This window comes from Pseudoxanthomonas sp. Root630, from assembly GCF_001427585.1.
In the GTDB taxonomy this organism is placed as follows: Bacteria; Pseudomonadota; Gammaproteobacteria; order Xanthomonadales; family Xanthomonadaceae; genus Pseudoxanthomonas_A.
The window spans coordinates 111,876-169,546 of the sequence record NZ_LMGY01000001.1 but is presented as its reverse complement, the minus strand read 5'-3'; the positions used below and the strand labels follow the sequence as shown (position 1 = coordinate 169,546).

The following is a 57,671-nucleotide window of genomic DNA, read 5'->3' as shown; positions in this document are numbered from 1 at the left end:
GCCCTGCACGTCGATGAGGACGGCACGCTCTGGGTGGGCGGTCGCGGACGGGTCCACGTATTCGATGGCGGCGGCGAACGCACGCTGCCCCTGCCCGCCGCCACGTCGCTGGCCACGATCACCTCGCTGGCACGCCACGATGGCCGCCTGTGGGCGGGCACCGATGCGGGACTGTTCGTGCTGATGGGGCGCCAGTGGCATCGCCATGCCGACGTGGCGGTTGCCAGCGGCGGCATCCAGGCGCTGTACGAGGACCGCGACGGCATCCTGTGGGCGAGCACGCGCGACATCGTCTATCGCCTGCGCCGGGGCCGGTTGCTGGAACGGATCCGTGGCGACGGTCCGCTGGCGGAGATCCGCGCGTTCTACGAGGACCGCGAATCCAACCTCTGGCTGGGCAGCAACAACGAGGGGATCAGCCGCGCGTGGAACGGATGGACGCGCCGCTACAGCCGCGCGGAGGGATTGTTGCAACCCTTGTTGTGGTCCACGGCGCAGGGGCCCGACGGCCGCATCTGGGTAGGTAGCGACGATGGCGTGAGCGTATTGGAGGGGGGCCGCTTCCGCCTGCTCGTTCCCGGACCCGCCCTGCCGCATCCCGCCGCCTACAGCCTGCTGCCGGAAAACGGCCAGACCTGGATCGGCACGCGCGATGGCGTCGCGCTCTATCGCGACGGTCGCGTGCAGCGCCCGCGGATGCTCGAGGCCATGGATGCCGCGCAGGTGAACGGCATCGTGCGCGACCGGCAGGGGCGCTTGTGGTTCGCCACCAGCACGGGGTTGTACCGCTGGGATGGCGGCGACCGCCTGCGTCGCTACGCCGCGGATGCCGGCCTGCGCGACGTGCGCGTCCGCGTGCTGCTGGAAACACGCGACGGCCGCCTGCTGGTGGGCACGCAGAGCGGGCTGTACGAATTCATCGACGAGCGCCTGGTACCGGTTCCGCTCACCGGCACCGGCCTCGACGCGCCGCACATCGTCGCGCTGCACGAACTGGCCGGCGGCCAATGGCTCGCCGGCGCGCTGTCGGAAGAAGTGATGCTGGTGTTCGACGGCCAGCGCTGGACGCGGCTCGACAAGACGCGTGGCATTCCCGCGAATGCGCCGTTCTTCTTCGGCGACGACGGCAACGGCCTGCTCTGGGTCGGCGGCCTGCGCGGTATCTACCGCGTACCGGTGGCGGACATTCTCACTGCCACGCAGGACCCCGCCTTCCGCATCACGGCGCGCACGCTGCTCAACGAACGTGGCGACCGTCATGGCGGCCAGAAGGGCGATTGCTGCAACGGCGCCGGTAACAGCCGCGGTTTCATGGTCGACAACGCGCTATGGCTGCCGACCCGCGACGGCGTCGTGGTGATGGCGACGGACCAACCGCTGGACAACGACTACGTGCCCGAATCGGTGATCGAACGCGTGCAGGTCCAGGGCCGGTGGCAGCCCGCCGACGCAACGGCGACATGGGCGCTAGGCAACGCCGCGCGCGACCTGCGCTTCGAATTCACCACGCTCAGCTTCCAGGCCTCCGACCACATCGATATCCGCTATCGGTTGAGGGGCTACGACGAAGACTGGAAGCTGCTCGACGATCCGCACCAGCGCAGCGCGACCTATACCAACCTGCCCGCCGGTCGCTATGTGTTCGAGGTGATCGGCACCAACAACAGCGGCGTCTCCGGGCGCGCGGCGGCCACCCAGACGTTCACCATCGCACCGTACTTCTACGAGAGCCCCTGGTTCTATGTGCTGCTGGCGATGGCGCTCGGCGTGCTGGTGTTGCTGTCCAACCGTTGGGTGCTGCGGCGGCACCACAACCGCAACATCGCGTTGGAGCGCCTGGTGCAGCGGCGCACGCTGGACCTGCAACAGGCCAACCGCCAGTTGGAGGCGATCAGCCTTACCGATCCGCTGACCGGCCTGCACAACCGCCGCTACCTGACCCGGCAACTGCCGGCCGACATCGCGTACTACCAGCGCATGCCCAAGTTCGCCACCGGCGCGGAGGTGCTGGCATTCGTGCTGCTCGACATCGACCATTTCAAGTCGATCAACGACGGCCACGGCCACCAGGCCGGCGACCACGTGCTGCAGACCGTCGCGCACCGCCTGCGCACGCTGTCGCGCGACGGCGACTACGTGATCCGCTGGGGTGGCGAGGAATTCCTGATGGTGTTCCGGCCGATGCCGCGGCACGACCTGCACGCGCTCGGCCGGCGCATCTGCACCGCCATCGCCAGCGAGCCCGTGGACGTGGCCGGTACGCGCCTGCAGGTGACGGCGTCGCTCGGCGTGATCGGCTACCCGCCCCTCCCGGATGCGCCCGACCTGCTGGGGTGGGAGCAACTCGTCTCGCTGGCGGATCGCGCGCTGTACGAGGTCAAGGCGCATGGCCGCAACGGGTGGGCGTTGTACGAAGCCACTCCGTCGCCCTCACCGTTGCCGGATACCGACCACGTACGTCGCGATCCCGGCGAACTCGTCCGCGCCGGCCACCTGGCGTTGCGCGGGCCGCATCATCCCACCGTGGCGCCATCGCGGCCCGATTGACGGCTCCGCAACACATCCGCGCTACGCTGGCCTGCCACGTTGCGGAAGTTTCCATGAAGATCGCATCCCCGATGCTCGCCCTCGTGGCGATGTCCATCGCCCTCCCCTCGCTTGCGGCGCCCGCCTCTCCCGCGCGCTACGGTGCCCGGCTCGAAGGCTTCGAGTACCCGTACCCGGTGAAGACATTCACCTTCACCTCGCAGGACCAACCGCTGGAGATGGCCTACCTCGACGTCGCGCCGCTTGCGCCGAACGGCCGCACCATCGTGCTGCTGCATGGCAAGAATTTCTGCGCGGCCATCTGGGACGCCACGATCGCCGCACTGACGCATGCGGGCTACCGGGTGATCGCGCCCGACCAGATCGGTTTCTGCAAGTCGAGCAAGCCCCCGCGCTACCAGTATTCGTTCGCCCAGCTCGCCGGCAACACGGCGGACCTGCTCAAGCAGCTCGACATCGAACGCGCGACGATCGTCGGTCATTCGATGGGTGGCATGCTGGCGGCGCGCTTCGCGCTGCAGTACCCGCAGGCGACGGAACGCCTGGTGCTCGTCAATCCGATCGGCCTGGAAGACTGGAAGGCCGAAGGCGTGCCATGGCGCAGCGTCGATGCCTGGTTCGCGCGCGAGCAGAAGACCTCGTCCGAGAGCATCCGCGATTACCAGCGCACCGTGTACTACGGCGGCGACTGGAAACCGGCCTACGAAACGTGGGTGCAGATGCTGGGCGGCATGTACGCCGGCGACGGTGGCAAGGCGGTGGCATGGAGCCAGGCGCTGACCTCGGACATGGTGTTCAACCAACCGGTGGTGTACGAACTGCCGCGCATCTCGGCGCGCACCACGCTGCTGATCGGCCAGAAGGACCGCACCGCGATCGGCAAGGACCTGGCGCCGCCGGACGTCGCGAAGCGGTTGGGCGACTATCCGGCGCTGGGCAAACGCGCCGCGGCGGCGATTCCCGGCGCGACGCTGGTGGAATTCGCCGACCTGGGCCACTCCCCGCAGGTCGAAGCGCCGGCGCGCTTCAACGCGGCGTTGCTGTCCGCGCTGGAGTGAGCCGTCTGGCGATCAGCGCGCTGTCGCGATCGCCAGCACATCGTCCAGCAACGCGGCGGCGGTGACGTCGGCGCCGGCGCCAGGGCCCTGCACGACCAGCGGCTGCTCGTCGTAGCGGTCGCTGTAGATCGCCACGCGGTTGTCGGTGCCGCTGCCGCCACACAACGCATGGTCGGCCGGCAGCACCTGCAGGCCGACGCTCGCGCGCTCCGTGTCGAAGCGGCCGACGAAGCGGAGGCGACCGCCATTGCGGTAGGCATCCTTGAAACGCACGGCCAACGGCGCATCCAGCTGGCCGAGCGCGCCATCGACGCTTTCGAGCGGCAGCGCCGCGAGTTCGGCCGGCACCAACGACTCCACCCGCACGTCGCCCTGCTCCAATGGCAGGCCGGCGGCGCGCGCGAGGATCAGCAGCTTGCGGCGCACGTCCTCGCCGGACAGGTCGATGCGCGGATCGGGCTCGGTATAACCGGCCTGCCGCGCCTGGCGCACGAAGCCCGAAAAGGGACGCATGCCGTCGTAGTGGTTGAACAACCAAGCCAGCGAACCGGACAGCACGCCCTCGACGCGGTGGATGCGATCGCCGCCGGCCACGAGCGCACGCAGGCTGCGCAGCAGCGGCAGGCCCGCGCCGACGGTGGCGGCTTCGCCATAGCGCGCGCCGGAGGCCACGCCCGCCTGCTCGATGGATTGCGCGCGCGACAGCGCACTGCCCGCACCCAGTTTGTTGGCCGTCACCACGTTCACGCCGCGCGACAGCCATTCGGCATGCCAACCCGCGACGGCGTCGCTGGCGGTCGCATCGATGACGATGTCGCCGGCATGCAGCGCCTCGGCCTCCGCCCACGGCGGAAGGTCGTCGGCGCGAACATCGGCGCGGTTGGCCGCTTCCAGCGCGCGCTGCGGCGCGCCCGCGCAATCGTGCAGGGCGCGCGAATTCGCCAGCCACGCCAGCGCCGGCAGCGCAAGCCCGCCGGTCTGCAGGCGCTGGTAGCGCGCGACCAGCGCACTGCCCACCACGCCGGTGCCGAGCAACGCGAGTCGCGGCGCGCGGCGCACAGGTGTGCGCAGCGGGACGACCGTGCTCATGCGTCGGCGAGCCTGCGTTTGGAATCGGCCACGACCGCCTCGGCACGCGCGAGCGCCTCGGCGATATCGGCCAGCAGGTCGTCGGTGGCCTCGATGCCGACCGACAGGCGCAGCAGGCCGTCGGAGATGCCGGCCTTGACGCGCGCTTCCGGCGTCATCGCCGCGTGCGTCATCGTGGCCGGATGCGCCACCAGGCTTTCCACGCCGCCCAGCGATTCGGCCAGGGTGAAATAGCGCAGGCCCTCGACGAACGCGCGCACGGCCTCTTCGCCACCCTCGAGTTCCAGACTCAGCATCGCGCCGAAGCCCTTCTGTTGGCGCGCAGCCACCGCATGGCCCGGATGCGTGGCCAAGCCGGGGAAGTAGACCTTCGACACCGCCGGATGCGTCTCCAGCAACGCGGCGATGGCGTCGGCGTTCTCCTGGTGCGCACGCAAGCGCGCGTCCAGCGTGCGCAGGCCGCGCAGCGTCAGGAAGCTGTCGAACGGGGACCCGGTCAGGCCCAGCGCATTCGCCCACCACACCAGTTGCTGGTGGGTCTCCGCATCGCGCGCGATCACCGCGCCGCCGACCACGTCGCTGTGGCCGTTGATGTACTTGGTGGTGGAATGCAGCACGAGGTCCGCGCCGAAGGCGATCGGCGTCTGCAGCGCCGGCGACAGGAAGGTGTTGTCCACCACCGTGCGGGCGCCGGCCTTGTGCGCGGCCTCGATGACGAAGCGCAGGTCGGTGATCCGCAGCAGCGGGTTGGACGGGGTTTCAATCAGCACCAGCTTGGGCGATTGCGCCAGCGCGTCCGCCAGCGAACGCGGATCGGTCAGGTCGGCGGTGATCAGCTCGAAGTGGCCCTTCTTCGCCAGCGCGTTGAACAGGCGCCAGCTGCCGCCGTACGCGTCGTGCGGCACCACCAGGCGGTCGCCCGGCTCCAGCAGCGCGTTCAACACCAGGGTGATCGCGCCCATGCCGGTCGCGGTGACGACGGCGCCGGCGCCGCCCTCGAGTTCGGCCAGCGCTTCGGCCAGCAGGTCGCGCGTGGGGTTGCCGCTGCGGGTGTAGTCGTACTCGCGCTTCTGCGCGAAGCCGGCGAAGCTGAAGTTCGACGACAACACGATCGGCGGCGTCACCGCGCCGTAGGCAGTGTCGCGGTCGATGCCGGCGCGCACGGCGGCGGTGGCGGGACGACAGGGCGCGTCGGTGTCGGTGGGGGTGTAGCTGCTCATGCGGAATCTCCGGCGGCGCGCAGGGCCGAGGTCAGGATGGAATCGATGCGGTCGGTTTCTTTCAGGAAGGCGTCGTGGCCGTAGGGCGAACGCAGCACGCGCAGCTGGCCCAGCGTGCCGAGGCCTTCCACCAGCGCCACGGAATCGGACAGCGGCACCAGGCGGTCGCCTTCGACGGCGACCACCAGCGTGGGCACGCGCACGTCGGCCGGGTCGACACGATGCAGGTCGATGGATTCGGACAGGCGCACGTAGGCGGTCACCGGCGTGCGCGCAACGTACTGCGCACCGGCGGCATCCAGGTAATCCTCGGCGGCCACGCGCACGCGACCGTGGATGATCTCCGGCGCGGCATCGAAGCGCTCGCCGAACTCCTCCGGCGTGCGGTAGCTCAGCATCGCGAACTGGCGCGCCAGCGACAGGCCCTGCGCATCGGCGCACTGCAGCTGGCCGAGCGTCACCGCGCGACGTTGCAGCGCGCGCCAGGCAGCGGCATACGGATGCGCGCGGTGCGCACCGCTGACGGCGATGAGTTTCTCCAGGCGCTCGGGATGGCGCGCCGCGAGCTGCAGGCCCACCAGCGCGCCGTAGGAATAGCCGACGAACGCCTGCAGGCGCGCGATGCCCAGCGCGGACAGCAGCTTGGCGATGGCGTCGGCCTGGTCGGCGGTATCGATCGGGGCATCCAGGCGGCCATCGGCGCCGATGAAGTCGAACGCGAGCAACTGCCTGTGCGCCGGATCCAGCGCGCGGTCCCCGCCGACCAGCGCGTTGAGCCAGCCGGCCTCGGCGAACACGTCGCTCGCGGCGAGGTGGCGATGCGCCGAGATGCCGCCCGCCACGAACACCACCGGCGCACCGACCACGCCCTGCAATTCGTAGCGCAGCGTGACCGCGCGGTTGCCGGCGTGGCGCGTCGACAGCTCGACCACGACCTCACCCCGCACCGCACGCGGCGCGTCGTCCTGGAACGAGGAAATCGCCGCGCCGTCGATGGAGGACGGTTCGGCAAGGCGGTTCAGCGCGGGACTGGCGTAGCTCATGGCGGCTTCCGGTGGGCATCCCTCGCGGGACGGGACTACACCACCGAGCTTCGCGGAGCTCGCGTTCGCCGTGCTGAGGACACGGTACGAACCATCTTCCGGCAGACGCTGAGGTCCCCGCAGGATTTGGCACCACCACGGCGCTTGCGCGTCGCTGGCTGCCCCGGCTTCTTCGGGCCTGTCCCTCTGCCGGTCTCGATGGTGAGCGTACTTTGCCGGGCGCCGGGACGGATGTCAATCGCTTTATTCGGATGAAGCGATGGAATTTGAACCCCGTCACGCTGCCCCACTCCCACGGGATCACGCATAATTCGCGCCATGATCCGGAAATGCCTTATCGGCGGTCTCTGCGCGGCGCTGCTGGCCGCCTGTTCCACCGCCCCCCTGCACACCTCCACGCCCCCCGCACCCGCACCCAAGACCGCGGCCGACGCCATCGTGGCCGAAGCCTGGGTCTCCGAGCCGGTCCCCGGGGACGAACTCGACTCCCTGGTCCCCTGGCCCACCGAAGACGGCAGCGTCTGGCTGATCGCCACCGCGAAGGCCACCCACCACCTGGCGCTCTATGACGCCGACACCGGGCAGCGCCTGCGCACGATCGGCGGACCGGGCACGGCGGTCGGCCAGTTCAACCGCCCCAACGGCATTGCCGTGTTCGGCGACCTGTTGTTCGTGGCCGAGCGGGACAACCATCGCATCCAGGCCTTCCGCCTGCCCGAGTTCGCGCCGCTGGGCGCGTTCGGCGCCGATGCCCTGCAGGCGCCGTACGGCCTGTGGGTGCACGAAACCGCGCCGGGCGAGCTGGAGCTGCTGGTCACGGACAGCTTCATGGCCGATTTCCGCACCATGACGCTGCCGCCGATGGAGGACCTGGACGGCCGCGTGAAGCGCTTCCGGGTCCGCGTGGAGGAAGGCGGCAAGCTGGAAGCTTCGCTGGTGGAGCAGTTCGGCGACACCGGCCCGGCCGGCGCGCTACGCATGGTGGAGTCCATCGCCGGCGACCCCGTGCATGATCGCCTGCTGATCGCCGAGGAAGACCGCCGCGTCGGCTCCACGCTGCGCGACTATTCGCTGGCGGGTCGGTACCGCGGCCACAGCCTGCCCATCTTCGATGCCGATGCCGAAGGCGTCGCGCTGTGGGCGTGCAGCGCCGAGGACGGCTACTGGGTGGCGGTGGACCAGCTGACGCCGACGCGCTTCCGCGTGTTCGACCGCGCCACGCTCGCCCCCACCGGCGTCTTCTCCGGCCGCGTGACCGCCAACACCGACGGCGAAACCGTCTACGCCATGCCGACCAAGCGCTTCCCCGCGGGCGCGCTGTTCGCGCTGCACAACGACGTGTCGCTGGCCGCATTCGACCTGCGTGACATCGGCCACGCGCTGAAACTGCGCGAAGACTGCCTGCGGTGAACGGCCGGCGGGCCCTGGCGGCGCTGTTCGGCGCGGTCTTGTTGCTCGCCAGTGTCGGCGACCTGTCCGCCGCCCGGCTCTACCGCTGGAAGGACAAGCAGGGCTACACCCAGTATGGCGACCAGCCGCCTCCCCCCGACCAGCTGGCCGGCAGCGCGCTGGACGTGGTGCGCTTCCGGAACCCGCCCAGCGCGCTGGTGCGGCTTCGGCTCGAGAAGCAAGGCCTTCGCTACGAAGCCTGGGCCGACAACCTGATGCACGGGCCGGTGGAAGTGCAGTTGGGCTTCCGTCGCCAGCGCGACGTGCGCAGCGCGCCGGCCCTGCCAGCCCGCGCGGTGGTGCCGGCCCGTAGCAGTGTGCTGGTCGCCACTGTCAGCGTGACCGACCCGCTGCGCGGTGGGGATTTCGAACTGACCCTCGACGGGATGCCGGGCGACCCCGGCAGCCGCCCCCAGGACTACGACTACCGCCTGCCGTTCGACTACGGCCGCGTGCGCGTCGACCAGGGCCCGGGCGGCCGCTTCAGCCACAGCGATGAGCAGAACCTGCATGCGGTGGATTTCGCCGTGCCGGAAGGCACGCGGATCGTCGCCGCGCGCGAGGGGCTGGTCATGCAGGTCGAGTCCGATTTCGACAAGGCCGGCCTGAACCGCGAGAAGTACGGCGGCCGCGCCAACTTCATCCGCATCCTGCACAGCGACGGCAGCATGGCGTTGTACGCGCATCTGAAAGCCGAAGGCGTGCAGGTGCGCGTCGGCCAGTACATCCGCAAGGGCCAGTACATCGGCCTGTCGGGCAACACCGGCTTCTCGACCGCGCCGCACCTGCATTTCGTGGTGCAGGCCAACCGCGGCATGCGGCTGGAGTCGGTGCCGTTCCGGATGTTCGGGCCGCTGGGCCAGTTGCAGTTCCCCTCGGCGCGCTGACCGGCGCCCCTGCCGGTACCCGGTATAATCGCGCCCTTCCCGCATCTTCCGCGCCCGCCCGGGCGCCCGCCCCATGTCCGATCCGAACAGCGTCGTGGCCAACGAAGCCACCCGTCGCCGCACCTTCGCCATCATTTCCCACCCTGACGCGGGCAAGACCACGCTGACGGAAAAGCTGCTGCTGTTCGGCGGTGCGATCCAGATGGCCGGTTCGGTGAAGGGCCGCAAGGCCGCGCGCCATGCGACCTCGGACTGGATGGCGCTGGAAAAGGAGCGCGGCATCTCGGTGACCTCGTCGGTGATGCAGTTCCCGTACGAGGGCAAGATCGTCAACCTGCTCGATACGCCGGGCCACGCCGACTTCGGCGAGGACACCTACCGCGTGCTGACCGCGGTCGACAGCGCGCTGATGGTCATCGACGTGGCCAAGGGCGTGGAAGAACGCACGATCAAGCTGATGGAAGTCTGTCGCCTGCGCGACACGCCCATCATGACCTTCATCAACAAGCTGGACCGCGAGGGCAAGGACCCGATCGACCTGCTGGATGAAGTGGAGAGCGTGCTGGGCATCCAGTGCGCGCCCGTCACCTGGCCGATCGGCATGGGCCAGCGGCTGAAGGGCGTGGTCCACCTGCTCACCGGTGAAGTGCACCTGTACGAGCCAGGCCGCAATTTCACCCGCCAGGATTCGACGATCTTCCCCTCGCTGGATGCCCCTGGCCTGGTCGAGAAGATCGGGGCGGACATGCTGGCGCAACTGCGCGACGAACTGGAACTGGTGCAGGGCGCCAGCCATTCCTTCGACAAGCAGGCCTATCTCGACGGCAAGCAGACGCCGGTGTTCTTCGGCTCGGGCGTCAACAACTTCGGCGTGCAGCCGCTGTTGGACTTCTTCGTCGAGCACGCGCCGCCGCCGCAGGCGCGCGAGACCACCGGCCGCGAGGTGGAGCCTGACGAAAACAAACTCACCGGCTTCGTCTTCAAGATCCAGGCCAACATGGACCCGCAGCACCGCGATCGCGTGGCGTTCATGCGCGTGTGCTCGGGCCGCTTCGAGGCCGGCATGAAGACCTTCCACGTGCGCACCGGCAAGGAGATGAAGCTGGCGAACGCGCTGACCTTCATGGCCAGCGATCGCGAAATCGCCGCTGAAGCCTATCCCGGCGACGTGATCGGCATCCACAACCACGGCACCATCTCCATCGGCGACACTTTCACCGAGGGCGAGGCGCTGTCGTTCACCGGCATCCCGAACTTCGCGCCGGAACTGTTCCGCCGCGCGCGCCTGCGCGATCCGCTCAAGCTCAAGCAGCTACAGAAGGGCCTGGCGCAGCTGAGCGAAGAAGGGGCCACCCAGTTCTTCCGCCCGCTGATGAGCAACGATCTGATCCTGGGCGCGGTGGGTGTGCTGCAGTTCGACGTGGTGGCCTACCGGCTGAAGGACGAATACGGCGTGGACGCCTCGTTCGAGAACGTCAGCGTGGCCACGGCCCGCTGGATCCGCTGCAACGATGCGAAGAAGCTGGAGGAGTTCCGCGACAAGAACGCCATGAACCTGTCGCTGGACGCGGCCGGCCAGCTGGTCTACCTGGCGCCGACGCGGGTCAACCTGCAGCTGGCCCAGGAACGCGCGCCGGACGTGCAGTTCCTGGCCACCCGCGAACACGCGCACAGCATCGATCTCGGCTGACAGGCCGGGGCGTGGCCGGCGTTTCGTCGGTTACGCCCGGAACGGCGCCGCGCCCCCGATTCCTCCCGTCACGCCGATCCGCTACGCTTCCCGGGCCGCCATCCGGCGGCCACATTCGGGGAGATCAGGGATGTATTTTCTAGGGGCATTGCTGCTGCTGGTGGGCGCCATCTGGATGACCGTCAACGCCGCCAAGAAGGACGGCGCGGTCGCGGCGATCCTGTGCTTCATCTGCGGCTTCTACACGATCTACTACGGCATCAAGAACTTCGCCGAGAACAAGGTGCCGCTGATCCTGTTCCTGGTCGGCCTGGCGGTCTGCATCGTTTTCCGCCCGGACATGGCGGCGATGAGCGGGGCCGCGGCGATCTGACCCGCCGTCCCGCGCGGCGGAGGGCGCCGGCCATGCCGGAAGCCCTCCCGCCGCTGACCAACGGCAGTCCGGGTCATGCACCCCGTGCTGCATTGCGGTAACGTGAGTGCATGAGCCGATCCTCCTCGTTCAATTCCCTGCGCGCGCGCAAGCGGGCCGACCATCTCGTCGACCTGCGCGACGAGATCGCCAGTGCCCTGACGCACGGACTGGGCGCAGTCGCCGCCCTCGCTGGCGGCGCGGTCCTGATTACCCTGGCGGCGATCTACGGCGACGGCTGGCAGCTGGGCGCCTCGATCGTCTTCGGCATCACCCTGCTGCTGCTCTACACGGCCTCCACGCTGTACCACGCCATCCAGCATCCGGTGGCCAAGGGGCGGCTGAAGGTCTTCGACCACTGCGCCATCTACCTGCTGATCGCCGGCACCTACACGCCCTTCACCCTGATCGGGCTGCGCGGACCGTGGGGATGGGGCCTGTTCGCGGCGATCTGGACGCTGGCCATCGCCGGCGTGATCTTCAAGCTGTTCTACACCGGCCGCTTCAAGTTGCTGTCCACGGCCATCTACATCGCGATGGGCTGGCTGGTGGTGGTGGCGATCAAACCGATGCTCCAGTCGATCGATGGATGGACGCTGGGCTGGCTGTTCGCCGGCGGTCTGTTCTACACGCTGGGCACGTTCTTCTATCACCGCGAATCGATCCGCTACTCGCACGCGATCTGGCACCTGTTCGTGATCGGCGGCAGCGTCTGCCACTTCGTCGCGGTGACCAAGCAGGTGCTCTGACGCGCATGTGAAACCGTCGCGAGGTTCATGTCCCGCACATGAACCGCGGCCGGCCGGTTTCGCGGCATGTAAACACGCGGGTCCCAACCATGGGGCCATGAACGACGCGCCCCGTCCCCGCCGCCGTTTCGCCCTGCGCCCGCTCTCGCGGTCGCGTGCCGTGGTGCTCGGCGTGCTCTCTGCCCTCATCGTCGTCGGTGCGCTGTTCTTCGAATGGAACTGGTTGCGCGGCCCGATCGAACGCGTCGTGACCTGGAAGACCGGGCGCGCATTCGACATCGGCGGCAATCTCGATGTCGACCTCGGCCGCGTGACCACGATCCGCGCCGACGCCCTGAGCTTCGGCAACGCTGCGTGGTCGAAGACGCCGGCGATGGCCGTGGCGGATCGCGCGGAATTGAGCGTGGAAGTGTGGCCGCTGATTTTCAGTCGGGAGACGCGCCTGACCGCCATCCGCCTGACGCGACCGCGGGTGCGCCTCGAATTCGGCCCCGACGGCACCGGCAACTGGGTCTTCGGCGACAACACGGGTGAGAGCCGCCTTCGTTATGACGGTTTGTGGATCGAGGAGGGGCGACTGGTGTTCGCCGATCCCAAGCGGCGTACCGATCTCGACATCCAGCTGGACAGCGTCACTGGCGACGGTGCCGCGTCACCGCCGGTGGACGTGAAGGGCAAGGGCCGCTGGGCCGGCAATGCCTTTACCGTGGCCGGCCGGGTCGAATCACCGCTCGCCCTGCGTCAGACGGACAAGCCCTATCGCATCGATCTTCGTGCGACCGCGGGAGCGACGCGGGCGCATGCGCGCGGCACGTTGCTCGATCCGTTCCGGCTGCGCGATTTCGACCTGGGGCTGATGCTGGCGGGCCAGAACCTGGAGGACCTGTTCCCGCTGATCGGCGTGGCGACGCCCTCTTCGCCACCGTACCGGCTGGACGGCCGCTTCACCCGCGACGGCAACACCTGGCACTACGACGACTTCAACGGCATCGTCGGCGATAGCGACCTGGGCGGTTCGGCCAGCGTTACCGTCGGTCGTGAGCGTCCGCTGCTGAAAGCCGACCTGGTGTCCAAGCGCCTGGACTTCGATGACCTGGCCGGCTTCGTCGGCGCCCCACCGCAAACCGGCGGCGCGGAAGCGAGCAATGCGGAACAACGCCAGGAAGCCGCCGAACTCGCCGTCGATGCGCGCGTGCTGCCCGACACGCCCTACGACCTGACCAAGCTGCGCGCGATGGACGCCGACGTGCGCTGGAAGGCGCACCGCATCAATGCGCCGAAGCTGCCCATCGACGACATGGACGCGCACCTGCTGCTCGACGCCGGCCTGCTGCGCCTGGAACCGCTGAACTTCGGCGTGGCGCAGGGCGACATCCGTTCGACGATCCGCATGGACGCACGCAGCGACGTGATCCGCACGCGCGCCGACATCGCTGTGCGAGGCCTCGACCTGGGCAAGCTGTTCCCCACCGCGCAGCTGACGCAGAGCGCCATCGGCCGCATCGGCGGCAACGTGTCGCTGACCGGCACGGGCAATTCGATCGCCGCCCTCCTGGGCAGCGCGAACGGCGACATCGCGCTCGGCATGGGACGTGGCCAGGTCAGCAATCTGCTGATGGAGCTCGCCGGCCTGGATATCGCGGAAGCGCTGAAGTTCCTGCTGACCAAGGACCGTACCGTCGCAGTGCGCTGCGCCTTCGGGGATTTCGGCGTGAAGGACGGCGTGATGCAGACGCGCACGCTGGCCTTCGATACCACCGACACGATCATCGTGGGCAAAGGCCGGATCAGCCTGAAGGAAGAAGCGCTCGACCTCGAACTGAAGCCGCGGCCGAAGGACCGCAGCATCCTCGCGCTGCGCTCGCCGCTGGTGATCGGCGGTACGTTCAAGGACCCGTCGTTCCGGCCGGACTTCAAGCGCCTGGGCCTGCGCGGCGCGACGGCGCTCGTGCTGGCCAGCATCACCCCGCCCGCGGCGCTGCTGGCGACGATCGAGGTGGGGCCGGGCGAAGACAGCGGCTGCGGCGGGCAGTACGCCAGGTAGCCTGGCGGCTCAGCCTGCGATGTAACGCTGCAACTGGTCGAGTTCCACCTGCTGGTCTTCGATCACCGCCTTGACCAGGTCGCCGATCGAGATCACGCCGACGATGGCATCGCCCTCGCTCACCGGCAGATGGCGGATGCGGTGCGTGGTGACGACCTGCATGCAGTGGTCGACCGTGTCGTCGGGACGGACGGTGACCACCTTCGCGGTCATGATGTCGCGCACCGGCGTGTTGGCCGACGAGCGCCCCTGCAGCACGACCTTCCGCGCGTAGTCGCGCTCGGACACGATGCCGCACAGCCGCGGCCCCTGCATGGCGAGGACGGCACCCACGCCTTTCTCGGCCATCAGCTTGATGGCCTCCAGGACGGAGGCGTCGGGCGATACCGCGAAGACTTCAGGGGTCTTGGACCCCAGCAAATGACGAACCGTGCGCATGGCGATCTCCGGGGTGGGGAGCGGGGCGATCCGATGCGGGCAAGGATACTCCTGCCGCCCCCGGTTGCCACGCATCCACCAGGTACAGCGGCCGTTGCTTGGACTCTTCGTACAAGCGTCCCAGATACTCGCCGATCAGTCCCAGCGCGACCAGCTGCATGCCGCCCAGGAACAGGATCACCGTCATCATCGTCGGCCAGCCCGCGACCGGGTCGCCCCAGAGCAACGCCTTGAGCACCACCCAGATCGCGAACGCGAACGCCAGCACCGCCGTCATCACGCCGACATAGGTCGCCATGCGGAGTGGAGCGGTGGAGAAGCTGGTGATGCCTTCGAGGGCGAAGTTCCACAGCTTCCAGAATCCGAAGCTGCTCCGCCCCGCCACCCGTGCTTCGCGGTGGTAGGGCACGGCGACCTGGTTGAAACCGACCCAGCCGAACAGCCCCTTCATGAAACGATGGCGTTCGCGCAGTTCGCGCAGCGCCGCCAATGCGCGCGGGGACAGCAGCCGGAAGTCGCCGGTGTCGGCGGGGATCGGCGTTTTGGAAAGGCGTCCGATCACGCGGTAGAACGCATGCGCGGTGCTCCGCTTGATCCAGCTTTCCCCGTCGCGCTCCACGCGCGTGCCATGTACGTTGTCGTAGCCGGCCTGCCACTGCCGCACGAACTCGCCGATCAGCTCGGGCGGATCCTGCCCGTCGGCATCCAGGATCAGCGCAGCCCCTTCCCGCACGCGATCCAGGCCTGCGGTCAGCGCCGCTTCCTTGCCGAAGTTGCGCGACAGCCGTAACGCGGATACGCGTGGATCGGCTGCCACCAGCGTCTGCAGCACCGTCCAGGTGCCATCGTGGCTGCCGTCATCGACGTACAGCACGCGGCCATCGATGCCGGGCAGACCGTCCAGCGCCGCCGCCAGACGCGGCTGCAGCAATGGGATCGCCTGGGCTTCGTTGTAGGCGGCGATCACCACCGTCAGCAGGGGCGCGGCCATCGTCTTACAGAGCCTCCAGATATGCCTTGCCGCCCAGTTGGCCCACCTGCCGCTGGATCCAGCGTGCGCGGCGTTGCACATAGGGGCCGGGGTTCGCAGCGTTGTAGCGCCGGGGCGCCGGCAACACCGCCGCCAGGCGGGCGCTTTCGGCGGGCGTCAGGCGCGCCGCATCCTTGTTGCAGAAGCGCACCGCGGCCGCCTGGCCGCCGTACACGCCATCGCCGAATTCGGCCACGTTGGCGTACACCTCAAGGATGCGCGATTTCGGCCACAGCGTCTCGATCAGCAGCGTGTACCAGACCTCCAGGCCCTTGCGTGCCCAGCGCGACACCCGGTTCTGGCCTTGCCACAGGAACAGGTTCTTCGCGACTTGCTGGCTGATGGTGCTGGCGCCGCGCAGTCGCGTGGCCGGCCGCCCCCGCTTCTCGGCGCGCGCGGTCATCCGCTTGTTGTGGGCCTGCGCCTTCTCGATGGCGGCCAGGTCGAAGCCATGGTGCACGGCGAAGTTCTGGTCTTCGGCCGCCACCAGCGAGACCGGCAGGCTCGCCGCCATCTGGTCCAGGTCGCGCCAGTCGTGCGCCAGCCGGAACCCCCATTCGCCCTCGCCCAATGCCTCGATCTGGCGGGCGGCCATGAACGCCGTGAACGGAGGATCGACGAAACGAAGCACCGCCACCTGCAGGATGCTGGCGGCGGCGAACAGGAACGGGAGCGCCAGCAACCAGCGGAACCAGCGGCGGCGGCGAGTAGGCGGGTGGACGTTGACCATGTTTAGTAATTAAGGTTACGCGAACGGCTCGTTCATTTATCGTTATTCTGGCTTTAGACCACCGCAAAGTCCCGCTGCCGATGAATACATCACCGCAGGCAACCCTGCCCCAGGCCGTCGCCCAGCTGCTGGAACAGGGCGCGCAATGGGTGCAACAAGGCCAGCAGGACCGCGCCGCCGACTGCTGGCGCCGGGCCATCGAGATCGCGCCCGACTGCGCGCCCGCACTGAACAGCCTGGGCGCCTACCGCCTTGCTCGAGGCAGCATAGACGAGGCGCAGGGTTTACTGGAGCGGGCGATTCTCCACGCCCCGGGAATGGCGATCGCCCACGCGAACCTTTCCCGCATCCACTCCCAGCGCGGCGACACGCTCGCGGCCCTGGGCGCGATCGACCACGCGATCCGTGCGGAGCCCACGTCCTGGGGCCCGCACATGGAAAAAGCCCGGCTGCTGGAGTCGGCCGGCCGCCACCGCGAGGCGTCGAAAGCCTGGGGCAGCGCGCTGGCCTACATGCCGGAAGCCGCACGCCAGTCGCCGCACCTGCAACCGCTCATCCAGCAGGCCAGCGCCTCGGTGCGGGAGAACGAGGGGCAGTTGAGGGCATTCCTGCAGGATCGCCTGAACGGTCTGACGGAGCGGCGGGGCCATCGCGAACTGGAACGCTTCAACCATTGCCTCGACATCATCACCGGGCGGCGCAGCTTCGTCACCGCACGCCCCCTGATGCTCCCGTTCCCCCGCCTGCCCGCCATTCCGTTCTTCCACCCGGAGGACTATGACTGGGTCCCGAAGGTGGAAGCCGCGTTTCCCGAGGTGTTGCGCGAACTCAACGCGTTGCTGGAGCAGCAGCGCGATTTCGTGCCCTACGTGCAGACCCAGGAAGGACAGCCCAAGGGACAGTTCGCCGCCCTTGATCGCACCCTGGACTGGGGCGCCTACTTCCTCTGGAAGAACGGCCAGCGCATCGATGCCCAGGCGGACCTGTGTCCGCGCACCGAAGCCGTCCTGCTCGAACATGCGCCCCTCAACTCGGTCGCAGGCCGTGCACCCGTCGCCTTCTTTTCGGCCCTGAAACCAGGCACCCACATCCCCCCGCACAACGGCGCGACCAACACGCGGCTGACGGTGCACCTTCCCTTGATCATTCCCCGCGACTGCGCCCTGCGGGTAGGCGAGGAAACGCACGTCTGGCAGCCCGGCAAGCTGGTGATGTTCGACGACACCATCGAACACGAGGCATGGAACTTCAGCGACCAACTGCGCGTCGTCCTCATCTTCGACGTCTGGCATCCGATGCTGACCGACTTGGAAAGGCGGCTGGTCGCCCATACCGTGGAAGGCATCATGGCCTACTACGGCGAAGGCGCCGACCTCGGAGAACTGTGAGCAGCGACCTCGATACCCTGACCCGCTTCCTGCTGCCTGCCGCCGGCGTCCGCGGCGTGGCGGTCCGCCTGGACGACACCTGGCAGGCAGTGGCCGGCCGCGTCCCCTACCCCACCGCCGCCCGCGAACTGCTCGGCGAAGCGACGGCCGCCTCGGCGTTGTTCACGGGGCACACCAAGGTCGATGGCCGGCTGTCGATCCAGCTCCGCAGCCAGGGCGCCCTGCGTACGCTTTTCGCCGAGTGCACCGCCGCCGGCACGGTCCGCGGCATCGCCCAACTCCAGGACGGACTCGATGCCCCCCGCGACCTGCGCGACCTCGGCGAGGACGCCCTGCTGGCCATCACCATCGAGAATCCCGGCCTGGACCCGCGCGAACCCCAGCGCTACCAGAGCCTGGTCGGCCTGCAATCCAGCCGGCTGGCCGAGGCATTCGAAGACTACTTCCGCCAATCCGAGCAACTCCCGACCCGCTTGCTGCTGGCGGTGGACGAAGGGCGCGCCAGCGGCCTGATGCTGCAGAAGCTGCCCGGCGACGAGGGCGATGCGGACGGTTGGAACCGGGCCGGCGCCCTGTTCGACACCCTCCGCGAGCCCGAGCTCCTGGCCGTCCCCACGCGGGAGCTGCTGCATCGCCTGTTCCACGAGGAGTCGCCGCAAATCCTGACCGAGCGCCCAGTTCGCTTCGGATGTTCTTGTTCCCGCGAACGCGTTGCGAGCATGCTGCAATCGTTGGGGGAGGAAGAGGCGACGGCCGCACTGGCCGATGGCATGGCGGAAGTCCGTTGCGAGTTTTGTGGGCAGGAGTACCGGTTCACGCCTGCGCAGATCTCGGAACTTTTCAGCCTGCCGCCGGTCGATGTGGAAGCGCCCGGCCGGTTGCAGTGAGCCGGCCGTCGGGCCACCGCCCCGGGGACTTGTTAAAGAAACATAAACGGCATAGCATCAGTTCCCCTTCGGGAGGGGAACTCCAGGTCGTCCTAGGAGTCTGAAGCGAGCCATGAACCTGCGTAGCCTGACACTGTCGCTTGCCCTGCTGCTCGCCTCCGGCGTGGCGGTGGATGCGTATGCGCAGAAGGCGCCGGCACGCAAGGCCGCCGATCCCCAGGCCACGGCCCTCCCCATCTGGAACAACGACGGCAAGGTCGAGGCGGTCCTGCTGCTTGAGCCCACCGGCCAGGCCGAGGCCGGCGCCCGCTGGCGCTTGGGCCGCAACACACTGACCACCGCCTTCGGCCTGGACAGCGGCGATGCCCTGGGCCTGGTCTGCAACCGCAAGGCCGGCGTGGTGGGCAATATCGGCAACCTCGCCAGCCATTGCATGCTCGCCACGCTCGGCGACGACGATGACGACACCGACAGCCAGCGTGTCGGCGCGTCGGCGGTCCTGAGCCGTCCCGGCGGCAAGCTGGGCCTGTCGGCGGGCACCGGTCGCGACACGCTGCCGGCCTGGCTGTCCTCCGGCCGTGCTGCAGGCCGCATCGAACAGAACGACCTGGCCGTATTCGGGCAGAAGAACATCGGTCGCGAAGGTTTCGTGTCGATCGGCGGCGCCGTGGCCAAGGCCACCCTGGTGCCGGTGTCGGATGTGCCGGCCTTCGCCGACCGGTGGAATACGCGCAGCCTGACGGTCGGTGGCGGCTACGGTCCCTTCAGCGCCAACATCATCGGCCGCGTCGTCGACGTCCCGGGCCAGCCCGGCAAGTGGGAAGGCCTGGGTCTCGGCGTGACCTGGCGCACGCCGTGGAGCGGCCAGCTCACCGTGGGCGCGGAAAACGTCATCACCCGCGGCAAGAATCCCTTCTCGCTCACCAACGAGAATGCGGACGAGGGCACCGTGCCCTACGTCCGGTACGAGCAGGATCTCTGACGCCGCGTTTTCCGGCGGTGTCCGTCGCGCATCGCGCCGACGTGTTCGCATCATCCCCGCACCGTTCCCTGCTGCCTGCGCTCCCCTGAAAACGGCGCGGCCTCTACACTAGCGTCCTCGACAAACGACAGACGCCTTGCAGATGAAAGTTGCGGACCGGCTCAATGCGGCCAAGAAACAGATCGAATCGGGCAATCTCGCGGAAGCCCGCAAGATCAACGCATCGATCCTCGCCGCACGACCGCAGAACACCGCAGCGCTCCTGCAGGCATCGCGCCTTGAAGGCCTCAGCGGCCGCTATCGCCTGGCACGGGAGTACGCCCTGAAAGCCCTGGCGAGTCGCTCGGGTGAGGAATCCGTTGGCGCTGCCTTCCTCCTGCGGCGCCTGCAGGCATTCAACCTGGGCGGCGAAGCCATGGCGTTGATCGATGCGCTCGAAGGCATGCCCGGCATCACGCCCCCTGTGTACGACGCCCTCGGCACGGTACTCAACCAGTTGAACCAACCCGAACGCGCGCTGCGGGCGCTCGACAAGGGCCTCGCACTGGCGCCCGAGGCGATCGAGCTCAAACTGACGCGCGCGCATACGCTGGTGTTCCTCGGCCGCTTCGACGAAGCGGAGCGCGAGATGGACGATTGCATGCGGCGCGTACCCGAGATCGGGTTCGGCTGGTGGACCTTGTCCCGACTGCGCAAGCAGCGTCCGGATGCGAATCACGTGGAGGCCCTGCGCAAGCAGATTTCGCTCTCCGGGCACAACCCGGCGAACACGGCTTTCCTGGCGTACGCGCTGCACAAGGAACTGGACGACCTGGGCGACTACGAAGGCGCGACCAAGGCCCTCGACATGGCTTGCCGCGCGAAGCGCAGCCAGGTCAACTACTCAGCGGAAGATACCGAACACCTGTTCGCCAAGCTCCGCGCCATGCCCGTCAGGCCATCCGCGCCCAGCGAGCCAGGCGCGCGCACCCCTATCTTCATCGTGGGGATGCACCGGTCCGGGACCACGTTGCTGGAACAGTTCCTGGACGGCCACTCCCGCGTCCGGGGCCTGGGCGAACTCTACGAGTTCACTGCGCAGATGCGCCTGGCGACGGATCACTGGTGCAAAGGCGTGGTGGACGAGACGGTCGTCGATCGTGCCCCCGACGTCGACTACGCGGCCGTGGGCAGGGGTTACCTGGAGTCGGTGGCCTGGCGTTGCGGCGAGGAGCCCTACTTCGTCGACAAGCTGCCTTCGAACTTCCTCAACATCGGCTTCATCTGCCAGGCCCTGCCGCAAGCGAAGATCCTGCACATGGTCCGCGACCCCATGGAGAGCTGCTTCTCCAACCTGCGCGAACTGTTCTCCGACAACACCAACCAGTACTCCTACAGCCAAGGCGAACTGGCGGCCTTCTTCGCAGCCTACGAAGGCCTGATGGCGCACTGGCACAAGGCGTTCCCGGGACGCATCCACGACGTGTCGTATACCGCGCTCACCCGCGACCCGGAAACCACGCTGCATGCCGCGTCGACATTCTGCGGATTGGATTTCGAGCCCGGCATGCTCGCCCTGGAAGCCAGCAACCGCGGCGTCACCACCGCGAGCGCCGTACAGGTCCGCCAGGGCGTCGTAGCGCTGGAGAAGCCACGCTGGGCGCCTTACGCCACTTATCTGGCGCCGCTTGGGGACGCGCTCAGGCATGCCCGCAGGCAGACCTGGGCCGGCCAACCTCCGTCAACCTGACGTCCCGCCATCAGGTTGCCTGCGAACCCAGTCCACGGATCAACGGCGCCAGGTATTCGCGGTACGGGTCCCACTTCGGGACCTCACGTACGATCACCGGACTGCGCACCTGCACGGCGCTGGCCGTGGCGACGCTCTGCACGCGGGAGCGCGGGTCGACCATGGTGGGCAGGAAATCCAGCCCACAATGCGAAGCGACACCGCGCATCACGCCTTCAGTGTCGCGAGTCAGTTCGGCGTAGTGGATATCGAGGATGCGCCCCGGGAACGTCGCATGCCAATGCGCCATGAGATCCTGGTACATCAGGTAGAACTCGGCGAGTTCGGCCTGATCGTAGGAATAAGGACTCGCTCCGGAGAACAGCTCACGCAGGTTCGAGAAACACGTCTCGACCGGGTCCCGCACCATGTGCAGGATGCGCGCATCCGGTAGCGCCCTCAGGATGTAGCCGATGTTGAAGAAGTTCGCGGGCAGCTTGTCGGTCAGATGGGTCTGGCCCGGTTCCAGCCGCCATTCCACGCCACGGACGTAGTGCTCCGCGACTTCATCGAAGTCCATCGTTTCAGCGCGACGCACCATGTCCTCGTCGAGGAATCCGGTGCTCTGGTAGTCCGCCACGTAGCGCATGCTGGTCACGAAGTCGTGCAGCTCGCCGGCATTGAGCATCGCCGGGTTACCGCCCAGCAACTGCTCCAGCAGCGTGGTTCCGGAGCGGAACATGCCCACGATGAAGACCGGCGTGAAACCACGGTCAACTCCCCCGGCCGCCACCTCCGGCATCGGCGCGGCCTTGAGGCGGGCCATCAAGGCCCTGCTCTGCGCCGTGCTGTACTTCAGTTCCGAGCGCTTCAACTTGCAACCCAGGGTCAGGGCTTCACCCGCGCCAGCGATATCGCCCAGGTCGTCCAGCTCCTTGTGGAGCGCGAATGCCAGGAAGGCCCGCTCCCCGGGCGGACGGGCGACTTTCAGTTCGCGGCGCAGCTCTTCCACGTGATTGGATGTGGGCGTCTGCTTGCGCAGGCGGGCCAGCGTCCACCAGATCGCCGCCATCCCCTTGTTGTACATCATGCAGTCGCGAAGGTCGTGCTCGGCCTCGTCGAAGCGGCCCAGGAACGTATTGATCTGCGCTCTCGCCAACAGCACGGGCGCGTTCGCGGGTTGCCGGCTCAGCGCGAGATCGAGCAGATCCAGGGCGCGCTGCTGGTCGCCGAGGTAGCTGGCCTGTGCCGCCACGGCGTGCAGTTGGCGTGCATCGAGTCTCTGCGGTTCGAAGCGCCCGATCAGCTCATGGAGCGCCGATGTCTGATTGAAGTTCCTAAGGCGATTCAGCACTTTCACCATCAGGGCGGGCGAAAGTCCGGGCAGTGCGTATGCCCTCAGCGCGTAGTCGCATGCGGCCCGGTAACTGCCGATCTTCGACTCGATGTAGGACAGGTGGACCAGCGCTTCCGCATGCTCGCCCGTTTCAAGCACCCGAAGGAAGCTCTTGCGGGCCTCGTTGAAATTGCCTGCTGCGGCCGCGCGTTCCGCCGCCTGCATCAGCCTCGCCACATCATTCATCGATCCGATCCCAGGTTCCCAAATGCGCGCACCAGGCACATGACACGTCCAATCTAGTGTCGGTCGCCCAAAAAACAAAGGGGCCGAAGCCCCTTTGTCTTTGACGCTGCAGCAGTGTTCCGATGGATCAGAACGTCTGCGTGTAGCGCAGGTACACCTGACGGCCGTACGCGTTGAACAGCAGGCTGTTGTAGCCCTGCGTGAAAGCCTGGTCCAGACGCGGCTTCTTGTTCGTCACGTTGATCGCACCCAGCGTGAACTTGCCGTTCCAGGGCGTCTTGTAGCTCGCCTGGAGGTCGTGGGTCACGTAGATGCCGCTGCACTTGTACGCGTAGCCCGCATCCACCGTGTCCTGGCAGCTGTAGCCGTAGTTCGTCTCGAACAGGTCGACGTAGTACTCCGGGGTGTAGTCGATCGCATTGACCGTCCACGACACCGAGAAGTCACCCTTGCTCCAGGTGTTGAACAGGCTGGCGCGCCACTCGGGGTAATCCGAGAGGTTGACGTACTCGGTCGAACCGGCGACCGGCGACGAGATCTCGTAGCTGTTGACGAAGCTGACCTGCAGCTGGCTCTTCAGCTCGCCCCAGGTACCGAAGTCAAAGTTGGTACCGGCGCGGAAATCCAGGCCATCGGTGGTGACCAGACCTTCGTTACCCCAACCCGCGCGGACCTGGATGATCGCCTGGGTGCCCGGATCGCGGGTGACGTACAGGTGCGACGGCAGGAACTGGCCGTTGCGCTGGCGGTTGATGACGGTCTGTGCCGAGTAGAAGCGCTGCTGGTTCTCGATCTCGATGTTGTAGTAATCGAGGCTCAGGTTCAGCCAGTCGGTGGGATCCCACACGACGCCGGCGCTCCACTGGCTGGACTCTTCCGGCTCCAGTTCCGGCGTAGCAACGCGCAGGCCATTGATCTGGATCGAAGCCGTCGGCGAGACGCCCAGCTGGGTGGCGGTCGGCGCGTCCACCACCGAGTCAGCCGAGAACGAATCCAGCTGGTTGATGATGTTGAGCGGCGGAGCGCGGAAGCCTTCGCCGTACGACGCGCGCAGGGTCAGGTTGTCCAGCGGCTGGTAGCGGAACGAGATCTTGGGCGAGGTGCTGTCGCCGAAGTCCGAGTAATCGTCGTAACGGGCAGCCAGGTCGATCTCGAAGTTGCTCAGGATCGGGAAGATCCATTCGCCGTAGAACGAGGTCAGGGTGCGGCTGCCGAAGGACGAGTTGCCCGACGAACCGCCGACGTTGCCGGCAGCGGACTGCGCGTCGTAGATATCGGCGTAGTCGTCTTCGCGGTACTCGGCGCCCAGGGCCAGCACCGAGGTGCCGCCGCCCATCTCGAACAGGTCGAACGTCGCCTGCGCGTAGAGCTCGTCCTGCTTGTAGAAGCCATTGCGCGAGGTCGTGGTGCGGATTTCGTTCAGAACCGCTTCGGAGTTGCCGTTCGGGTTGAAGATGTTATACGCGCCCGAGTTGAACAGCTCGGTGGCGACCGGGATGTTCACGTAGTTGCTGCCGAACGACTTGAAGCTCGATTCGTTGCGACGCAGGCCGAAGTCCAACGCAATCTTGTCGGTCGCCTGCCAGTTGAAGCCCAGGTTGAAGTCGTAGACGTTGGTGTCGTCGTAGTTGTCGCGCGGGCCCAGGGCCGCGAAACGGTGCTTGACCAGCTGGTCGGTGGCGCCCGGGTTGTTCGGGGTGCCGGCGGCGACGAAGATGTACTCCGGCGTCGGCGCGAAACGGCCGAAGCTCTCCACGCGGGTCACGCTGCTCGAGAAATAGACGTTCCAGTCGTCATTGATCTGGTAGTCACCACGGGCGAACGCACCCTTCTGGTCGATCGACGCGGTGTCGGCGGCAACCAGATTGAAGTCGTACAAGCAGCTCCACAGGTTGTTCCGAGCGCTGTAGCTCGTGTAGAAACCGGGATTGTTACAACCGTTGGCTGCCGTGGCGGCGGTCTGACCACCCACCGCGCCATTGTTGCGGGTCGGCGCACGATTGCCGTTCGCGTCCAGCGCGAAGTTGTAGTAGTTGTTCGAGTACGACGATGCACCCGCGCCAACCCAGTCCAGATCCGAGATGTAGTTGATGCCGCGGCTGTTGTACGACACGCCGGCCAGCAGGCGGCCGCGGTCGCCGGAAACGCCGAACAGGGCCGAAGCCTCTTCGGTGTCGCCGCCACGGTAGCTGTCACCCTTGCCGATGGTGAGCTCAGCGCCGTTGAAGTCCTTGCGCGTGATGATGTTGACCACGCCACCCAGCGCGTCGGCGCCGTAGATGGCCGAGGCACCGTCGGTCAGGATTTCGACGCGCTCGACAGCGGCGAGCGGGATCGAGTTCAGGTCCTGGCCAATGCCGCTCTGCGGCGAGGTCGGGGCGCGACGGCCGTCGATCAGGATCAGCGTACGACCGCCACCCAGGCCACGCAGGCTGAGTTCGGAGAACGACTGGGCCGAGCTGCCGGAAGCCGGCGTGAACGAACCGAACGAGTTGAACGTGGAGTTCTGCAGCAGTTCGGCCACGGAGACCTTGCCGCTGATTTCGATGTCCTGACGGCTGATCACGGTGACCGGCAGCGCGCCTTCGATGTCCGCACGCTTGATGCGCGAACCCGTCACTTCGATGCGATCGAGGGTCTTGGTGTCCGAGCTGGAACTCTCGGCTTCCTGTGCGAACGCGTTGCCGGTAGCCAGCGACGCCGCGCTGACGAACAACGCAAACTTGATCGCGCTGGGCAGCTTCTTGAGGTTGGTCATTTAGAGGCTCTCTCTCCAAAGTTCAATTAAACGACAGAGATCTCACGATCCCGGCCAATGGTTCAGACGCCAACGGCTGCGACTGGTGCCCGAAGGATAACGTAAATTTTACGGCGATGAAAAGAACCCGCTGATTTTCTGAGAAAAAATCGTTTTTCCCTGCAACGTCAGTTACTTGCGAAACAGTTTCTTCTGAAACGAAGGCCCGGTGTGTGTGCCGTATGTCGGGCGGCGTCGGCAAGGCACAAGGACCTCCCTATTCATAAAACAGAACGGGGCCGCGCTGGAAAGCGCGGCCCCGTGGTGTCGGCTGAGTGGGCTCGACTGTTATTCGACCCGTACTTCCGCGCTCCCGGAGAACGTCTCCACACTCACCCGTCCGGCACCATCACCGTAACGCGTAGTGAAACTGGAGCCGGGACCGCGGCGCTTCTCGATGGTGACGCCAGTGGCCTTGAGCGAACCGCTGAAGCTTTCGCCGCTGACCTGGGCCGACACGTTCTTCGGCAGGCGCAGCACGAGGTCGCCACTGACGGACTCCATGCTGATCTCCCCTGCCGGCGCGAGGCCCGTGGTGACATCCACGCGGCCGCTGACCGTACTGGCACTGAGATCACGGACCAGTTCGCCGTTGACGATCACTTCGATGCGCCCGGACACCGTCTCCGCATCGATCTCGCCGGCGAGGCGGCCGCGCAGCAGGATCGAACCGCTGACGGTGGCGACATCGACATCGTCGCTGTTGAGCGTCAACGTGGCGTTGCCGCTGACGGTCTCGACATCGGCCTTGCGCGGCGCCGCGGCCGCCACGACGCTGCCGCTCACGGTGCTGATCGACATTTCGCTGGATGCGATGCCACTCACATGCACGTCGGCGGCGACCGACTCGATGTCGAGATCGGCTCGCAGCGGCACCATGACCACCAGGTCGGTCGGCCCGGTCTTTTCACCGCCCCAGCCGTTGTTACGGGGATAACGCACCTCGATGCTGATCTGCGGGCCGGAACCGTCGATGTCCAGCTTCTCCACGCCCTTGCCGAGCGTGCCGGTGACCTGCACTTCGTTGCGCTCCCAGCCGCGCACTTCGATGCGGCCCTTGAGGTTGCTGATGTCCACCCGGCCACGCGCATCCAGCGGGCGGGTCTCGTTGATCGCAGTCTGAGCGAGCGCGGTCGGTGCGAGCAGCGCCATCGCCAGCAGCAGTGAGAAGGAAAGGGTCGTACGCATGGGGAACTCCTCAGGTCATGGCCGCGCGCTGGGTCAGCACCAGGCGGCGGGCGTAGGTACGGCGCAGTTGGTCGAGCAGGAAGCGCGCGTTGGGATCGGTGGCGATGGCATGGCGGATTTCGGCGGCGCTCTCATCCAGTGCGTGCAGTGCCGGACCGTATTCGGGCGAGCCCTTGGCCTGCACATCCAACTGCGCCAGCGCACCGGTGTAGTCGCGGGTCAGGGCCGCGGCCTCGCGCTGGATCACCGCATCACCGGTGGGTGCGCGCTGCAGCTGCCAGGTAACGGTGACCGCCAGCAACACCGAAGCGGCCAGCGCGAACGGCGCCAGTGCCCGTCGCTTTGGCGCGGCGGTCTCTTGGGGTGCGGTCGCCAGGCGAGCGGCGATGTCGGGCCACAGGTCGCGGGCCGGGGGGGCGTCCTGGCGCAGCGCGCGCAACTGCCAGCGCAGTGCGTCGTCGGACGGGGAAGCGGGCTCGTGGGGGGTCATGCGTGTACTCCTAGGCGCTCGCGCAGCAAGTGCCGCGCTCGGTGCAACTGGGCTTTTGAACTGCCTACCGCCATGCCCAGCTCGGCGGCGATCTCTTCGTGCTTCCAGCCCTCGACGTCGTAGAGGACGAGCACCGCGCGGGCACGCGGCGGCAGGGTGGCGACGGCCCGCTCCAAGTCCATCGACAACGCGGTGGTCTGGCCTGCGCTGTCGGCCAGGCCCAGTCCTTCGATGGCGTCCTCGTCTTCGTCGAAGCGCGGACCGTTGCGACGGCTGCGCAGCTCCATCAAGGCGGTGTTGACCGCCAACCGATGCAGCCAGGTACCGAAAGCGCTCTCGAACCGGAAGGCCGGCAAGGCCTGCCAGGCACGCACGAAGGCTTCCTGGGTGAGGTCTTCGGCACGGACGCCGTGGAAGCCCACCAGGCGCTGGATGACACCATGCACGCGTCCGGCGTGGCGGCGGTAGAGCGCCTCGAACGCCTGCATGTCGCCGCCCGCGGCGGACCGCGCCAGGGCGCTGTCCACGGCGGCGGCCGCGTCCGGTGAGGGGCTGTCGGCGATCGGTTCCATGATGGTTGCATTCAGCATACTGACTACGATGCGCCCCTGCGGAGAAAGGTTTAGACACCGCCGCCCCAAACGCAGAAAGCCGCCCGGGGGCGGCTTTCCACATGGCCGGTGGCGGCTGGCCTTACTTCTTCAGGCGGGCCGCGATGGCGGCACCCAGGTCGCCCGGCGAACGGACGGTGGTGACGCCTGCGGCTTCCATCGCCGCGAACTTGCCTTCCGCCGTGCCCTTGCCGCCGCTGGCGATCGCACCGGCGTGGCCCATGCGCTTGCCGGCCGGAGCCGACGCGCCGGCGATGAAGCCGACGACCGGCTTCTTGACGAACTGCTTGATGTACTCGGCGCCGGCTTCCTCGGCGTCGCCGCCGATCTCGCCGACCATGATGATGCCTTCGGTCTGCGGGTCTTCGTTGAACAGCTTCAGGCAGTCGACGAAGTTCAGGCCGTTGATCGGGTCGCCGCCGATGCCGATGCAGGTCGACTGGCCCAGGCCCACTTCGGTGGTCTGCTTGACCGCTTCATAGGTCAGCGTGCCGGAGCGCGACACGATGCCGATCTTGCCCGGCATGTGGATGTGGCCCGGCATGATGCCGATCTTGCACTCGCCCGGGGTGATGACGCCGGGGCAGTTCGGGCCGACCAGCACGGTGTCCGGATGGGCGCGGGTCAGCACGTTTTTGACGCGCAGCATGTCCAGCACCGGGATGCCCTCGGTGATGCAGACGATGACCTTGATGCCGGCCGCGGCCGCTTCAAGGATGGCGTCGGCCGCGAACGGCGGCGGCACGTAGATGACGGACGCATCGGCGCCGGTGCTCTTGACGGCATCGGCGACGGTATCGAACACCGGCAGGTCGATGTGGGTGGTGCCGCCCTTGCCCGGGGTGACGCCGCCGACGACCTGGGTGCCGTACTCGATCATCTGGGTGGCGTGGAAGGTGCCCTGCTGGCCGGTGAAGCCCTGCACGATCACCTTCGTATTCTTGTTGATCAAAACGCTCATGGAAGATTCCTGGTTCGGTGACGTGGATTAGGCGGCGGCCTTGACCGCTTCAACGACCTTCTTGGCGCCGTCGTTGATGTTGTCGGCCGGGATGATGGCCATGCCGCTGTCGCGCAGCAGTTGCTTGCCTTCTTCCACGTTCGTGCCTTCCAGGCGGACCACCACGGGCACCTTGACGCCCACTTCCTTCACCGCGGCGATGATGCCCTCGGCGATCATGTCGCAGCGGACGATGCCGCCGAAGATGTTCACGAAGATGCCTTCGACCTTGTCCGAGGACAGGATCAGCTTGAACGCCTCGATCACGCGCTGCTTGTTGGCGCCGCCGCCCACGTCGAGGAAGTTCGCCGGCTCGCCACCGTTGAGCTTGATGACGTCCATGGTGGCCATCGCCAGGCCCGCGCCGTTGACCATGCAGCCGATGTTGCCGTCCATGGTCACGTAGTTGATGTCCATCTCCGAGGCCAGCACTTCGGTCTCGTCTTCCTGGCTCTTGTCGCGCATGGCGACCAGGTCCTTGTGGCGGAAGGCGGCGTTGTCGTCGCTGTTGAACTTGCCGTCCAGCGCGTACAGGTTGCCGTCGTCCAGGATCGCCAGCGGGTTGATCTCGACCAGCGCCAGGTCCTTCTCGTTGAAGATGCGGTACAGGTTGACCATGATGTTGGCGAACTGGCCCGCCTGCTTGGCGGTCAGGCCCATCTTGAAGCCGAACTCGCGGCCCTGGTACGGCTGCACGCCTTCGACGAAGTCGACGTTGAGGCTGTGGATCTTGTCCGGCGTCTCGGCCGCGACCTGTTCGATCTCCACGCCGCCCTCGGACGAGGCGATGTAGGTGATGGTACGGGTGCCACGGTCGACCAGCACCGACAGGTACAGCTCCTTGACGATCTCGCCGGCGGTGGTCACCAGCACCAGGTTGACCGGCAGTTCGACGCCGGCGGTCTGGTAGGTGGCCATCTTGGTGCCGAGCATCTTGCCGGCGGCCGCCTTGACGTCATCGACGGTCTTGCAGAACTTGACGCCGCCGGCCTTGCCGCGGCCGCCTGCGTGGATCTGGGCCTTGACCATCCAGGGGCCGTTGCCGAGGGACGTGGCGGCTGCGACCGCTTCGTCCGCCGTGGAGGCGACTTTGCCGGCCGGAACCGGGATGCCGTACTCGGCCAGCAGTTGCTTGGCCTGATATTCGTGGAAATTCATGCGTCACCGTGGGTAGGGAACAGAAGACATCGCCCGCGTCCGGGGCCGGGGGCAGCGGCGTGGGCAAGCCCCCTATTGTCGCTGACCGGGGCGGGGGGCGCAAAACCTCGGGTCTAAGTCTTTGGTGGAAAAGGACTCGCTGGGCCACGCAGGGGCCGTCATGCCTATACTGTGGGCCTCGCTACAGGGGAAGTACGCGTTTGCGCCAGGCCCAGTCGCTCCTGTCCCGCATCGAATCGGTGCCGCGCCGCGAGCTGTATTTCTTCGCGCTGTACCGGCTGCTGGAGGCCGGGATCCTGGCGGCGCTGATGTTCAGCCCCCTGGGCGAAGTCCTGGGGCAACCCCGCCATCCCGTCATGGGTACCACCGTCACCATCGGCTATCTGGTGGTGGCGTTGATCCTGTTCTTCGTCGGCCGCAACGTCGGCTGGCTGACCTCGATCGTTTTCGCCAGCGTCTGCATCGACATCGCGGCGGCCACCCTGGCCACCCATGCCCTGCCCGGGGCCACCGCCGGCATCGCGATGATGCTGCTGTTCAATGTGTCGGCCGCGGCCCTCCTGCTGCCGTCCACCCGGCTGGCGCTGCTGGTGGCGATGATCGCGATCGCGGCCCTGTTCGGCGAGTACTTCTTCACCCTGTTCCACGACCGCACGACAAGCCGTTCGGTGGCCGAGGTCATCATGTTCGCGGTCAGCTATCTGGCGCTGGCCTACCTGGCGCACCAGGCCGGGCAGAAGGCACGGACCAGCCAGGCGCTCGCGGACAAGCGCGGGGAAGAAGTCGCCAACCTGTTCGAGGTCAACGAGCTGATCATCCGCCGGATGCGGACCGGCGTGCTGGTGATCGACGCCGACAACCACATCAAGCTGGCCAACGAAGCGGCCAGCCTGCTCCTGGGCGACGGGGGCGATGGCCAGGGGGCGGACGGCAAGGGCGTCTCGCTGTTGCATGCCGCACCCGAGCTAGCCCGCCGCCTGCAGCGCTGGCGCAATGGCTGGCAGACGGACGAGTCGCCGATGCAGCTTTCGCCGGAACAACCCGAGGTCCAACCCCGGTTCGCCCGCCTGCTCGCCGACAGCGAGACCTCGCTGATCTTCCTGGACGATGCCACGGTGGTATCCCGCCGGGCCGAGTCGCTGACCCTGGCCGCCCTGGGCCGTTTCTCGGCCAGCCTCGCCCACGAGATCCGCAACCCGCTCGCGGCCATCAACTACGCCGTGCAGTTGCTGGAGGAATCCCAGCAGATCACCGACGGCGACCGCCGCCTGCTGCAGATCATCCACCAGCAGTGCCAGCGCACCAACGGGATCGTCGAAAGCGTCCTGGGGCTGGCCCGCCGGGAACGCGCGACGCCGGAGCACGTGGACCTCAACAGCTTCGTCCGCCGCTTCGTCGACGAGTACCAGCAGACCTTGTCCATCGAGACCGACACGCTGGAGCCGATCATCGGCGCACGGCCGGTCCCGGCCCTGGTCGACCCGCGCCACCTGCAGCAAGTGGTCACCGTGCTCGTCCAGAACGCGCTCAACTACGGCCGCCTGCCAGGCGAATCCGCGCGGGTGCGGTTGCGGGTGTTCAATGCCGAAGGGCGCCCCACCATCGACGTGATGGACCGCGGGCCCGGCATCCCGGAAGCCGTCGCCGCACAGCTGTTCCGCCCGTTCTTCACCACCTCCGAGCACGGCACCGGCCTGGGTCTCTACATCGCACGCGAACTGTGCCGGGCCAACCAGGCCACGCTGGAGTACGTGCCCGTGCCCGGTGGCGGCAGTTGCTTCCGCATCACCCTGCCCGGGCCGCATGCCCTGCTGCCTGCCTGATGGCGCGCTCCGGGCACCGGGGCTCGCCTATCATGATTCACATTGTGCCGTTACACTGGCCGCACAGGGGCATGAGGGGGATGCATGAATCAAAGCCGTAGCGCCCTGATCGTCGACGATGAACGCGACATCCGTGAACTGCTGACACTGACGCTGGGCCGCATGGGCCTGCGCATCGATACCGCAGCCAACGTCGGCGAGGCCCGCGAGCTGCTGGCCCGCAACACCTACGATCTCTGCTTCACCGACATGCGCCTGCCCGACGGCAACGGCATCGACCTGGTCGGCGAGATCTCGCGCAGCTACCCCAACACGCCGGTGGCGATGATCACCGCGTTCGGCAACATCGAGCTGGCGGTGGAGGCCCTGAAGGCCGGCGCCTTCGACTTCGTCAGCAAGCCGGTGGACCTGGCCGTGCTGCGCGGCCTGGTGAAGCATGCGCTGGAGCTCAACAACGCCGAGCGCGCCCCGCCCCCGCCCCCGCCGCCGGAACAGGCCAGCCGCCTGCTGGGCAATTCCGCCGCGATGGCATCGTTGCGCGAGACGATCGGCAAGGTCGCGCGCAGCCAGGCGCCTGTCTACATCATGGGCGAATCCGGCACCGGCAAGGAGCTGGTCGCCCGCACCATCCACGAGCAGGGCGCGCGTGCATCGGGCCCGTTCGTCCCGGTGAACTGCGGCGCGATCCCCGCCGAGTTGATGGAAAGCGAATTCTTCGGCCACAAGAAGGGCAGCTTCACCGGCGCGCATGCCGACAAGCAGGGCCTGTTCCATGCCGCCAACGGGGGCACCCTCTTTCTCGACGAGGTCGCCGAGCTGCCGCTGCCGATGCAGGTCAAGCTGCTGCGCGCGATCCAGGAGAAGGCCGTGCGCCCGGTGGGCGCGTCCAGCGAAGTGCAGGTGGACGTGCGCATCCTGTCGGCCACCCACAAGGACCTGGGCGAGCTCGCGGCCGATGGCCGCTTTCGCCACGACCTGTACTACCGCATCAACGTGATCGAGCTGCGCGTGCCGCCGCTGCGCGAGCGCACCGGCGACCTGGCCCAGCTGACCAGTGCCATCCTCGAGCGCCTGGCCAACCAGCACGGCCGGATGTCGCCGTCGGTCTCGCCTGAGGCGATGGAAGCCCTGGGCCGCTACGCCTTCCCGGGCAACGTGCGGGAACTGGAGAACATCCTGGAGCGCGCCCTGGCGATGTCCGAGGGCCACAGCATCGAGATCGACGACCTCTACCTGCCCCAGGCCCCGGCCGGCAAGAAGTTCGGCGGCGATTTCAACCCCGGCGAAGTCATCCGCGATGCCCCCGGCGCCGTGGACGTGGACCCCGCCGCAGGCGCCTTGCCCGACTACATCGAACAACTCGAGCGCGCCGCCATCCAGAAGGCCCTGGAAGAAAACCGCTGGAACAAGACCAAGGCCGCCGCCCAACTGGGCATCACCTTCCGGGCGCTGCGCTACAAGTTGAAGAAGCTGGGGATGGAGTAGGCGGAGGGGCTGTAGGTGGAAACGCCTCGGCCGCCGGATAACCGTCGCGGCAGCGCTTCGCCAACCAAGAACTGCGGCTTCAGGCGGTCATGCGCACGGCAATGCGGGCCGCACGGACCCTCAGCGTCACAATGTGACGCTTCGCGTCAGGCGGCCCACTCCGCGTCAGGGCTTTGACGAAAACCGATATCGCCATGGCAATGTGTGAATCTGTGATCGCACCCCGGAATGGCCGGCTTTCCTGATACACATCGTCTTTAAATGATGCGATAGTCGCCCCCGACTTCGGCGTCTGGGTTCCATTCCGGGGAAGGTTTGGGGGAACCGCTGGGGGCACTGAAAGTTGGCACACATCCTGCTCCATCTTCCTAGCACGTGCAGCCGTACGCGCGGCGCCCACGGTCCAAAGCTAGGGACACGGGGCTTGTGTGTCCCTACCATCCAAGCCAAATCCTGAAAGGGGAATTGTTATGAAGAAGAACATGCAGGGCTTCACCCTGATCGAACTGATGATCGTCATCGCCATCCTGGGCATCCTGCTGGCTATCGCCATCCCGGCCTATCAGGATTACACCGTCCGCGCCAAGGTCTCGGAAGCCATGACCATGGCCGCCCCGCTGAAGCTGGCCGTGGCCGAAACGCTGTCCTCGACCAACGGCATGCCCGCCGACAACGCTGGCGCCGGCTACTCGTTCCCGGGTGCCACCAGCTTCGTCAGCGGCATCACCTCGGCCAACGGCGTGATCACCGTCGCCACTGCCAACACCGGCACCACCGGCAACCTCGTGCTGACCCCGGCCCGCGTTGGCGGCAACAGCTCGGCCCAGCTCACCTGGACCTGCACCGCTTCCACGATCCCGGAAAAGTTCCTGCCGGCGAAGTGCCGCTGATCGCCTGATCGGCTAAGCTTCAAGGAAGGCCCCGGCCATGCGCCGGGGCTTTTTTTTGGGGATCATTTCGTGTCGAGACCTGCCAGGCTCTTTCTGCTCTTCCTAGGCATCGCGCTGGCGATCTATTGGCCGGGTTTGTCCGGCCCACTGGTGTTCGACGACCACCAGAATCTTGCGCCATTGAAAGAGTGGCTCGCCGGGAACACCAGCGCCTGGCGCGTGATATTCGACAACGCATCCGGCCTGCTGGGCCGGCAGGTGTCGATGGCCAGCCTCGTACTGAACGTACAACTGCTTGGCCCAGACATCTGGGGGCTCAAGCTCGGCAACCTGCTCATCCATCTGGTCAATGGGGTACTGGTCTACCTGCTATTCACACGTCTTGCGCGCGCGCAGGCACCCGTGCAGGGCATGGGACCCACCGTCATCCGATGGATGCCCTGCATCGTGGCCGGCATCTGGTTGCTACATCCACTACAGGTCAGCACAACGCTTTACGTCATCCAGCGCATGGCCATGCTGTCGGCCCTGTTCACGCTGGGCACGCTGATCGCCTACATCGAGGCTCGCGAAGCGCTGCGTGACGGACGCCGCGCCCGTGCTTGCGTGCTTTTCTTCCTGACTGGCACTTGCACGCTGCTTGCCGCATTTTCGAAGGAAAACGGCGTACTCGCCCCTGCGCTCTGCGCAATCATCGAGTTCTGGATCTTCTCGCCTGTTGCAGGTAGACGGCGGCATCCTCTGTCCTGGCTCTTCATAACAGGTGCGCTGATCCTGCCCGCCGTCGCTGGACTTGCGCTGACCGCGGCGCAAGCACCTTTCATCGTTGCGGAGTACGCGAATCGTCCCTTCACGCTGGGCGAGCGACTGATGACACAGGGTCGGGTCTTGTGGGACTACGTCGGCGCATTGATTCTGCCCTATGGCCCGCGCTTGGGCCTGTACCACGACGACTACCTCGTCTCCTCAGGTTGGATGTCGCCTGTCACCACCCTAGCCGCCTGGCTGGGCTGGCTAGCCACTCTGTTGGTCGCCTGGTATCTGCGCAAACGAGCCCCTGGAGTGGGCCTGGGCCTCGGGTTCTACCTGATCGCGCAGGCCCTGGAGTCCAGTGTTTTCCCGCTACTCATGTATTTCGAGCATCGCACCTATCTGCCTTCGGCTGGCGCCCTCTGGGCCATCGCCAGCCTTGTCGTGCTTGGTGCTCAGCACCTATCGTCGCGCATGGATCATCCGCGCCGCATATTTTCGATTGCGACCGGGGCTTTGCTGGTGGTCCTATCTGTCGCAACGTCTGCACGCGCGTATGTCTGGCAATCGCAGCACTCCTTGCTTGCCCAAGGCCTGGAGCACCACCCTGACTCGCGGTGGCTACGCGCCGACATCGCCCAGGACCTCATGTTTCGCAACCCGCCTGACGCGGCAGGCGCGCACATTCAAGTTCACGCGCTGGAAGCATCTCCACAGGAGAGCACGCGCAGACTCGCCGGAGTTTGGCAGTTGCTGATCGACTGCTCGACGGGCAAGCCCACGCGACCAACAAGCAAAGCGCTAGCGTTCGGAGGCGTCGCCAACGACATTGAAGCTGACTTGCTGGTCGCTTTCGAGACGTTGGGGAACGGGATACTCAACAAACCCTGTGTCGACATGGATGCTTCGTATCTCGGTCGCGAGATGGCCCAAGTAGCCGACAAGACCTCGGTTCCGCAGACCCACTTCAATGTGCGCCGGCTACGTTTCAAAGCAGCGCAACTGTACGTCGCAAGCGGCGATGCGGACACGGCGATAGCGTTATCCCGGCAGGCGGACTCTGGCACGAGAGAAGATGCCCCCATTGGCGCTTTCCTGGCCGAGCTATTGATTGCCAAAGGGAGAATCCAGGAAGCACGCCCGATACTGCTTCGGTTGCAAAGCCAGGTCCCTCGAGATGACGCGACAGGCCAAGCAATCCTAAAAGCGCTGGAAGATCGCTCTGCAGCTACGACGCATCACTAGTCTGGGCAACTCTTTCCCGCCATCCGAGCAGGGCGGCCACGCACGCAGACCCCAGATCGAAGCCAGCCAGCACCAGACGGACGAGGGCCGCGAATGCCAACGCGCGATCGCCAGGAAGGACGCTTGCTGCCAGTGCCACGAAAACCCCTTCGCGCACGACGATGCCGCCCGGCACCACGACCACCAGGATCCCCACGGTCGTCGCCACGCCGTAGAGTGAAGCCACGAGCAAAGCGTCTACCCACGCCATGCCCAATCCTGCTTTCGACAGCAGTGCCACCATTGCCAACTGAGAAATCTGATGGAGTGCAGTGAGAATGGCCGGACCGACCAACCGCCGATGAGGGATCGCGCCAAGGGAGACACGCTCTAGCGCCCCCCATCTCAGCCAACCGCGGAGATGCGCCAGCACGGTGGAAAGTACATGCCATCCCGCCACTGCAACATATGGCACGGCCGGCAGAAGCAGCAGGAATGGATAGCCGGTGCTGAAATCAGACCAGGCAAGCGAGGCCAACAGTGCGAGTGTCGACAGCCCAATCCATTGCTCGAAGGCGCCCGCCACCACCAGCCTCGAGATCTGTTGCTCGGCAGGCGTGTCGGCGAGTCTTGCGGTAAAGCCCCAGATACCGCCGGGCAGATACTTCCCCAGCAACAGCAACGACAGATGGCGCGCGGAACGGGCGAACGACAGGGGCATTCCCGTGTAGAGCAGCACGATCCGCCGCCAGGCCTCCACGAGCGCCCCCCAAGATGTTGCCAGCAGTGCGGCAATAGCAAGCAGGCCTGAATAACCCAAGCGTGCGAACAGTTCCGAGATCTCCGAGAAATGGCGTTGCAGCACCAGCACGCACGCGATCAGCGCCACCCAGAACACGCTGGCGACCAGCAGCTTTCTCGCTTTCGGCAGCCAACCAAGCGGCATCGTCTCAGCGCTCCGCGAGGCTGGCGTCATGGATCAGGCGCGCAAGCAACTCGCTGTATCTGCCAGCAATCGCCCTCCAATCGAATCGATCACGGACCGACGCCGCGAGCGCGCGCTGCGAGGCGGGGCCGGCGGACAGAACTGAAACGATCCGGTCCGCAAGGGCGTCCTCATCGGTCGCGTTTACGGCCACGTCGCGAAAATGCAGGCCCAACGTGTCAGCGACGGCACCGACATTGCCCACGACGACCGGACAGCCACATCCCAAGGCCTCCACGACGACCAGCCCCAACCCCTCCTGATCGCCGGAGCCGGCCTCCACGAAAGGCGCGACGAATACCCCTGCCCTGCGATACGCAGCAGGAAGAGAATCCGGCGAAGCAGGCCCCATGAAGCACACGATCGCCTCCAGCCCGAATCGCTGCACGGCGGCCCGTAAGGAAGGCTCTTCGGGTCCGAACCCCACGATCTCCAGCCTGGCGTCGGGATGCCTCCGTCGTATGGCCGGCATCGCGCGAATGAGGTGGATGACACCTTTCTTCTCCACCAGGCGTCCGACGAAAAGGATCAAGCAGGGGTCCCGCTCGACGGTCGGCGACACCGTGAACGTTTCCTCAAGATCGACACCCATGGGGATGATTTCGGCCAGCCCTTCCGCGGGCATCTGCGGAGAAAGCCTGTCCAGCAACGCCCGACTGACGACCGTCAGCGCCTGCACGCGACGCAGCACATGGCGCCTCACCACATCGAACGTCTTGCCCCGCAAGGCAAAGACATCCGCGCCATGCGACGTCACCAATATCGGGGCATGGGAACGCGTCAGGGACCTCGCCACGCATGCGATGAGCCCCTGGGGAACCAACCAATGCGCATGGATCGCGTCCACACGCCTGCTCACCAGCATCGTGACCAGCGCAACGAGTTGCGCCATCACGAACAGAGGCACCAGCAGCATCTTCCATTTTGCGCGCCGAATATTGGTCGCGATGCCTCCGTCGTTGACCAGCGTTTGCAGTCTGGCTGGCGCATAAGGGAACCGGACGACTTCGACGCCATCCAACCACTCCCGTCGCGCTGCACCGGCGGCGTGAGGGCAAAGCACAATGACGTTGAACCCTTCGCCGAGTCGTCGTGACAGCTCATGTACGAAGCCTGGCTCGTGATCGCCACGCCACCTCGGATACGTCGATGCGAGGACCAACAAGACCGGCTTCGCCTCCGCGTCAGCCATTTCTCGCAGCCTCCAGCCTGTAGCCGAGCGTCAGGGCAGGCCAATCCGGCAACAGTGGTCCCAGAATCCAGGCCGCGAGATTTATCAGGGCGATCAAGGCGCCCAACAAGGGCAACAGCAAGACCGAGGGGCTTCGCTCCAGCAAACTCCTTTGGGCCACTCCGCCAAGGGCGAGGCATGCCAGGACAGCCCCGGTCCTGAGTGCCCCAAGCGTTCGCCGCACGCCTATGACGCGCATGCCGGCGGCTTCGACCTCCCGCTGCAGACCGAAGGACGTGTAGCGCTGGAAGTCATACGGGGCGTCGTGGATGGGATAGAGGAACGGCAGCGTGATGAGAACGCGTCCATCGGGCTTCAGGACACGGCGGATTTCCTGCAGGGCTGACTGAGGGTTCCTGAGGTGCTCCAATACTTCAGACAACAGGACGGTGTCCGCCGTTTCATCGCCGAAGGGCAACCGCTCCGCATTCGCGAAAACCGTAGGCCGCGCCTCGTACAAGGTCGTGCCCGTACTCGGGTAATCGATGCCGATATAGGTACAAGAAGGAGGCAGGGCCTGCTCTGCCCAGCGCGAGGCGCAACCGACGTCCAGGACAACCCCCCGGGCATTGGCTTTCAACCATTGCTCCAGTGCGCTGCGCCCGGGGATCAGCCATTGGGGATGAAGGGGCGTCCGCCTCAGCAGGCCGGCCCAGCGCCGTGCGTGCGACGCGCCCGCCACTACGGCTCCCGACGATACGTCAATGCCGTGATCTGCTCGGAGACCAGTCCGATCAGGAAAATGATCACGGACGCACTGAACAACAACACGCTCATGTTGGTGAAGCGCCCCTGTGTCACGAAGGTCCAGCCGTAGTAGCCAAGCCCGATCAGGAAGAAGGTGACAGCCGCAGGCGCGAACAGTTTCAACGGCGAGTACAGCGTGGCGATCTTGAAGATGATCAGCAGGAAGCGTACGCCATCACGCAGGGGCCGGATGTGGCTGCGGCCTATGCGCTTCGCCACGGGAATGGGGACATAGGCCACCGGATACGCGCTGCGGAAAAACGCCATGGTGCTGGTCGTGGGGTACGAGAATCCATTCGGGAGCAGGTGCAGGAACTCCCTGAACTTGTCCGCGCGCACGGCCCGGAAGCCCGACGTCAGATCCTTCACCGCAAAACCGGTCATCCGTGTGGCCAACCAGTTGTAGAAGGTATTGGCCAGGCCGCGGCTCACACCGGCCTGTCCGTCCCAGTCACGTGCTCCCACGACCATGTCGTAGCCTTCTTCCAGCTTCTGCAGCAGGTGGGGGATGCAGGCCGCGTCATGCTGTCCGTCAGCGTCCATGAACACGATCACATCGCCAGAGGCGACGCGCGCCCCTCGCTTGATCGCCGCACCATTGCCCATCGAATAGGGCGAGCGGATCACGCGGGCACCGTTGGCCTCGGCGATCTTCGGCGTTTCGTCGCTGGAGCCGTCATCCACCACGATCACTTCGGCGTCCGGCATGAGGGACTTCAGGCCGCCCAGCGTGCGGGGTAGCCCGCCCGCCTCGTTCTTCGCCGGCAGAACCACACTGACCTTCATCGATGCCCCATACGAGTTTCCCTTGCCCAGCTTACTGCATCCGGCTGGAGACCCCGTCCAGCAAGCGCGCCAGACGTGCCGCCCTGCGTCAGCTTGTGACCTGCGCACGCTCTGGAAGCGCTACGCCTCTCGCCCCGATCCTCGCGGTTGCAGTAAAGTCGGGCGTGGCCCGGTTCTTGCTGCATCCTTGGGCCGTACCCCCTGCTGCACGGAAATCGCCATGAACGCCGTCACTTCGCCCGCCGCCAATCTGATCGGCATTACCGGCATCGCCCGCCGCCTCGTACAGGATGGCGCCCTCGATGAGGCCACGGCCCGCAGTGCGATGGCCAACGCCACGGAAGCCAAGGTGCCGTTGGCTCAGTGGATGGCCGAGAAGCGCCTGGTCGCCCCCGCCCATCTCGCCGCAGCCAACGCTATCGAGTTCGGCATGCCGCTGCTGGACGTCACCACCTTCGACCCCGCCCACAGCGCCATCAAGCTGGTCAGCGAAGAACTGATCCAGAAGCACCAGGTACTGCCGCTTTTCAAGCGCGGTGCCAAGCTGTTCGTCGGTACCAGCAATCCGACCCAGACCGCGGCACTCACCGAAATCCAGTTCCACACCAATCTGGCGGTCGAGGCGGTTCTGGTGGACGAGGACCAACTCCGCCGCACGCTGGAGCAATGGGTCAATGCCTCCAGCAGCCTCTCCAGTACGTTCGGGGGCGATGACGAAGAAGGGCTCGACAACCTGGAAGTCGGCACGGACGACGACCTGGGCGGCAACGACACGGGGGTGGACGCCAAGGGCGACGACACCCCGGTGGTGAAGTTCGTCAACAAGGTGCTGATCGACGCCATCAAGCGCGGCGCCTCCGACATCCATTTCGAGCCCTACGAAACCGACTATCGGGTCCGTCTGCGCATCGACGGCATCCTCAAGCAGGTGGCCAAGGCCCCGGTGAAACTGAGCCAGCGCATCGCCGCGCGCCTGAAGGTCATGTCGCAGCTGGACATCGCCGAAAAGCGCGTGCCGCAGGATGGCCGCATCAAGCTCAACCTGTCCAAGACCAAACAGATCGACTTCCGCGTCAGCACCCTCCCCACCCTGTTCGGCGAGAAGATCGTGCTGCGCATCCTGGACGGCAGCGCGGCCAAGCTGGGCATCGACAAGCTCGGTTACGAGCCCGACCAGCAGAAGCTGTTCGAGGACGCCATCCAGAAGCCCTACGGCATGGTGCTGGTCACCGGCCCCACCGGCTCGGGCAAGACGGTGTCGCTGTATACGGCGCTGGGCATCCTGAACGACGACATGCGCAATATCTCCACCGTCGAAGACCCGGTGGAAATCCGCCTCCCCGGCGTCAACCAGGTGCAGCAGAACACCAAGCGCGGCATGACCTTCGCGGCCGCCCTGCGCAGCTTCCTGCGCCAGGACCCGGACATCATCATGGTCGGCGAAATCCGCGACCTGGAGACCGCCGAGATCGCCATCAAGGCCGCGCAGACCGGCCACATGGTGCTGTCCACCCTGCATACCAACGATGCGCCGCAGACCATCGCCCGCCTGATGAACATGGGCATCGCGCCCTACAACATCACCAGCTCGGTGACCCTGGTGATCGCGCAGCGCCTGGCCCGTCGCCTTTGCTCCAAATGCAAGAAGCCGGTGGAACTACCCCACAAGGCCCTGCTGGCGGAAGGCTTCACCGAAGCCGAGGTCCAGGCCGGCTTCACGCTTTACGACGCCGTCGGTTGCGAAGAATGCACCGAGGGTTACAAGGGACGTACCGGCATCTACCAGGTCATGCCCATGTCCGAGGACATCCAGGCCATCGTGCTGGAGGGTGGCAATGCCATCCAGATCGCCTCCGTCGCCCAGCGGGCCGGCATCCGCGATCTGCGCCAGTCGGCCTTGATGAAGGTGCGCAACGGCGTTACCAGCCTGGCCGAGATCAACCGCGTCACCAAGGACTAGCGGGCACTGCGCAAACCCTGCCCCCCGTCACACGGGGGGTGCTTCCCTCCGGGCCATAACCGGCTACCATGGGCAGAGACAGTCCGGGTGGGGAAAGCCGGACAGGGGAAAACCTAATGGCCGTCACTCGTTCCGCCGTCAAGAAAGCGCCCGCGCCGGTTCGCGAGAACCCGCTGAACCTGTTCGTCTGGGAAGGCACCGACAAGCGCGGCGTCAAGATGAAGGGCGAGCAGTCGTCCAAGAACGCGAACTTCCTGCGTGCCGAACTGCGCAAGCAGGGCATCACGCCCACCGTGGTCAAGACCAAGCCCAAGCCGCTTTTCGGGGCAGCGGGCTCGACGATCACTCCGAAGGAAATCGCCTTCTTCAGCCGCCAGTTGGCGACGATGATGAAGTCCGGCGTACCGATCGTGACCTCACTGGAGATCATCGAGGGCGGGCAGAAGAACGTCCGCATGAAGAAGTTGGTCGAAGATCTCCGCTATGACATCGAGAGCGGCTCATCGCTGTCCGAAGCCATCAGCAAGCATCCTGTGCAGTTCGATGAGCTTTACCGCAATCTGGTCCGGGCGGGCGAGAGCGCGGGCGTACTGGAGACGGTGCTGGACACCATCGCCAGCTACAAGGAAAACATCGAGACCCTGAAGGGCAAGATCAAGAAGGCGCTGTTCTACCCGGCCGTGGTGATCGTGGTCGCCCTCTTGGTCAGCGCCATCCTGCTGATTTTCGTGGTGCCGCAGTTCGAGGGTGTGTTCAAGCAGTTCGGTGCGGATCTGCCGGCGTTTACCCAGCTGATCGTGGCGGCATCGAGATTCATGGTGTCGTACTGGTGGGCGGTGTTCGGCATTCTGTTCGGCGTCATCTTCGGCTTCCTTTTCTTCAAGAAGCGCTCTCTGGCCCTGCAACACTTCCTGGACCGTGCGACCCTGAAGATCCCCGTGATCGGCCAGATCATGCACAACTCGGCCATCGCCCGCTTCTCGCGGACGCTGGCGGTGACCTTCAAGGCAGGCGTGCCGCTGGTGGAGGCGCTCGATACCGTCGCAGGCGCCACGGGCAACACCGTCTATGAACAAGCGGTCTTCCGCGTGCGCGATGACGTCTCCGTGGGCTACCCCCTGAACATGGCGATGAAGCAGGTGAACCTGTTCCCGCACATGGTCATCCAGATGACCGCGATCGGCGAAGAGGCCGGCGCGCTGGATGCCATGCTGTTCAAGGTGGCGGAGTACTACGAACAGGAAGTCAACAACGCGGTAGATGCGCTGTCGAGCCTGATCGAACCGATGATCATGATCTTCATCGGCGGCGTGGTCGGTGCCATGGTGGTCGGCATGTACCTGCCCATCTTCAAACTGGCCGCAGCGATTTAGAATCGCCCGATGGCATTCCTGGATCAGCACCCCGAACTGGGGTACCCGGTGGTGGCAGGCCTCGGCCTGCTGGTGGGCAGTTTCCTCAACGTCGTGATCCTGCGGCTGCCGCGGCGGCTGGAGTGGGAGTGGAAGCGCGACGCCCGCGAGGTGCTCGAAGAGCCCGAGATCTACGATCCGCCGCCGCCCGGCATCGTGGTGGAGCGCTCGCACTGCCCGCACTGCAAGACACCGCTGTCGTGGTACGAGAACATCCCGCTGTTCAGCTGGCTGGCGCTGCGCGGCAAATGCCGCCACTGCAAGGCCCCCATCTCCGCGCAGTACCCGCTGGTCGAACTGTTGACCGCCCTGCTGGCCGTGGCGTCGGTGTGGCGGTTCGGGTTCGGCTGGCAGGGGTTCGGCGCCGCGCTGTTCAGTTGCTACCTGGTGGCCCTGAGCGGCATCGACCTCCGCACGCGACTGTTGCCCGACCAACTCACCCTGCCGCTGATGTGGCTGGGCCTGATCGGCAGCCTGGACAATCTCTACATGCCGGCCAAGCCGGCGCTGCTGGGTGCCATCGCCGGTTATGTCTCGCTGTGGCTGGTGTGGTGGTTGTTCAAGCAGGTAACCGGCAAGGAAGGCATGGGCCGGGGTGATTTCAAACTGCTGGCCGCCATCGGCGCCTGGGTGGGGCTCAACGGCGTGCTGCCCACCATCCTGCTCTCGTCGGTGGTCGGTGCCGTGGTCGGCTCGGTGTGGCTGGGCCTGAAGGGCCGCGATCGCGCCACGCCGATCCCCTTCGGCCCATATCTCGCCATCGCAGGCTGGATCGCATTCTTCTGGGGTCCCCAGATCATCGATGCCTACCTGCGTTTCGCCGGCTTGAAGTAGAACGCACGGCGGGCGACTACCGGCAGGCCTGGCCCACACGCTCCATAATCGGCGCATGAGCCACTACTTCATCGGCCTGACCGGCGGTATCGCGTCGGGCAAGAGCGCACTCGAAAAAGCCTTCGCCGCGCACGGCATCACCGTGGCGGATGCCGACCTGCTCGCGCGTGCCGTGGTGGAACCCGGAGAGCCCGCCTTGGCCGCGGTGGTGGCGCATTTCGGCGACGACGTGCTGCAGGCGGACGGCCGCTTGGATCGGGCAGCGCTGCGGGTACGCGTCTTCAACGATGAAGGCGCGCGCCGCGTGCTCGAAGCCATCCTGCATCCCGCCATCCGCACGCGCCTGCAGGCGCTCTGTGCATCCGCACCCAGTCCCTACGCGATCGCGATGGTGCCGCTGCTCGCCGAGGGCGGCGGGCGCGCGGCTTACCCTTGGCTCCATCGCATCCTGGTCGTGGATGCGCCCAACGAGGTCCAGCGCGCGCGACTGATGCAGCGCGACGGCATCGATGCCGCCTTGGCCGACAGGATGATGGCCGCCCAGGCCACGCGGGCCGAACGGCTGGCGATCGCCGACGACATCGTGGTCAACGATGGCGACCTCGACCACCTGGTTCGCGCAGCGGACGCACTGCACGCGCGCTATCTGGCGCTGGCCGCCGCGACGACCGCCTGATGCATCGCCCTTAGACGATCGGCCACAATCCACGGATCGCCGCAACGCCCTGCGCGCCATGCTGGCGGGCCAGGGGAATGTCGGCAGGCTGCAGGCCGCCGATGGCGTACAGGGGAAGCGACACGTTCTCGCGCAGGCTCGCGAAGCCGGCCCAGCCCAGGGGTTCTCCCCCGGGGTGCGTCTGGGTGGGGAACACACTGCCGACGACCGCGAAATCGCATGCCAGCGCTTCGGCCTGGCGCAATTCGGCAGCCGTATGGCAGGACGCGGCGACCAGGACATCTTCCGGCAGGGGCCGGAACACGAGATCGGCGAGCTGCGATGCACGCAGGTGGACACCGACCCCCAGCGTGCGCGCCAGTTCGATGTCGCCGTTGAGTAGCACATCCGCACCGGCGGCCTGGCAGCACGCGACCGCGCTGCGGGCGAGCTGCTCCCAGGCGTCGCCGGACAGGCTGCGCGCGCGCACCTGGACGCGGCGGATGCCCTGCGTCAGGGCGCGCTCGAGGGCGGCCAGCCAAGGGCCCGGCTCCGTGGGCTCCGGGGTGACCAGGTAGCTGTCGGGGTGCAGCAGCGCGGCTACCACCGGACGGTCCGCCGGCGGCATCGCATAGCGCATCAGTTTGTCTCGCGTGACCCATGCCAGGGCCTGCCCCTCATGGCCGCGCGGCGTGCCCTTCCATCCGGTCAGGTGCCGTACCTCAAGCTTCAACCGTTTGTCGGGGTACTGCTGCGGCACGCTGATGATGTGCTCGCCAACCTGCGCTTCGATACCCAGTTCCTCGCGCAGCTCGCGCACCAGCGCCTCTTCAGGGCTCTCGCCGGGCTCCCGCTTGCCGCCGGGAAACTCCCACCGGCCGGCCAGGTCCCGCCCCTCGGTGCGTCGTGCCAACAGGATCCGGCCGCGGGCGTCGGTGATGACGGCGGCCATGACGTGGATCGAGCGTAACGGGGTCAGCATGGCGGAACTTTGCCGGGAACCGGCAGGTAGACGCAAATATCGCGGTGCCGAAAAAGGAAAAGCCGCGCAGTGCGCGGCTTTTCCAGGCGGGCCCGGGCGGGAACCTCAGGCCAGCTGGCCGTGACAGTGCTTGTACTTCTTGCCGCTGCCGCACGGGCACGGGTCGTTGCGGCCGACCTTGGGCGCATCGCGGTGCGCCGGCATCGGCCCGGACTGCACGTAGCCACCCTGCAGGGCGGCCGCCTGCTGCGCCTGTTCGGCCTCCTCGTCCGCACCGTAGCCACCGGCTTCCTGGTGCTGGAACTGCATCTGCCGCGCCTGCGCCTCGGCCATCGCGCGTTCCTGGGCCTCCAGCGCGGCGACTTCCTCTTCGCTGCGGATGCGCACGCGCGACAGCAGGGTCACGACTTCGCTCTTCACCCGCTCCAGCATGCCGGAGAACAGTTCGAAGGCTTCCTTCTTGTACTCCTGCTTCGGCTGCTTCTGCGCATAGCCGCGCAAGTGGATGCCCTGGCGCAGGTAGTCCATGCGCGCCAGGTGCTCCTTCCAGTTCTTGTCGAGCACGGTCAGCATGATGTGCTTCTCGAGCGCGCGCATGGTCTCGTCGCCGACCACCTGCGCCTTCTCGGCGAAGTGCGCGTCCATGCCTTCCTGCACACGGCGCTCGATGGCCTCGGCGTCCAGTTCCTCGGCCTCCTCGCGCCACTGGGTCACGGGCAGCACCACGCCCATCTCTTCGCCCAGCTCGCGCTCCAGGCCCGGCAGGTCCCACTGGTCGTCCACCGAATTCGGCGGGACGAAGCGGGCGACCAGCTCGGCCACCACGTCGCCGCGGATACCGTCGATGTTCTCCTGCACCGTCTCGGCTTCCAGCAGCTCGTCGCGCTGGGCGTAGATCACCTTGCGCTGGTCGTTGTTGACGTCGTCGAAGTCGAGCAGGTTCTTGCGGATGTCGAAGTTGTGCGCTTCCACCTTGCGCTGCGCCTTCTCGATCTGCCGGCTGACGAGCTTGTCCTCGATGACGTCGTCCTCCTTCATGCCGATCAGCTTCATCGCCTTCTGGACCCAGTCCGAAGCGAAGATGCGCATCAGGTTGTCTTCCAGCGACAGGTAGAAACGGGACGAACCCGGATCGCCCTGGCGACCCGAACGGCCACGCAGCTGGTTGTCGATGCGGCGCGATTCGTGGCGCTCGGTGCCCACGATGTGCAGGCCGCCGGCGGCCTTCACTTCATCGTGGCGCTTCTGCCATTCGGCCTTCACCCCCGCGCGTGCGGCATCGTCGGCCTCTTCGCCCAGCGCTTCGTACTCGGCCTCCAGCGAACCGCCCAGCACGATGTCGGTACCGCGGCCGGCCATGTTGGTGGCGATGGTGATCGCGCCCGGACGGCCTGCCTGCGCGACGATGTGCGCTTCGCGCTCGTGCTGCTTGGCGTTGAGCACCTCGTGCGGGACGCCGGCCTTGTTGAGGAAGTCGGACAGCATTTCCGACGTCTCGATCGAGGTCGTGCCCACCAGCACCGGCTGGCCGCGCTGGTAGCACTCCTGGATATCCGCCAGGACCGCCTTGAACTTGCCTTGGCGGTTGAGGAACACCTGGTCGGGCGAATCCTTGCGCACGGTCGGGCGGTTGGTCGGGATGACGATCACTTCCAGGCCGTAGATGCTCTGGAACTCGAACGCTTCCGTGTCGGCCGTGCCGGTCATGCCGGACAGCTTTTTGTACATGCGGAACAGGTTCTGGAACGTCACGCTGGCCAGCGTCTGGTTCTCGCGCTGGACGGGCACGCCTTCCTTCGCTTCGACCGCCTGGTGCAGGCCGTCGGACCAGCGGCGGCCCGTCAGCGTGCGGCCGGTGAACTCATCGACGATGACCACCTCGCCTTCGCGCACGATGTAGTCCACGTCGCGCTGGTAGATGGCGTGCGCGCGCAGCGCGGCGTTCAGATGGTGCACGACCGACAGATTGTTGGCGCCGTACAGCGGTTCTTCCTCGCTGATGATGCCGGCCTTGAGCAGCAGTTCCTCGGCGTGCTCCATGCCCGCTTCGGACAGGTGGACCTGCTTGCCCTTCTCGTCGACCCAGTAGTCGCCTTCGGCTTCCTCGTTCTCCTGCTTGATCAGCTGGGGCACGATGCGGTTGACGCGGATGTACAGCTCGGGCGATTCGTCGGCCGGGCCGGAGATGATGAGCGGCGTGCGCGCTTCGTCGATCAGGATCGAGTCCACTTCGTCGACGATGGCGTAGTGCAGCCCGCGCTGGAAGCGATCGTCCTTCGACATCGCCATGTTGTCGCGCAGGTAGTCGAAGCCGAATTCGTTGTTGGTGCCGTAGGTGATATCGGCGGCATACGCACCCTGCTTGTCGCCGTGCGGCATGCCCGGGTAGACCACGCCCACGCTCAGGCCCAGCCAGTTGTACAGGCGACCCATCCAGGCCGAGTCGCGGCGGGCCAGGTAGTCGTTCACGGTGACGACGTGCACGCCCTTGCCTTCCAGCGCATTGAGGTAGGTCGGCAGCGTGGCGACCAGTGTCTTGCCTTCGCCGGTGCGCATTTCGGCGATCTTGCCCAGGTGCAGCACCATGCCGCCGATCAGCTGCACGTCGTAATGGCGCATGCCCAGCACGCGTTGGCTGGCCTCGCGGCAGACCGCGAACGCCTCGGGGAGGATCTTGTCCAGCGCTTCGCCGCTGCGGATGCGCTCCTGGAACTCCGGTGTCTTCGCCTTCAGCTGCTCGTCGGTGAGCTTGCGCAGCTCCGGCTCCAGGGCATTGATCTTGTCGACGATGCGTTGCAGCTGCTTGAGCAGGCGCTCGTTGCGACTGCCAAAGACACGGGTAAGCAGGTTGTTGATCATGTAAGGAACCGGATGGGAAAGGAACGCCGGGGCGCCGCGCTGGCGGCAGGCCCAAAATGAAACAGGGCGCAAGGCGCCCTGTCTGGCAACACCGTATTGTAGCTTGGGGCGCCGCCCGGGGAATCAAGACCGGCGATAGGACCGCCGGTTTCCCGTTTGGTTCCGCAGGCGGCCTCAGCCGCGCTTGATCTGCCCCACCGGCGTCGGGCCTTCGCCCAGGAACTTGCGCGGATTGACCACGCGCCCGTTCTCCCACACCTCGAAATGCACGTGCGCACCGGTCGACCGGCCGGTCGAACCCGCCTTGGCGACTTCCTGGCCCACGCGGACCAGGTCGCCGGCCCGCACGCTGAGGCGCGAGTTGTGCGCGTAGCGGGTGACGTAGCCGTTGCCGTGGTCGACGTCGATCACGTTGCCGTAGCCGCCCTTCACGCCGGCGAAGCTCACCACGCCGTCCGCGACGGCCAGGACCGGGTCGCCGACGCGCGCCTTGAAGTCGATGCCCTTGTGGTTCTGTCCGCCGCCGCCGAACGGATCGGCACGGCCACCGAAGCCGGAGGTGATGTAGCTGTTGGCGATCGGCATGCGGCCCGGGGTCGCGTTCTTGTCCAGTTCGCGGTTGAACAGCAACGCTTCCAGCACGGAGAGCTGGCGGCCCGACGCGGCGAACTGCCGCTCGAGGTTGTCCACGCCATCCTTCAGGTCCGCGGGCTTCATGTCGAAGGACACGTCGTTGCCGCCGACGCCGACCGGTTCGTTGAAGTCGAACTCGCCGTCCTGCAACTGGCCGACGCGGGTCAGGCGCTCGCCGAGCGCGTTCAGGCGGTTGGCCTGCGCCTGCAGCTCGCCCAGGCGCGCGGCCATGGCGTTGATTTCCTGTTGGGCGCCACGGCGCACCTGGTCCAGTTCCGCATCGCGCTGGCCGGCCTGTGCCTGCAGCAGCGACACCTGGCCCATGCCGACGGCGCTGCGTCCACCCACACCGACCAGCAGGCCGGCGGCGACGAGCACCGCGGCGCTCGCGAGCGGTCGCGCATGGAAGGCCAGGCGGATCCGGTAAGCACCGTGGGCGGACGCATGGGCCCACCAGGTGCGCGTATTGTTTACGATGGTCTTAAAGCTCATAGATACCGATGTCTGATTCGAAGTCCAAGCCGCGCCGCGCCGGCACCGCGCAACCTGCATTGCAGGCTGCCCTGACGGATGCCGCCACCGACCCGGTGCGTCGTGCCTTGTGGCTCGACGCCTTGGAACAGCAGCTTCGCCCCTGCCTTCCGCCTGCCCTGGCGCCGCATTGCCGGTTGGCGAACGTGGCGGGCAAACGGCTCGTTTTTATCGTCGACTCCCCCGTCTGGCATGCCAGGCTTCGCCTGGCCGCACCCGAGCTGATCAACGTGGCCCAATCCATCGGACTGGCGGTCACCGAAGTCACCGCCAAGACAAGCCTTGCGCCGTTCGTAAAACCTGCGCAGGACCCGGTCGTACCCGTATCGGAGGCTTCCCGTAGAGGGCTGCAAGCGGCCCTCGACCTCCTGTCCGCCCCGGACTCCGCCGGCACGCCCCCCCCGAAGGGAGGCCATCGCAAGGGCCGCGGATGTTGACCCGGCCATCACAAGGGACGGGGCATGGTACCGGCCACCGCCTGTCGGGTCGTTAGCCGAAGGTTAGGAAAATGTTATTTCCGGACCAAAAATCCGACCCAGTTCACACTTTCGCCAAGGCGTAACCATTCGCACACCACCGCGTGATCGCGGTAGGAAACCGGGCGACAGCGGGGTCACCGTCCGGAGCGGACGGTCGTCTCAGACAGCCAGTGCAGGCGTCGCATAGGCGACCGGGGACGGCGCGGTGCCGTTCTCGAAGGTCACCTCTTCCCAGGCCGAGGTCTCGGCCAGCAGCGCGCGCACCAGCTTGTTGTTGAGTGCGTGGCCGGATTTGAACCCCTCGTAGGCCCCCAGGATGGGGCGCCCGGCGAGGTACAGGTCGCCGATGGCGTCCAGGATCTTGTGGCGGACGAATTCGTCCGTATAGCGCAGGCCGTCTTCGTTGAGCACGCGGAACTCGTCCAGCACGATGGCGTTGTCCATCGAACCGCCCAGGCCCAGGTTGCGCTCGCGCATGTATTCCAGGTCGCGCATGAAGCCGAACGTGCGGGCGCGCGCGACTTCCTTGATGTACGCGCCGGTGGAGAAGTCCACCTCGGCGCGCGACTGCGACGCCGGGATCATCGGGTGGTCGAACTTCACCGTGAAGCCCAGCTTGAAACCGTCGTAGGGCTCGAAACGCGCCACCTTATCGCCTTCGATCACTTCCACCGGGCGGGTGATGCGGATAAAGCGCTTCGGGGCAGCCTGCTCGGCGATGCCGGCGGACTGGATCAGGAACACGAACGGGCCCGCGGAACCGTCCATGATCGGCAGCTCGGCCGAGGACAGCTCCACATAGGCATTGTCGACACCCAAACCGGCCATCGCCGACATCAGGTGCTCGACGGTCTGTACCTTGGCGCCTTCGCAGGTCAGGCCCGTGCACAGCGTCGTCTCGGTGACGAGCTCAGCGCTGGCCGGGATTTCCACCACCGGCTCCAGGTCGATGCGCCGGAACACGATGCCGGTATCGACCGGCGCCGGACGCAGCGTCATGTAGACCTTCTCGCCGCTATGCAGCCCCACGCCCGTCGCGCGGATCACGTTCTTGAGGGTGCGTTGCTGGGCCATCGAGTGGGGTCGCAGGTGGGGGAACCTTGGCGGGGCAGCGAGAATATCACGCAATTCGCTGAATCTTAACGAAAGAACCGCTCTGTCCCACGCCTGAAACAACGCGCTGTTAAGGCGCTCCGGAAAGGGCTGCCGGGCCGGTTGGCCCGGCAGCGAAGGGACATGGCGTGGTGGTGCGGGTACAGCCCCTCCCCTCGCGGGGAGGGCATTCCATCAGTCGGCCTGGCGGCGCAGGAACGCCGGGATGTCCAGGTAGTCCGACGGCAGGTCGGCCGCGACCGGCGCGGAAGCCGGTGCCGACGGCGCGGCCGACGAGGCGCCGCGACGCAGGCCCAGGCCGCTGGTGGCGGCGCTGATCGGATCCATCGAGAAGCCGTCGTCGATCGGCATGCCGGTGGTGGCGTCGCGGACCAGCTTGATCGGCGCACGCATCGGCTCGCGCAGGTCGCCGCCACGGCCGACCGGCTGGCGGGCGGCGTTGCGGTTCAGGCCGGTGGCGACCACGGTCACGCGCACTTCGTCCTGCATGTCCGGGTCGAGCACGGTGCCGACCACGACGGTCGCGTCCTCGGAAGCGAAGCCTTCGATGGTGCGGCCCACTTCGTCGAACTCGGCCATCGTGAAGTCCGGGCCCGCGGTGATGTTGACCAGGATGCCGTTGGCGCCGTTGAGGTTAACGTCGTCCAGCAGCGGGTTCTGGATCGCGGCCTCGGCGGCGGCCTGCGCGCGGTCGTCGCCGCGGGCGCTGCCGGTGCCCATCATGGCCAGGCCCATCTCGCTCATCACGGTGCGCACGTCGGCGAAGTCGACGTTGATCAGGCCCGGTCGGACGATCAGGTCGGCGATGCCCTGCACGGCGCCGAGCAGCACGTCGTTGGCGGCGCGGAAGGCCTGGATCATCGTCGCGTTGCGGCCCAGCACGGTGATCAGCTTTTCGTTCGGGATGGTGATCAGCGAGTCGCAGTGGTGGCTCAGTTCCTCGATGCCCTTCAGCGCGACCTGCATGCGGCGGCGGCCTTCGAACGGGAACGGCTTGGTGACCACGGCGACGGTCAGGATGCCCATCTCCTTGGCCAGCTGCGCCACGACCGGCGCGGCGCCGGTGCCGGTGCCGCCGCCCATGCCCGCGGTGATGAACACCATGTCGGCGCCGTCCAGCGCGTCGATGATGCGCTCGCGGTCTTCCAGCGCGGCCTGGCGGCCCACTTCCGGATTCGCGCCCGCGCCCAGGCCCTTGGTGACGTTGCTGCCGAGCTGCAGCTGCAGCTTGGCGCCGCAGTTCTTGATCGCCTGCGAATCGGTGTTGGCGGTGATGAACTCCACGCCGTCCACGCTGCCGTTGACCATGTGCGCCACGGCGTTGCCGCCGCCGCCGCCCACGCCCACGACCTTGATCACTGCATTCGGGGCCATCTTCTCAACCAGTTCGAAATGTGCCATGTCCTTGTCCTCGTTTATTTAGTTATGTAGTGCTGGTGGAACGAACGTCGTGACGCTTACTCGACTCGCGGAATGCCGCCCTGCTCAGAACTCGCCGCGATACCAGTTCTGGAGTTTCTTGAACCAGCTGCCCGCCTTGCCCGTGGGCAACGACGGACGCCGGGGGTGTTCGATCTGGCTGCCCATCAGCAGCAGGCCCACGCCGGTGGCATGCACCGGGTTGCCCACCACTTCGCCCAGCCCGGTGACGTGCTGCGGGATGCCGACACGCACCGGCATCTGCAGCATCTCTTCGGCCAGCTCGACGACGCCTTCCATCTTCGCGGCGCCGCCGGTGAGCACCATGCCGGCGCGCACGCGCTCTTCGAAGCCCGAGCGGCGCAGTTCGGCCTGCACCATCTCGAAGATCTCCTCGTAACGCTGCTGCACCGCCTGCGCGAGCGCGTGGCGCGGCAGGCGGCGCGGCGGGCGGTCGCCCACGCTCGGCACCTGGATGCTCTCTTCGGCCGTGGCGAGCTGGGCCAGCGCGCAGGCGTAGCGCACCTTGATCTGCTCGGCTTCCGGCGTCGGCGTGCGCAGCATGTGCGCGATGTCGTTGGTGACCTGGTCGCCGGCGATCGGCAGCGACGCCGTGTGGCAGATCGCGCCCTGCACGAATACCGCGAGGTCGGTGGTGCCCGCGCCCATGTCGACCAGCACCACACCGAGCTCGCGCTCGTCGCTGGTCAGCACGGCCACGCTGGACGCCAGCGACGAGAAGATCAGGTCGTCGATCTGCAGGCCGCAGCGCTGCACGCACTTGCTGATGTTGGCGGCTGCCGATTGCGCGCAGAACACCAGGTGCGCGTCCACTTCCAGGCGCACGCCGGTCATGCCGACCGGATTGCGGATGCCTTCCTGCGAATTGTCCAGCTTGTACTCGCGCGGGATCGCATGAAGGATCTTCTGGTCGGCCGGGATCGCGACGGCCTTCGCCGCTTCCAGCACGCGGTCCAGGTCGCCCCAGGTCACTTCGCCGTCGCGGATCGGCACGATGCCGGGCGAGTTCCGGCACTGCACGTGGTTGCCGGAGATCGACGCGTAGACCGAGCGGATCTCGCAGCCCGCCATCAATTCAGCTTCTTCGATCGCACGCTGGATCGACTGCACCGTGGATTCGATGTCCACGACCACGCCGCGCTTCAGGCCGCGCGACTCGTGCGAGCCGATGCCGATCACTTCGATCGGATTGCCCGGGGCGTATTCGCCGACCAGCGCCGTCACCTTGGACGTGCCGATATCCAGCCCGACGATCAGCGATTTGTCACCCTTGCGATTCATGTCCTGCCCTGCGAATGACCGCCTGCGGCCGCAACCGGCGCAGGCAGCGTGGAAGTTCCGTTGTGCGGCGCCCGCGGAGCGTCGCCCCAGCTGAGCGCGAAGCCGTTCGTGTAGCGGAGATCGGCGCGTAGCAGCGGCTGCGCCTGCGCCGCCAGCAACTGCGGCAGCATCCGCGCGAAGCGGCCCAGGCGCGGGCGCGCGTCGGTGCGGCCGACCACGACCTGCGTACCGTTGCCGAGCAGCAGCGACCAGCTGCCGCGTGCATCCATCACCAGCGTGGTGACATCCAGGCCCATCGGCGCGAACAACTGGCGCGATTCGTTGTACAGCGCCGTCACTTCCTGCACCTGCGATTCCGGCCCACCCAGTTGCGGCAGCTTGAGTCCGGCCAGTTCCTTCGGCATCGGGAACAGGCGGCCATGCTCGGACAGCAGCTTGTCGTCGCCCCAGCGCGCGAACGGCTTGTGCTCGATCACGCGGATCTCCAGCACATCCGGCCAACGCTTGCGCACTTCCGCCCGCTCCACCCACGGCAGGCGCTCGACGGCGTGCTTGGCGTCATCGAGGCGGACCGCGAAGAACCCGCGCTTGGCGTGCGGCAGCACCACGGCACGCAACTGCGCCGGATCGACGCGCGCGAACTCGCCCTGCACGCGCAGCGTGCTCAGCGGCCAACGGTCCGCGCCGATCCAGCCGTTCACCACGGCCACGACCGGCAGCGCGACCAAGGCCAGCGCGAGCAACCAGGCGAAGATGCGCAGGGCGGCGTTCATCAGCCCGCCACCTCCGGCACCGTCTGCTCCAGGATGCGCCAGCACAGCGCTTCGAAGCCGATCCCGATGTTCGCGGCCGCCTTCGGTACCAGCGAATGACTGGTCATGCCCGGCGCGGTGTTGACTTCCATCAGCATGAAACGGCCATCGGCGTGGCGCATGACGTCCACGCGCCCCCAGCCGCTGCATCCCGCCGCGCGGAATCCCGCCAGCGCCAGTGCGCGGATCGACGCTTCGTCGCCGCGATCGTCCAGGCCCGGGCACAGGTACTGCGTGTCGTCGGCGATGTACTTGGCGTGGTAGTCGTACCAGTCGCCGGCTGGCACGATGCGCACCGACGGCAGCGCCACGTCGCCGAGGATGCCCACGGTGAACTCGCCGCCGGTGAGCATCTGCTCGGCGAGCAGTTCGCCGGCATACGTGCTGGCGAATGCCTGTGCGGGCGCCAAGTCTTCTTCACCCATCAGGCGGAAGACGCCGACGCTGGAACCTTCGGCAGACGGCTTCACGAATACCGGGAACCCCAACGAACGCGCCGCGGCGGCCAGATCGCCACCAGCGGGAATGCGCTCGAAGCGCGCGGTCGGCAGGCCGGCGGCTTCCCACACCTGCTTGGTGCGGATCTTGTCCATCGTCAGCGCCGAGCCGAGCACGCCGGGGCCGGTGTACGGCACGCCGAGCGATTGCAACAGGCCCTGCAGCACGCCGTTCTCGCCATCGCCGCCATGCAGGATGTTGAAGACGCGATCGACCTTGCCCGCACGGATGGCTTCGATCAGCGCCGGAATGCCATCCACCGCGAACGCCTGCACGCCGCGCGCCAGCAGCGCGTCGAGCACGTTCTGCCCGGAGTTCAGCGATACCTCGCGCTCGCTGGAAACGCCGCCCAACAGCACGGCGACGCGTCCGAAACGGGCCGGATCGTCGAAGCGCGGCGGCGGCACGGCGATGGCGGTCATGCGCCCTCCCGGCGACTGAAGCCGTGCGATGCGATGTGCTGCGACATGTGGCCGATGTCGCCGGCGCCCATCAGCAACAGCAGGTCGCCGTCCTGCAATACATCAGGCAGCACGTCGACCAGGTCGGCGACCTGGCTGACCACGACCGGCTCATTGCGGCCGCGTGCGCGGATCGCGCGTGCCAGCGACTTGGCATCGGCACCGGCGATCGGCTGCTCGCCCGCGGGATAGACCTCGCTCAGCACCAGCGCGTCGGCTTCGGACAGCACCGCGGCGAACGCATCGAACTGGTCGCGTGTGCGGCTGTAGCGGTGCGGCTGGAACGCGACCACGAGGCGCTTGTGCGGCCAGCCGCCACGCGCGGCGGCGAACACGGCCGCCAGTTCCTTCGGATGGTGGCCGTAGTCATCGACCAGCTGCACGCGCGCGCCCTGCGGTGTGGTGATTTCGCCCAGGTCGTTGAAGCGACGGCCGATGCCGGCGAATTTCTCCAGCGCCGAAGCGATGTTCTCCGGCGACACGCCCAGCTGCCAGCCCACCGCGGCGGCGGCCAGCGCATTCAGCACGTTGTGGCGACCCGGCAGCGCCAGGCTGACGCGGATGCTGGCGTCTTCGGGCAGGCGCAGGGTGAAGTGCATGCGCCCGCCTTCCTGCTCCACGTCCTCCGCGCGAACGTCGGCGTTCTCGGCGAAGCCGTAGCTCATCACGTGGCGCGGAGTTTCCGCGGCGATGGCGGCGACTTCCGGATCGTCGATGCACAGCACGGCCAGTCCGTAGAACGGCAGGCGTTGCAGGAACTCGGCGAAGGCCGCCTTCACGCGCTCGAAGTCGTTGCCGTAGTTTTCCAGGTGATCGGCATCGATGTTGGTGACGATGGAGATCAGCGGATTCAGGCGCAGGAAGCTGCCGTCGCTCTCATCCGCCTCGGCCACCAGCCACTGACCATCGCCGAGCTTGGCATTGGCGCCCGCCGCCAGCAGCTGGCCGCCGATCACGAAGGTCGGGTCGAGCCCGCCTTCGCTCAGGATCGCGGCGGCCAGGCTGGTGGTCGTGGTCTTGCCATGCGTACCGGCCACGGCGATGCCGCGGCGGAAGCGCATCAGCTCGGCCAGCATCGCCGCACGCGGCACGATCGGAATGCGCTGGCTGCGCGCTTCCATCAGCTCGGGGTTGTCGTGCTTGATCGCGCTGGAGACCACCACGCAATCGGTGCCCAGCACGTTGGAGGCGTTGTGGCCGCGCATCACGCGCGCGCCCAGCGACGCCAGGCGACGCGTGGCCGCGTTGTCGGCGTTGTCCGAGCCGGACACTTCGTAGCCCAGCGTGCACAGCACTTCGGCGATGCCGCTCATGCCGGAGCCACCGATGCCGACGAAGTGCACACGGCGGAATTCCTTCGCCAGGTTGCCGGTGTGTTGCAGGCGGCGCTCTCGTGCAGCAGCCATCATCATGCCTGCGTCCTCATTTCGGTTGCTTCCTCAAGAATGATGTCGGCGATGCGGTCGGCTGCATCGGTCTTCGCCAGCGTGCGCGCGGCTTCCGCCATCGACTGGCGGGTAGCGGCATCGTCGGCCAGCCGGCGCAGCGTCGCCGCCAACGCATCGGCCAGGGCGTCGTCCTGCTTCAACAGCAGGGCTGCGCCGCGCTCGACCAGGTATTCGG

At 66.8% G+C, this 57,671-nt stretch carries 48 protein-coding genes and 1 riboswitch (2 of these 49 cut by a window edge); of the genes, 21 read left to right on the top strand and 27 right to left on the bottom strand.

Annotation, left to right across the window (positions count from 1 at the left end; genetic code table 11):
- Nucleotides 1–2,547, top strand: partial view of a ligand-binding sensor domain-containing diguanylate cyclase gene (locus ASD72_RS00765; protein ID WP_056878067.1) — the 3' portion only. It extends 558 nt beyond the left edge of the window; the window shows 2,547 of its 3,105 coding nt (coding positions 559–3,105); the start codon falls outside the window, past its left edge; it ends in the stop codon at nt 2,545–2,547.
- 89 nt (nt 2,548–2,636) lie between these two features.
- Nucleotides 2,637–3,605 carry an alpha/beta hydrolase gene (locus tag ASD72_RS00760; protein WP_235577913.1) on the top strand — a complete coding sequence of 323 codons (969 nt, stop codon included), beginning with the start codon at nt 2,637–2,639 and terminating at the stop codon, nt 3,603–3,605.
- Nucleotides 3,606–3,617: 12 nt separating this feature from the next.
- On the opposite strand, the gene ASD72_RS00755 is transcribed toward ASD72_RS00760, so the two are convergent.
- Genes ASD72_RS00755 through ASD72_RS00745 form a run of 3 tightly spaced genes read right to left on the bottom strand, consistent with a single transcriptional unit; the run spans nt 3,618 to nt 6,957 of the window.
- Complete coding sequence (locus ASD72_RS00755; protein WP_056878065.1) at nt 3,618–4,694, bottom strand: homoserine dehydrogenase; 1,077 nt, start codon at nt 4,692–4,694, stop codon at nt 3,618–3,620.
- A complete protein-coding gene (locus tag ASD72_RS00750; RefSeq protein WP_056878064.1) occupies nt 4,691–5,914 on the bottom strand; it encodes an O-succinylhomoserine (thiol)-lyase in 1,224 nt (407 codons plus the stop codon). The genes ASD72_RS00755 and ASD72_RS00750 overlap by 4 nt, the downstream gene beginning before the upstream one ends.
- On the bottom strand, nt 5,911–6,957 hold the full coding sequence (locus ASD72_RS00745; RefSeq protein ID WP_056878063.1) for a homoserine O-succinyltransferase: 1,047 nt from the start codon (nt 6,955–6,957) through the stop codon (nt 5,911–5,913). Before ASD72_RS00745 ends, ASD72_RS00750 begins: the two co-directional genes overlap by 4 nt.
- An 88-nt stretch (nt 6,958–7,045) precedes the next feature.
- A riboswitch (SAM riboswitch) is annotated at nt 7,046–7,162 on the bottom strand.
- Between the two features lie 113 nt (nt 7,163–7,275).
- Here ASD72_RS00745 and ASD72_RS00740 point away from each other — a divergent pair.
- From ASD72_RS00740 to ASD72_RS00715, 6 genes are all read left to right on the top strand, one after another.
- Nucleotides 7,276–8,367 carry a hypothetical protein gene (locus ASD72_RS00740; protein WP_056878062.1) on the top strand — a complete coding sequence of 364 codons (1,092 nt, stop codon included), beginning with the start codon at nt 7,276–7,278 and terminating at the stop codon, nt 8,365–8,367.
- Nucleotides 8,364–9,293, top strand: a complete 930-nt coding sequence (locus ASD72_RS00735; protein WP_056878061.1) for a M23 family metallopeptidase — start codon at nt 8,364–8,366, stop codon at nt 9,291–9,293. Before ASD72_RS00740 ends, ASD72_RS00735 begins: the two co-directional genes overlap by 4 nt.
- A gap of 73 nt (nt 9,294–9,366) precedes the next feature.
- Nucleotides 9,367–10,983 (top strand): peptide chain release factor 3, encoded by a 1,617-nt coding sequence (locus ASD72_RS00730; protein WP_056878060.1) that lies wholly within the window; start codon nt 9,367–9,369, stop codon nt 10,981–10,983.
- 130 nt (nt 10,984–11,113) lie between these two features.
- On the top strand, nt 11,114–11,356 hold the full coding sequence (locus ASD72_RS00725) for a hypothetical protein (RefSeq protein ID WP_139188020.1): 243 nt from the start codon (nt 11,114–11,116) through the stop codon (nt 11,354–11,356).
- 110 nt (nt 11,357–11,466) lie between these two features.
- The gene (locus ASD72_RS00720) at nt 11,467–12,144 is read left to right on the top strand and encodes a hemolysin III family protein (RefSeq protein WP_056878058.1); all 678 of its coding nucleotides are present in this window, start codon (nt 11,467–11,469) and stop codon (nt 12,142–12,144) included.
- 97 nt (nt 12,145–12,241) lie between these two features.
- The gene (locus ASD72_RS00715; protein ID WP_056878057.1) at nt 12,242–14,188 is read left to right on the top strand and encodes an AsmA family protein; all 1,947 of its coding nucleotides are present in this window, start codon (nt 12,242–12,244) and stop codon (nt 14,186–14,188) included.
- A gap of 9 nt (nt 14,189–14,197) precedes the next feature.
- On the opposite strand, the gene ASD72_RS00710 is transcribed toward ASD72_RS00715, so the two are convergent.
- Genes ASD72_RS00710 through mtgA form a run of 3 tightly spaced genes read right to left on the bottom strand, consistent with a single transcriptional unit; the run spans nt 14,198 to nt 16,386 of the window.
- Nucleotides 14,198–14,626 carry a CBS domain-containing protein gene (locus tag ASD72_RS00710; protein ID WP_056878056.1) on the bottom strand — a complete coding sequence of 143 codons (429 nt, stop codon included), beginning with the start codon at nt 14,624–14,626 and terminating at the stop codon, nt 14,198–14,200.
- The gene (locus ASD72_RS00705) at nt 14,586–15,617 is read right to left on the bottom strand and encodes a glycosyltransferase family 2 protein (protein ID WP_056878055.1); all 1,032 of its coding nucleotides are present in this window, start codon (nt 15,615–15,617) and stop codon (nt 14,586–14,588) included. The genes ASD72_RS00710 and ASD72_RS00705 overlap by 41 nt, the downstream gene beginning before the upstream one ends.
- A 4-nt stretch (nt 15,618–15,621) precedes the next feature.
- Nucleotides 15,622–16,386: a monofunctional biosynthetic peptidoglycan transglycosylase gene (gene mtgA, locus ASD72_RS00700; protein ID WP_056878054.1), complete on the bottom strand. Its 765-nt coding sequence runs from the start codon at nt 16,384–16,386 to the stop codon at nt 15,622–15,624.
- A gap of 80 nt (nt 16,387–16,466) precedes the next feature.
- Here mtgA and ASD72_RS21350 point away from each other — a divergent pair, with 80 nt between their 5' ends.
- From ASD72_RS21350 to ASD72_RS00680, 4 genes are all read left to right on the top strand, one after another.
- The gene (locus ASD72_RS21350) at nt 16,467–17,774 is read left to right on the top strand and encodes an aspartyl/asparaginyl beta-hydroxylase domain-containing protein (RefSeq protein ID WP_056878053.1); all 1,308 of its coding nucleotides are present in this window, start codon (nt 16,467–16,469) and stop codon (nt 17,772–17,774) included.
- Complete coding sequence (locus ASD72_RS00690; RefSeq protein WP_056878052.1) at nt 17,771–18,661, top strand: Hsp33 family molecular chaperone HslO; 891 nt, start codon at nt 17,771–17,773, stop codon at nt 18,659–18,661. Before ASD72_RS21350 ends, ASD72_RS00690 begins: the two co-directional genes overlap by 4 nt.
- Before the next feature lie 118 nt (nt 18,662–18,779).
- Nucleotides 18,780–19,643 (top strand): hypothetical protein, encoded by an 864-nt coding sequence (locus ASD72_RS00685; RefSeq protein WP_056878457.1) that lies wholly within the window; start codon nt 18,780–18,782, stop codon nt 19,641–19,643.
- Between the two features lie 142 nt (nt 19,644–19,785).
- Nucleotides 19,786–21,372, top strand: coding sequence for a sulfotransferase (locus tag ASD72_RS00680; protein WP_056878051.1), 1,587 nt, complete (start codon nt 19,786–19,788; stop codon nt 21,370–21,372).
- A gap of 10 nt (nt 21,373–21,382) precedes the next feature.
- Here the strand turns inward: ASD72_RS00680 and ASD72_RS00675 are convergent, their stop codons facing one another.
- The 7 genes from ASD72_RS00675 to sucC all read right to left on the bottom strand — a co-directional run bounded on the left by ASD72_RS00675 (nt 21,383) and on the right by sucC (nt 30,177).
- A complete protein-coding gene (locus tag ASD72_RS00675; protein WP_056878050.1) occupies nt 21,383–22,933 on the bottom strand; it encodes a sulfotransferase in 1,551 nt (516 codons plus the stop codon).
- A 127-nt stretch (nt 22,934–23,060) separates the two neighbouring features.
- Entirely contained in the window at nt 23,061–25,691 is a 2,631-nt protein-coding gene (locus tag ASD72_RS00670) for a TonB-dependent receptor (protein ID WP_056878049.1), read from the bottom strand.
- A 327-nt stretch (nt 25,692–26,018) separates the two neighbouring features.
- Nucleotides 26,019–26,918, bottom strand: a complete 900-nt coding sequence (locus ASD72_RS00665) for a DUF4097 family beta strand repeat-containing protein (RefSeq protein WP_056878048.1) — start codon at nt 26,916–26,918, stop codon at nt 26,019–26,021.
- A gap of 10 nt (nt 26,919–26,928) precedes the next feature.
- Nucleotides 26,929–27,408 carry a hypothetical protein gene (locus ASD72_RS00660; RefSeq protein WP_056878047.1) on the bottom strand — a complete coding sequence of 160 codons (480 nt, stop codon included), beginning with the start codon at nt 27,406–27,408 and terminating at the stop codon, nt 26,929–26,931.
- Nucleotides 27,405–27,980: a sigma-70 family RNA polymerase sigma factor gene (locus ASD72_RS00655; protein ID WP_056878456.1), complete on the bottom strand. Its 576-nt coding sequence runs from the start codon at nt 27,978–27,980 to the stop codon at nt 27,405–27,407. Before ASD72_RS00655 ends, ASD72_RS00660 begins: the two co-directional genes overlap by 4 nt.
- 121 nt (nt 27,981–28,101) lie before the next feature.
- On the bottom strand, nt 28,102–28,980 hold the full coding sequence (sucD, locus tag ASD72_RS00650) for a succinate--CoA ligase subunit alpha (RefSeq protein ID WP_056878046.1): 879 nt from the start codon (nt 28,978–28,980) through the stop codon (nt 28,102–28,104).
- 27 nt (nt 28,981–29,007) lie between these two features.
- The gene (gene sucC / locus ASD72_RS00645) at nt 29,008–30,177 is read right to left on the bottom strand and encodes an ADP-forming succinate--CoA ligase subunit beta (RefSeq protein ID WP_056878045.1); all 1,170 of its coding nucleotides are present in this window, start codon (nt 30,175–30,177) and stop codon (nt 29,008–29,010) included.
- Between the two features lie 200 nt (nt 30,178–30,377).
- Between sucC and ASD72_RS00640 the strand changes: the two genes are divergently transcribed.
- The 4 genes from ASD72_RS00640 (at nt 30,378) to ASD72_RS00625 (ending at nt 36,370) form a co-directional block, all read left to right on the top strand.
- A complete protein-coding gene (locus ASD72_RS00640) occupies nt 30,378–32,000 on the top strand; it encodes a HAMP domain-containing sensor histidine kinase (RefSeq protein ID WP_056878044.1) in 1,623 nt (540 codons plus the stop codon).
- Between the two features lie 84 nt (nt 32,001–32,084).
- A complete protein-coding gene (locus tag ASD72_RS00635; RefSeq protein ID WP_056878043.1) occupies nt 32,085–33,485 on the top strand; it encodes a sigma-54 dependent transcriptional regulator in 1,401 nt (466 codons plus the stop codon).
- 470 nt (nt 33,486–33,955) lie between these two features.
- Nucleotides 33,956–34,375: a pilin gene (locus tag ASD72_RS00630; protein WP_056878042.1), complete on the top strand. Its 420-nt coding sequence runs from the start codon at nt 33,956–33,958 to the stop codon at nt 34,373–34,375.
- Nucleotides 34,376–34,444: 69 nt separating this feature from the next.
- Complete coding sequence (locus tag ASD72_RS00625) at nt 34,445–36,370, top strand: tetratricopeptide repeat protein (RefSeq protein WP_056878041.1); 1,926 nt, start codon at nt 34,445–34,447, stop codon at nt 36,368–36,370.
- Here the strand turns inward: ASD72_RS00625 and ASD72_RS00620 are convergent.
- The 4 genes from ASD72_RS00620 to ASD72_RS00605 all read right to left on the bottom strand — a co-directional run bounded on the left by ASD72_RS00620 (nt 36,354) and on the right by ASD72_RS00605 (nt 40,098).
- Nucleotides 36,354–37,325 (bottom strand): lysylphosphatidylglycerol synthase domain-containing protein, encoded by a 972-nt coding sequence (locus tag ASD72_RS00620; protein WP_056878040.1) that lies wholly within the window; start codon nt 37,323–37,325, stop codon nt 36,354–36,356. The two genes, ASD72_RS00625 and ASD72_RS00620, sit on opposite strands and share 17 nt — an antisense overlap.
- Complete coding sequence (locus ASD72_RS00615) at nt 37,300–38,526, bottom strand: glycosyltransferase (RefSeq protein ID WP_056878039.1); 1,227 nt, start codon at nt 38,524–38,526, stop codon at nt 37,300–37,302. The genes ASD72_RS00620 and ASD72_RS00615 overlap by 26 nt, the downstream gene beginning before the upstream one ends.
- A complete protein-coding gene (locus tag ASD72_RS00610; protein ID WP_162250327.1) occupies nt 38,519–39,145 on the bottom strand; it encodes a class I SAM-dependent methyltransferase in 627 nt (208 codons plus the stop codon). Before ASD72_RS00610 ends, ASD72_RS00615 begins: the two co-directional genes overlap by 8 nt.
- Before the next feature lie 101 nt (nt 39,146–39,246).
- Nucleotides 39,247–40,098 carry a glycosyltransferase family 2 protein gene (locus tag ASD72_RS00605; protein WP_056878037.1) on the bottom strand — a complete coding sequence of 284 codons (852 nt, stop codon included), beginning with the start codon at nt 40,096–40,098 and terminating at the stop codon, nt 39,247–39,249.
- 253 nt (nt 40,099–40,351) lie between these two features.
- Between ASD72_RS00605 and pilB the strand changes: the two genes are divergently transcribed.
- The 4 genes from pilB to coaE all read left to right on the top strand — a co-directional run bounded on the left by pilB (nt 40,352) and on the right by coaE (nt 44,980).
- Complete coding sequence (pilB, locus tag ASD72_RS00600; RefSeq protein WP_200948810.1) at nt 40,352–42,058, top strand: type IV-A pilus assembly ATPase PilB; 1,707 nt, start codon at nt 40,352–40,354, stop codon at nt 42,056–42,058.
- A gap of 116 nt (nt 42,059–42,174) precedes the next feature.
- Complete coding sequence (locus ASD72_RS00595) at nt 42,175–43,431, top strand: type II secretion system F family protein (protein WP_056878035.1); 1,257 nt, start codon at nt 42,175–42,177, stop codon at nt 43,429–43,431.
- A 9-nt stretch (nt 43,432–43,440) separates the two neighbouring features.
- On the top strand, nt 43,441–44,304 hold the full coding sequence (locus tag ASD72_RS00590) for an A24 family peptidase (RefSeq protein ID WP_056878034.1): 864 nt from the start codon (nt 43,441–43,443) through the stop codon (nt 44,302–44,304).
- Between the two features lie 55 nt (nt 44,305–44,359).
- A complete protein-coding gene (gene coaE, locus ASD72_RS00585; RefSeq protein WP_056878033.1) occupies nt 44,360–44,980 on the top strand; it encodes a dephospho-CoA kinase in 621 nt (206 codons plus the stop codon).
- A 10-nt stretch (nt 44,981–44,990) separates the two neighbouring features.
- On the opposite strand, the gene ASD72_RS00580 is transcribed toward coaE, so the two are convergent.
- From ASD72_RS00580 to ASD72_RS00570, 3 genes are all read right to left on the bottom strand, one after another.
- Nucleotides 44,991–45,941 (bottom strand): Nudix family hydrolase, encoded by a 951-nt coding sequence (locus ASD72_RS00580; RefSeq protein WP_056878032.1) that lies wholly within the window; start codon nt 45,939–45,941, stop codon nt 44,991–44,993.
- Nucleotides 45,942–46,046: 105 nt separating this feature from the next.
- On the bottom strand, nt 46,047–48,800 hold the full coding sequence (gene secA / locus ASD72_RS00575; RefSeq protein ID WP_056878031.1) for a preprotein translocase subunit SecA: 2,754 nt from the start codon (nt 48,798–48,800) through the stop codon (nt 46,047–46,049).
- Between the two features lie 174 nt (nt 48,801–48,974).
- Complete coding sequence (locus tag ASD72_RS00570; protein ID WP_056878030.1) at nt 48,975–49,925, bottom strand: M23 family metallopeptidase; 951 nt, start codon at nt 49,923–49,925, stop codon at nt 48,975–48,977.
- An 8-nt stretch (nt 49,926–49,933) separates the two neighbouring features.
- Between ASD72_RS00570 and ASD72_RS00565 the strand changes: the two genes are divergently transcribed.
- Nucleotides 49,934–50,401 carry a DUF721 domain-containing protein gene (locus tag ASD72_RS00565; protein WP_056878029.1) on the top strand — a complete coding sequence of 156 codons (468 nt, stop codon included), beginning with the start codon at nt 49,934–49,936 and terminating at the stop codon, nt 50,399–50,401.
- Between the two features lie 201 nt (nt 50,402–50,602).
- On the opposite strand, the gene lpxC is transcribed toward ASD72_RS00565, so the two are convergent.
- From lpxC to murG, 7 genes are all read right to left on the bottom strand, one after another.
- Nucleotides 50,603–51,517, bottom strand: a complete 915-nt coding sequence (lpxC, locus tag ASD72_RS00560) for a UDP-3-O-acyl-N-acetylglucosamine deacetylase (RefSeq protein ID WP_056878028.1) — start codon at nt 51,515–51,517, stop codon at nt 50,603–50,605.
- Nucleotides 51,518–51,730: 213 nt separating this feature from the next.
- A complete protein-coding gene (gene ftsZ, locus ASD72_RS00555; protein WP_056878027.1) occupies nt 51,731–52,957 on the bottom strand; it encodes a cell division protein FtsZ in 1,227 nt (408 codons plus the stop codon).
- Nucleotides 52,958–53,041: 84 nt separating this feature from the next.
- Complete coding sequence (ftsA, locus tag ASD72_RS00550; RefSeq protein WP_055940270.1) at nt 53,042–54,277, bottom strand: cell division protein FtsA; 1,236 nt, start codon at nt 54,275–54,277, stop codon at nt 53,042–53,044.
- The gene (locus ASD72_RS00545) at nt 54,274–55,050 is read right to left on the bottom strand and encodes a cell division protein FtsQ/DivIB (RefSeq protein ID WP_056878026.1); all 777 of its coding nucleotides are present in this window, start codon (nt 55,048–55,050) and stop codon (nt 54,274–54,276) included. Before ASD72_RS00545 ends, ftsA begins: the two co-directional genes overlap by 4 nt.
- On the bottom strand, nt 55,050–56,009 hold the full coding sequence (locus ASD72_RS00540; RefSeq protein WP_056878025.1) for a D-alanine--D-alanine ligase: 960 nt from the start codon (nt 56,007–56,009) through the stop codon (nt 55,050–55,052). Before ASD72_RS00540 ends, ASD72_RS00545 begins: the two co-directional genes overlap by 1 nt.
- Complete coding sequence (gene murC, locus ASD72_RS00535; RefSeq protein ID WP_081420089.1) at nt 56,006–57,457, bottom strand: UDP-N-acetylmuramate--L-alanine ligase; 1,452 nt, start codon at nt 57,455–57,457, stop codon at nt 56,006–56,008. Before murC ends, ASD72_RS00540 begins: the two co-directional genes overlap by 4 nt.
- On the bottom strand, nt 57,457–57,671 hold the final stretch of the coding sequence (gene murG / locus ASD72_RS00530; RefSeq protein WP_235577912.1) for an undecaprenyldiphospho-muramoylpentapeptide beta-N-acetylglucosaminyltransferase. Its footprint extends 856 nt past the window's final position; the window shows 215 of its 1,071 coding nt (coding positions 857–1,071); its start codon lies beyond the right edge, outside the window — the gene reads right to left on this strand; the stop codon is at nt 57,457–57,459. Before murG ends, murC begins: the two co-directional genes overlap by 1 nt.

Excerpts from the sequence above, each read along its gene's own strand:
- ASD72_RS00745 (WP_056878063.1), bottom strand. The coding sequence starts at position 6,957 with ATGAGCTACGCCAGTCCCGCGCTGAACCGCCTTGCCGAACCGTCCTCC.
- ASD72_RS00615 (WP_056878039.1), bottom strand. The coding sequence starts at position 38,526 with ATGGCTGACGCGGAGGCGAAGCCGGTCTTGTTGGTCCTCGCATCGACG.
- mtgA (WP_056878054.1), bottom strand. The coding sequence starts at position 16,386 with ATGGTCAACGTCCACCCGCCTACTCGCCGCCGCCGCTGGTTCCGCTGG.
- ASD72_RS00620 (WP_056878040.1), bottom strand. The coding sequence starts at position 37,325 with ATGACGCCAGCCTCGCGGAGCGCTGAGACGATGCCGCTTGGTTGGCTG.
- ASD72_RS21350 (WP_056878053.1), top strand. The coding sequence starts at position 16,467 with ATGAATACATCACCGCAGGCAACCCTGCCCCAGGCCGTCGCCCAGCTG.
- ASD72_RS00605 (WP_056878037.1), bottom strand. The coding sequence starts at position 40,098 with ATGAAGGTCAGTGTGGTTCTGCCGGCGAAGAACGAGGCGGGCGGGCTA.
- ASD72_RS00630 (WP_056878042.1), top strand. The coding sequence starts at position 33,956 with ATGAAGAAGAACATGCAGGGCTTCACCCTGATCGAACTGATGATCGTC.
- sucD (WP_056878046.1), bottom strand. The coding sequence starts at position 28,980 with ATGAGCGTTTTGATCAACAAGAATACGAAGGTGATCGTGCAGGGCTTC.
- ASD72_RS00710 (WP_056878056.1), bottom strand. The coding sequence starts at position 14,626 with ATGCGCACGGTTCGTCATTTGCTGGGGTCCAAGACCCCTGAAGTCTTC.
- ASD72_RS00725 (WP_139188020.1), top strand. The coding sequence starts at position 11,114 with ATGTATTTTCTAGGGGCATTGCTGCTGCTGGTGGGCGCCATCTGGATG.
- ftsA (WP_055940270.1), bottom strand. The coding sequence starts at position 54,277 with ATGAATCGCAAGGGTGACAAATCGCTGATCGTCGGGCTGGATATCGGC.
- sucC (WP_056878045.1), bottom strand. The coding sequence starts at position 30,177 with ATGAATTTCCACGAATATCAGGCCAAGCAACTGCTGGCCGAGTACGGC.
- ASD72_RS00755 (WP_056878065.1), bottom strand. The coding sequence starts at position 4,694 with ATGAGCACGGTCGTCCCGCTGCGCACACCTGTGCGCCGCGCGCCGCGA.
- ASD72_RS00660 (WP_056878047.1), bottom strand. The coding sequence starts at position 27,408 with ATGACCCCCCACGAGCCCGCTTCCCCGTCCGACGACGCACTGCGCTGG.
- ASD72_RS00655 (WP_056878456.1), bottom strand. The coding sequence starts at position 27,980 with ATGGAACCGATCGCCGACAGCCCCTCACCGGACGCGGCCGCCGCCGTG.
- ASD72_RS00720 (WP_056878058.1), top strand. The coding sequence starts at position 11,467 with ATGAGCCGATCCTCCTCGTTCAATTCCCTGCGCGCGCGCAAGCGGGCC.
- ASD72_RS00570 (WP_056878030.1), bottom strand. The coding sequence starts at position 49,925 with ATGAGCTTTAAGACCATCGTAAACAATACGCGCACCTGGTGGGCCCAT.
- ASD72_RS00670 (WP_056878049.1), bottom strand. The coding sequence starts at position 25,691 with ATGACCAACCTCAAGAAGCTGCCCAGCGCGATCAAGTTTGCGTTGTTC.
- ASD72_RS00540 (WP_056878025.1), bottom strand. The coding sequence starts at position 56,009 with ATGACCGCCATCGCCGTGCCGCCGCCGCGCTTCGACGATCCGGCCCGT.
- ASD72_RS00580 (WP_056878032.1), bottom strand. The coding sequence starts at position 45,941 with ATGCTGACCCCGTTACGCTCGATCCACGTCATGGCCGCCGTCATCACC.
- secA (WP_056878031.1), bottom strand. The coding sequence starts at position 48,800 with ATGATCAACAACCTGCTTACCCGTGTCTTTGGCAGTCGCAACGAGCGC.
- ASD72_RS00680 (WP_056878051.1), top strand. The coding sequence starts at position 19,786 with ATGAAAGTTGCGGACCGGCTCAATGCGGCCAAGAAACAGATCGAATCG.
- ASD72_RS00545 (WP_056878026.1), bottom strand. The coding sequence starts at position 55,050 with ATGAACGCCGCCCTGCGCATCTTCGCCTGGTTGCTCGCGCTGGCCTTG.
- ASD72_RS00665 (WP_056878048.1), bottom strand. The coding sequence starts at position 26,918 with ATGCGTACGACCCTTTCCTTCTCACTGCTGCTGGCGATGGCGCTGCTC.
- lpxC (WP_056878028.1), bottom strand. The coding sequence starts at position 51,517 with ATGGCCCAGCAACGCACCCTCAAGAACGTGATCCGCGCGACGGGCGTG.
- ASD72_RS00705 (WP_056878055.1), bottom strand. The coding sequence starts at position 15,617 with ATGGCCGCGCCCCTGCTGACGGTGGTGATCGCCGCCTACAACGAAGCC.
- ASD72_RS00730 (WP_056878060.1), top strand. The coding sequence starts at position 9,367 with ATGTCCGATCCGAACAGCGTCGTGGCCAACGAAGCCACCCGTCGCCGC.
- ASD72_RS00715 (WP_056878057.1), top strand. The coding sequence starts at position 12,242 with ATGAACGACGCGCCCCGTCCCCGCCGCCGTTTCGCCCTGCGCCCGCTC.
- ASD72_RS00565 (WP_056878029.1), top strand. The coding sequence starts at position 49,934 with ATGTCTGATTCGAAGTCCAAGCCGCGCCGCGCCGGCACCGCGCAACCT.
- ftsZ (WP_056878027.1), bottom strand. The coding sequence starts at position 52,957 with ATGGCACATTTCGAACTGGTTGAGAAGATGGCCCCGAATGCAGTGATC.
- ASD72_RS00740 (WP_056878062.1), top strand. The coding sequence starts at position 7,276 with ATGATCCGGAAATGCCTTATCGGCGGTCTCTGCGCGGCGCTGCTGGCC.
- murC (WP_081420089.1), bottom strand. The coding sequence starts at position 57,457 with ATGATGGCTGCTGCACGAGAGCGCCGCCTGCAACACACCGGCAACCTG.
- ASD72_RS00595 (WP_056878035.1), top strand. The coding sequence starts at position 42,175 with ATGGCCGTCACTCGTTCCGCCGTCAAGAAAGCGCCCGCGCCGGTTCGC.
- ASD72_RS00590 (WP_056878034.1), top strand. The coding sequence starts at position 43,441 with ATGGCATTCCTGGATCAGCACCCCGAACTGGGGTACCCGGTGGTGGCA.
- ASD72_RS00675 (WP_056878050.1), bottom strand. The coding sequence starts at position 22,933 with ATGAATGATGTGGCGAGGCTGATGCAGGCGGCGGAACGCGCGGCCGCA.
- ASD72_RS00760 (WP_235577913.1), top strand. The coding sequence starts at position 2,637 with ATGTCCATCGCCCTCCCCTCGCTTGCGGCGCCCGCCTCTCCCGCGCGC.
- ASD72_RS00635 (WP_056878043.1), top strand. The coding sequence starts at position 32,085 with ATGAATCAAAGCCGTAGCGCCCTGATCGTCGACGATGAACGCGACATC.
- coaE (WP_056878033.1), top strand. The coding sequence starts at position 44,360 with ATGAGCCACTACTTCATCGGCCTGACCGGCGGTATCGCGTCGGGCAAG.
- ASD72_RS00750 (WP_056878064.1), bottom strand. The coding sequence starts at position 5,914 with ATGAGCAGCTACACCCCCACCGACACCGACGCGCCCTGTCGTCCCGCC.